Below are 57,671 nucleotides of genomic sequence, written 5' to 3' on the forward strand. Positions count from 1 at the left end.
CCCGGCGAAGCGGTATTCGCCCGAAGTCGGGCGGTCGAGGCAGCCGAGGATGTTCATCAGCGTCGACTTGCCGGAGCCGGAGGCGCCGACAATCGCCACGAACTCTCCGGCATGGATCGACAGGTCGATGCCGCGCAACACTTGGACTTCAGGCGCGTCGCCACCGCCGTAGGCTTTGCGGATGTCCGAAAGGTCGATCAGGGGCGTGTGCATTCAGCCGCCACTCCCGTCGGCCGGGCCGATCAACAGATGATCGCCTTCCTGCAGGCCGTCGAGGATCTGTACGCGCAGGCGATCACTGATGCCGGTATGGACGTCGCGTTGCTGGATGTCGCCGTTTTTGGCGACGACTTGGGCCGTTTGGCGATCAGCCTCGGTGCCGCTTTGCAGGGCGGCGATGGGCGCGGTCAGGACGTTCTTCGCCTGATCGGCGACGAAAAACACTTGGGTGGTCATTTCTGCCATCAGCGCGTTATCGGCGTTGTCGACGTCCAGCAACACGGTGTACAGCACCACGCGGGCACTCCCGCTTTTGCTGCTGCTGGCGGGGCTGCCGCCGCCCTGGCTGGTCTGGTCCAGTGGCTTGGGCGGCACGGGGAGAATTTGCCGCACGGTGCTGGTCCAGCGCCGGGTGCCGCCGCTCAAGGTGGTGAACCAGGCGTGCATGCCGGGTTTGACGTGGCCGATGTCGGCCTCCGACACCTCGGCCCACACGGTCATCGGCGACAGCCTGGCGATGCGCAAAATCAGCGGCGTCTGCTGCTGGGCGTTGAGGGTCTGGCCCTCGCGGGCATCCAGCGCCACCACTGTGCCAGCCATTGGTGCATAAATCCGCGTGTAGCCCAACTCGGCCTGGTCGCTACGCAAGCTGGCCCGGGCCTGGCGGATCTGCGCCTGGAACATGTCGACCCGTGCCTGGGTGGCGCGCAGTTCGGCCTGGGCGGTCTGCACGTCTTCTTCACGGGTGGCGCCGCCGGCGGCGAGGTTCTGTTGACGCTGGTATTTCTGCCGGGCCAGCTGGTGTTGCGCCCGTTGCTCCTGCAGCTGCGCCTTGAGGTTTTCGATGGAGAAGCGCCCGGCATCGAGTTTGGCCTGTTGCGTGGACGGGTCGATTTCCACCAGCAACTGGCCTTCCTTGACGGCATCCCCGACTTCCACGTGGATCTTGTGGATCTGCCCGGAGGCCTGGGCACCGACATCGACATAGCGCCGCGGTTGCAGGGTGCCCAATGCGGTGACGCTGCTTTCAATGTCGGCGCGGCTGACCTGGACGGTAGCGAACTGGTCGCGGCCCGGCGGGATGAACTGCCAGGCGGCGACGGCAACCACGGGGATCAGACAAAGTGCAGCAAACAGGGCGCGTCGGGTCTGTCTGGGACGTTTCATGCAGGGTTCCGGCCTGGGGAAATCGGCCCGTCGTTCAGCGGCGAGTCGATGGCTGAACACTGCCGGCAGGGCCGGGCAGGGACGGGGAGATGTCCTGTAAACGATGAACCGGGCGCGGAATTTAGGCGACGACACCATCTAATGTGGGAGCGGGCTTGCTCGCGAAGAGGCCGGCACATTCACCATTTATGTTGCCTGATGCACCGCCTTCGCGAGCAAGCCCGCTCCCACATAGACCAGCACTATTTATCGGGCAAGGCGACGCAGTACTTTAAATCTATATGAGAATTACTATAAATTACGCGACTCGAATTGCCACTATCGTGCCACTGCGTGATTCAGCGGTCGCCGAAACGGCTCAAGGATAGAAACCGCGCCCCTGTGCGGACGGGAGTCATGTTGGAAAACTACTATCGTGAGCTGGTGTGTTTCCTGAACGCCAGGCTGGGCAACCGTCAGGCGGCCGAAGATGTGGTTCATGACGCTTATCTGCGCGTGCTGGAACGCACCAGCGAAGCGCCGATCGAGCAGCCCCGCGCATTCCTGTATCGCACCGCATTGAATCTGGTCATCGATGACCATCGGCGCAACGCCTTGCGTCGCGCCGAGCCACTGGAGGTGCTCGACAGCGAAGAACGCTACTTCACGCCCTCGCCGCACAAGGTCCTCGATCACGGCCAGCGCCTGGACATGCTCCAGCGTGCTTTGTCGGAGCTGCCACGGCTGTGCCGCGAGAGCTTCCTGTTGCGCAAGATCGAGGGCTTGTCCCATCCGCAAATCGCCGAGCAACTGGGCATTTCCCGTGCACTGGTCGAAAAGCACATCGTCAATGCCATGAAGCATTGCCGTGTGCGGATGCGTCAGTGGGATGGCCACTGATCCCCCGGACTCATCAAACCTCGTTAAATTTTGTTTCATTGTCCTCGTTCCTACTCAACAGACGACCTGTTGTGCGGCCCAAGGCCTGTCAGGTTACTTAGGTTCAATGCCCCGTTTTTGAGGGGAACATCCAGAGGACACTGGAAATGACACAGGCAATTGCATCGCCCCTCGTTCACGACCTGATCGGCGTCGGTTTCGGCCCGTCGAACCTGGCACTGGCCATCGCGCTGCAAGAACGCGGGGCGAGCCAGGGCGAACTGGATGTGCTGTTTCTAGACAAACAGGCGGACTACCGCTGGCACGGCAACACCCTGGTGACCCAGAGCGAGTTGCAGATTTCCTTCCTCAAGGACCTGGTGACCCTGCGCAATCCGACCAGCCCTTACTCGTTCGTCAATTACCTCAAAGCCCACGGGCGCTTGGTGGACTTTATCAACCTGGGCACCTTCTATCCGTGTCGCATGGAGTACAACGACTACCTGCGCTGGGTCGCCGGGCAGTTCACCGGGCAAAGCCGCTACGGCGAAGAGGTTCTGACCATCGAGCCGGTGCTGCACAACCATCAGGTCGAGGCATTGCGGGTGATTTCCCGCGATGCGAGCGGGCATCAACAGGTACGCACCACCCGTTCGGTGGTGGTCAGCGCCGGTGGCACGCCGCGCATTCCCGAAGTGTTCAAGGCACTCAAGGATGACGGCCGGGTGTTCCACCATTCCCAATACCTGGCGCAGATGGCCAGGCAGCCATGCGTGGACAATCGGCCGATGCGCATTGCGATCATCGGCGGCGGGCAGAGCGCGGCGGAAGCCTTCATCGATTTGAACGACAGCTTCCCGTCGGTGCAGGTCGACATGATCCTGCGCGGCTCGGCACTCAAGCCAGCCGACGACAGCCCCTTCGTCAATGAAGTGTTCTCGCCGGAGTTCACCGACCTGGTGTTCCAGCAGCCCGACAGCGAGCGTGAGCGACTGGTGAACGAGTACCACAACACCAACTACTCGGTGGTGGACATCGATCTGATCGAGCGCATCTACGGCATCTTCTACCGGCAGAAAGTCTCGGGCATCGCCCGCCATGCGTTCCACACCCTGACCACCATTGAAAACGCCACAGCCAACGAACGCGGCGTCGAACTGGTGTTGCGCAACAACGCCAGCGGTGAAGCCTCGGTTCGTCACTACGACGCCGTGGTCCTGGCCACCGGTTACGAGCGGCAGATGCACCGCAAGCTGCTGGCGCCGCTGGAGGAGTACCTGGGTGACTTCGAGGTCGATCGCCACTACAAACTGATCACCGATGAACGCTGCAAGGCCGGTCTCTACATGCAGGGCTTCTGCCAGGCCAGCCATGGGCTGAGCGACACCTTGCTGTCGATCCTGCCGATTCGTGCCGATGAAATAGCTGGCTCTTTGTATGAGCATGGCAAGCATCGCGGGCATGGCCGGTCGGTGGTGGATCTGTTGTTGGCGACTGCCAGCTGAGATTTGTGGCGTCTGTGAGGCCCTCTTCGCGAGCAAGCCCGCTCCCACAATGGACCTGTGTTCGCCGGACCAATGTGGGAGCGGGCTTGCTCGCGAAGGGGCCATGGAAAACACCACTAATATCGAATCCTGAACCCTTCCTGAAGAACCCCGCGATTCCCCTTCAGCTCGGCAATGCCTGGTTTACTCTGCAAAAACCGGGGCGTAAGCTTCGCGCGTTTTCATCCATTACGGAGACCCACAGTGGGTACTTGTTCGAGTGACAGTTGTCGGCCGGTCTCGGTAACCGGCATTTTCTCGGCAAGATAACGCGCAGTCTCCTGTGCCGTTGTCTCGCCGAAAAGCGAGCAGCGGCATCCCGGTCATGGCCAATCCTGGTCGTGTCCCGACGCCCCTCTCATCGACGCTGAACAGTGCGTGGTTTCGACTTTTTGTCGTGGCCGCCGCTCTATCGACACGCCTGTCATTCGTGACCGGCGCGCCAGGCCTTGCCATGCCGGTTGTTCCGGCGGCAGCGGCGTGGACTTGCCTGCTTGACGGTTTCCCGGCTGACCAAAGGGGCACCAGCCATGAAACTTACCCTCAAGGAATTCTTCGCAGGTTTCCTGCGCAACCGCCACATCGCCCGACACTTTCGTCGCCTGGCGTTGCTGGAATCCTTCACCGACACCACGGTCAGCCGTGAAGTCCCGCCGACCCTGGCACAAACCCTGGTGGCCGCTGCCGGCAGTGAAACGGGCCAGTTGCTCAACTCACTCGGCACCCACACCGACGGCTTGAGCGAACTCGAAGCCGCTGCCCTGCGCGAGCAATATGGCCTCAACGAAGTCGAGCACGAGCAGCCGCTACCCTGGTGGACGCACCTGTGGCACTGCTACAAAAATCCGTTCAATCTGCTGCTGACGTTGCTGGCGGTCATTTCCTGGCTGACCGAAGACATGAAAGCCGCCATCGTGATTTTTTCCATGGTGGTGCTTTCGACCTTGCTGCGTTTCTGGCAGGAATCCAAATCCAACCAGGCCGCCGATGCCCTCAAGGCCATGGTCAGTAACACGGCCACAGTGATACGCCGGGACCTTGAAGACCTCAGCGCGCAGCGCATCGAATTGCCGATCAAGCAACTGGTGCCGGGCGACCTGATCGTGCTGTCCGCCGGTGACATGATTCCCGCCGATTGCCGGGTGCTCAGTGCCAAGGACCTGTTCGTCAGCCAGGCGGCGATGACCGGTGAATCGATGCCGGTGGAAAAATTTCCTCGCCAGCAGGACCGCGACACGCGCAATCCGCTGGACCTGGACAACATCCTGTTCATGGGCACCAACGTGGTGTCGGGCACGGCGCTGGCGGTGATCCTCACCACCGGCAACAGCACCTATTTCGGCGCCCTGGCCCAGCGCGTGGGCGCAACCGACCGGGCGCCGACTTCGTTCCAGACCGGGGTCAACAAAGTCAGCTGGCTGCTGATCCGCTTCATGTTCGTCATGGCGCCGCTGGTGTTGTTCATCAACGGTTTCACCAAGGGCGACTGGACCGAAGCGCTGCTGTTCGCACTGTCGATTGCCGTGGGCCTGACCCCGGAAATGCTGCCGATGATCGTGACATCGACCCTGGCCAAAGGCGCGGTGTTCCTGTCGCGCAAAAAAGTCATCGTCAAACGCCTCGACGCCATTCAGAACTTCGGCGCGATGGACGTGTTGTGCACCGACAAGACCGGCACCCTGACCCAGGACAAGATCTTCCTGGCGCGCAATGTCGATGTCTGGGGCTGCGACTCCGATGACGTGCTGGAAATGGCCTACCTCAACAGCTACTACCAGACCGGCTTGAAGAACCTGCTGGATGTGGCGGTGCTCGAACACGTCGAGGTCCATCGTGAGCTAAAAGTCGGCACGGCGTTTCGCAAGGTCGACGAGATTCCGTTCGACTTCACTCGCCGGCGCATGTCGGTGGTGGTCGCCGAGCACGAGCAACCGCACCTGCTGATCTGCAAGGGCGCGGTGGAAGAAGTGCTGGCGGTCTGCTCGCGGGTTCGTCACGGCGAAGTCGATGAAGTATTGACCGAAGAACTGCTGGCGCGCATTCGTCAAGTCACGGCCACCCTCAACGCCGAGGGCTTGCGGGTGGTTGCCGTAGCAGCCCGGTCAATGATTGAAGGACGCGACACGTACAGCCTGGCCGACGAACAGGCACTGACACTGATCGGTTACGTAGCGTTTCTCGACCCACCGAAAGAAAGCACCGCCCCGGCCCTCAAGGCCCTGGCGGCGCACGGCGTGGCGGTGAAAGTGCTGACCGGCGACAACGAACTGGTGACGGCGAAAATCTGCCGCGAAGTCGGCCTGGAGCAGCAAGGCCTGCTGCTGGGCAACGACATAGAGCGCATGACGGATGCCGAGCTGGCGAAGGCGGTGGAGACCACCAACGTCTTCGCCAGACTGACGCCGTCGCACAAGGAGCGCATCGTCCGTCTGCTCAAGGGCAATGGCCATGTGGTCGGTTTCATGGGGGACGGCATCAACGATGCCCCGGCGCTGCGCACCGCCGACATCGGTATTTCGGTGGACAGCGCCGTGGACATCGCCAAGGAGGCGGCCGACATCATCCTTCTGGAAAAGAGCCTGATGGTGCTGGAGGAGGGCGTGCTGGAAGGGCGCCGGACCTTCGCCAACATGCTCAAGTACATCAAGATGACCGCCAGTTCGAACTTCGGCAACGTGTTCTCGGTGCTGGTGGCCAGTGCGTTTATCCCGTTCCTGCCAATGCTGCCGATGCATCTGCTGGTGCAGAACCTGCTCTACGACATTTCGCAGATCGCCATTCCGTTCGATAACGTCGATGACGAAATGCTCAAGCAACCGCAACGCTGGCAGCCGGCGGATGTCGGGCGCTTCATGCTGTTTTTCGGGCCGATCAGTTCGATCTTCGACATCACCACGTTCGCCTTGATGTGGTACGTGTTCGATGCCAACACCCCGGATCACCAGACCCTGTTCCAGTCCGGCTGGTTCGTGGTCGGGCTGCTGACCCAGACGCTGATCGTGCACATGATCCGCACGCCGAAGATCCCGTTCCTGCAAAGCCGCGCGGCCATGCCGTTGCTGGTGATGACCGCACTGATCATGGCTGTGGGGATTTTCCTGCCGATGGGGCCGCTGGCGCATTACTTCAAACTGCAGGCGCTGCCGTCGCTGTACTTCGTGTTCCTGCCGGTGATCCTGCTGGCATACATGGCGCTGACCCAGGCGGTAAAAGGGTTCTACATCCGCCGGTTCGGCTGGCAATAAAGCCGCAAAACCTGTGGGAGCGGGCTTGCTCGCGAATGCGATGTATCAGTCACCATCATCATCGACTGACCCACCGCTTTCGCGAGCAAGCCCGCTCCCACAGGGGATCGTGTGTTTTTCAAGGGATTCATCATGCAAGCACTTAACAACCTCAACCTGGCCTCCCTGCTCGACACCCTGGTCAGCCTCAGCGCGGCCTTTATCCTCGGCGGCCTGATCGGTTTCGAGCGTCAGTACCGGCAACGCACCGCCGGCCTGCGCACCAACGTGCTGGTGGCGGTGGGCGCGGCGATTTTCGTCGACATGGCCAACCGGCTGGCCGGTGCCGAGGGCGCGGTGCGGGTCGTGGCGTACGTAGTCTCCGGCATCGGTTTTCTCGGTGCCGGGGTGATCATGCGTGAAGAAGGCAACGTGCGCGGCCTCAATACCGCCGCGACCCTCTGGACCTCGGCGGCCGTGGGCGCCTGCGCCGGCGCCGACCTGCTGGCCGAAGCGTTGCTCGGCACGCTGTTCGTGCTCGCGGCCAACACCTTGCTACGGCCGATCGTCAACAACATCAACCGTCAGCCGCTGGATGTGATTTCGGCAGAAGTCACCAACATCGTCTATGTCATTGCCCGGCGTACGCAGCAAAAAACCGTGCTGGCCTTGCTCGAGGCCGAGCTGGAACGCAGCAACTATCCGGCCAGCGATGTCGATGTGCATGCCTTCGGCACGGATGAAATAGAAATCGAAGCCACCCTGGCGACCACCTCGGTCGATGGTGATGAACTGGATGCGCTGGTGGCGCGGATTTCGACGTCGACCCTGGTGGTGCAGGCGTTCTGGAGTCCGAGTACTACGGAGTGAAGGCCAAGGTTTCCCTGGCAAACGTCAGACTAACCGGCATTTATTTAGGAATATTCCTACATAAACCTAGGAGGGTCTTCCGTAGGCTTTGCGGCCTCTTGAAACCGACATCCTTTTGGAGGTCACCTTGCCGGATAAATCCTTGCGCATCCTGATCGCCGATGCGCAGCACTTCAACCGCCTGCGGATCGAGCGGCTGTTCAACCAGCTCGGCTACTTCCGGGTGGCACCGGTGCAGAGCCTCGACGAGCTCCTTCCTCTGGTGGAGTACGCTGGCGAGCCTCTGGATCTGGTGCTCGTCAATGGGGCGATGGCCAGCGAAGGGCTGGACCTGTTCAGTTTCCTGGCCGACAACCCGCATGTTCATCACGGGTTTATCTTCAATGACCAGCAGGTGCCGGTGCCGCCCGTCGCAGCCAAAGTGCAGGTCAGCCAGGCCGTGCTGCCTGACCTGGCGGCGATTACGCAGTTGATGAGCGCCATTGATTGTGGATTACCGTTCGTCGGAACTGTCATTTCTGTCAGGTAGTTCTTTTCAGCCTTCCATGCAAAAGTCTATGCGCAGCGTTGTGCCCAACCGCTGCGGTGCCTGGAGGGCATTTTTTTGCCCGATCGTGTTGTTTTGCACGGGAGTTGTCATGAAGTCAGCACTGATTGTGGAAGATCATCCGGTGGTTCGCTCCATGATCAAACTCGTACTCAAGGGCGAAGGGTTCAAGCGGATCTACGAGGCCTCCCGTGGCGATCAGGTCTTGTCGTTGATTCGCGAGCATCAACCGGATGTCGTGCTGCTTGATCTGGGCCTTCCCGGTGTGGCGGGGCTTGAGGTGATGGATCGCATCAAGGCCGAAGACACGCGATGCCGCGTGGTGGTGTTCACCTCGCTGGAGGCCCAGTTTTATCAGGACCGGTGCATGCGTGCCGGGGCTGTGGCCTATGTTTCCAAGAGCAAGGACCTGGATGACTTGAAGGCGGCGGTGAATTGCGTGATGGCCGGCTACACCTATTTCGCTCAGATCTCCTCGAGCTCCGTGTCGATGGGGGAGTTGCAACGCAGTGAAAAGCAGTTGATCGACAAGCTCTCCAATCGTGAGTTGACCATTTTGCAGTACCTGGCCCGGGGTTCGAAAAACCTGGAAATCGCCGAGATCATGCACCTGAGCTACAAGACCGTCAGTACCTACAAGACCCGGCTCACCCTCAAGCTCAACATGAGCTCGTCGGTGCATTTGAGGGATTTCGCCCTGCGCAATCATTTGATCTGAATGAACGCTTTCCGACGACTGGCAGGTTGGGTGCTGACTGGCCTTCTTCTATGGGCATCGACGGTCTGTGCACAACAGTCGTTGAGCTTGTTGGGACGCTCGAGTGCCGAAGGCCTGAGCGCCGGGTTGTCGGACACCGAGTTGCGCTGGCTGCAGCAAAAGGGCCGATTGGTGCTGGCCGTCTCGGCTCCGGATTATCCCCCCTTCGAGTTCAACACGGCGGGCAAGGTGTTCGAGGGCGTCACAGCCGATTACGCCGGATTGCTCGAACAATTGTTGAATGTGGTCATAGAGGTTCGACGTTATCCGTCGCGGGCCGACGCGGTACAGGCCATCAAGGAGGGGCAGGCAGACCTGCTGGGAACGGCCAATCGATTTGAAGCCGAAGATCCACAGTTACAGATGTCCAGTGCCTATGCGGTCGATCAACCGGTGCTGGTCACGCGCACCGATTTCCCTCCGGTGCTCGACCCGACACTGGCCGGCAAGCGCCTGGTGATGCTGTATCACTACTTGCCCGAATACAGCGTGCAACAGTTCTATTCCAAAGCGCAGGTCCAGCTGTTTCCCTCGACACTGGCGGCGATGGGCGCGGTGGCGTTCGGTCAGGCCGATGTCTACCTCGGCGATGCGATCAACGCTCATTATCTGATCAGCAAGAATTACCTGAACAACGTGCAGTTGACGGATTTTTCGCCCATGGAGTCCGGGCGTTTTGCCTTTGCGATGGCCCGTGACAACGTGCCGCTGTTACGCATCGTCAACAAGGCGCTGGCGGCCATCACCACCAATGAACAAATGAACATCCTGCGCCGTTGGGGGGCCAACGGGGTGTCTATCCCGGGCACCCAGTCCTTGCAATTGAGCGTGGCCGAACAGCACTGGCTCCAGCGCCACCCGCGCGTGCGAGTTGCGATCAACGAAAATATCCCGCCGATTACATTTGTCGACAGTGAAGGCAAGTTTCGCGGTATCGGTGTCGATGTGCTGGCGAAAATCACTTTGCGCACCGGGTTGCAATTTGACATCCAGGGCATGAAGTCGGTGGCCGAGATGATGACCGGCATCACGAGCGGCCAGATCGATGTGCTGGCCGGTATCGGCCTCAGTTCCCAGCGTGAAGATGAATTGCGGTTCACCCGTTCGTTTCTGAGCAGCCCGTCGGTGCTGGTGACCCGCGTGGCCGTGGACAGCCCCAGGACGCTGGATGACATGGCGGGGAAATCCCTGGCGCTGACCCGGGGCAACATTGCCAGCGAGTACATTAGCCAGCATTACCCGCTGATCCAGCAGGTGGATGCGCCACTGTCGACGGACGCCATGGAAATGGTCGCACAGGGCAAGGCCCAAGGTGGCATCAACTCCTTGATCAGCGCCCGTTACCTGATTTCCCGGCAGTATCGCGATCGCTTGCAAGTGACCAGCACCGTGGGCACCGACCCCGCTCGAAGCACCCTGGCAACCAGTCGTGAGGCCACCGAGCTGCATTCGATTCTGGACAAGGCGCTACTGAGTATCCCACCCGAAGAAATTGACGAGCTGACTCAACCCTGGCGCTATGACTCGATGGTCGAGCAGAGTTACTGGCTGCGACACCGGCAGGCGATCGTGCAGGCGTTTGCGGTGGCAGGTGTCTTGCTATCGCTGGCGTTGGCCGGGATCGTCTGGCAGCGGCGCCAGATTCGTCAGCGTCAGCAATTGCTCGGACAACTGCAGGAAGCCAAGGACGCGGCCGACGACGCCAATCGGGCCAAGACCACGTTCCTGGCCACCATGAGCCATGAAATCCGCACGCCGATGAACGCATTGATCGGCATGCTCGAGCTGGCGCTGAAACGAGCTGATGAAGGCGTGACCGACCGCGCCGCCATCGAGGTGGCGTCCAACGCCGGGCAGCAGTTGCTGGATTTGATCGGCGACATTCTGGATGTCGCCCGGATCGAATCCGGGCATTTGTCGTTGGCGCCGGAGCGGGTCAATCTGCATGCGCTGGTGACGTCGGTCTGCCGGGTATTCGAAGGGCTGGCGGTGCAGAAGAATCTGCAGTGGCAGGTCGAGCTCGATGCACACAGTGACTGCGACGTGATGCTCGATCCCACGCGCTTCAAACAGGTGCTGTCCAATCTGCTGAGCAATGCGATCAAGTTCACCCGTGAAGGCCAGGTGAACCTGACGCTGCGGGTGCTGCCGCAAGCACCGGCGCATCTCGCGGTCAGCGTACACATCGAGGACAGTGGCATCGGTATCAGCGCTTTCGACCAGCAACGCCTGTTCAGTCCGTTCGTGCAGGCGGGCAACAGCCAGCAGACGGCCCGGCAGGGTTCCGGCCTGGGCCTGGTAATCAGTCGCACCCTGTGCGAAATGATGGGCGGCCGGTTGCAACTCGACAGTGAACCTGGGCGCGGCACGCGGGTGCACATCAGCCTGGTGCTGCCCATCCTGCAAGCGTTGCCGGTCGAAGTGGTGTCCCTAGGGCCGGAGCCGCTCGCGACCCGGGCGTTGACGATTCTGGTGGTCGATGATTATCCGGCCAATCGCCTGTCGCTCTCGCGGCAACTGAGCTATCTGGGCCACCGTGTGGTGCTCGCGGAGGACGGGGTGCAGGGGCTTGAACAATGGCGCGGGCAGGGGGTCGATCTGATCATCACCGACTGCAACATGCCGGTGCTCAGCGGTTACGAGTTGGCGGGTGCGATACGTGAGCAAGAGCAGCTGCAAGGTCTGTCGCCGACGCTGATTCTGGGCTTTACCGCTAATGCGCAGACCGAAGAGAAAGCCCGGTGTCGGGCGGCGGGCATGGATGATTGCCTGTTCAAACCCATTCGCCTGGTGGATTTGCAGGCGTGGCTCGCCCAGCGGTTTCCCAGTGCACCTCCAGCGGCAATCGAGACTCCTGGCTTCGCCGAGTTCGATTTGAGCGGGCTGGAGCGCTATGCGGATTCGGACCGTGAGCTGATCGATCAACTACTGCGCGATCTGGCGCTGACCAACCGCGAGGATCGCGTGCATTTGCTGGCCTTGCACACCAGCGACAATCACCCTGGTTTGCAGGCACTGGTACACCGGATCAAGGGTGGGGCGTTGATGGTGCGAGCGTTTGGCCTGGTGGAGTGTTGCGAACAACTGGAGCGGGCGTGCCATGACGGCCGCAGGGCACTGATCGACGACGCCGTCGACCAGTTGCAGCAAGCCATGGCCCGCCTGGATCAAAGTCTCGAGCAGGATTGAGGCTCAATCCCAGTTCGGCGCGATACCTTTTGGGCTGGTTAGCCGCTGGCCGCGATCCAGCGTTGCGATCAAGTCCATGTCGGCCTCGCTCAAGGTTAGCTCGCGAGCCTTCAAATTGCTTTCAAGGTTGGTCCGGCGAGTGGACGACGGGATCACTGCGTAGCCCGATTGCAGGGCCCAGGCCAGGGTGACCTGAGCCGGTGTCGCTTGCAGGCGTTCGGCGATCTGCTGGACGAGTGGGTCCTTGAGGATTTCACCGTACGCCAGGGTCATGTACGACGTGATGCCGATGCCCTGGCTCTGCGCGAACGCGACGACCTTGCGGTTTTGCAGGTACGGATGCAGTTCGATCTGGTTGGTTGCGATGTGCTCGGCACCGATGGCCGCAATCGCCTGTTTCATCAGGTCTACGGTGAAGTTGGACACGCCGATCTGCCGGGTCAGGCCCAGGCGCTTGGCTTCGAGCAGGGCGCCCATGAATTCTGCGACAGGCACTTGATCGTCCGGCGACGGCCAGTGAATCAGGGTCAGGTCCAGGTAGTCGGTCTGCAATTTGCGCAGGCTTTCTTCAAGGCTGTCGATCAGACGATCCCCGGAGAAGTTGGCAACCCAGATCTTGCTGGTGATGAACAGTTCTTCCCGGGCGATGCCGCTGGCGGCGATTGCCTCGCCGACTTCGGCTTCGTTTTCGTAAATTTGCGCGGTATCGATCGCCCGGTAACCGAGCGCAAGGCCGGTGCTCACCGAATCGATGACCACCTGGCCTTGCAAGCGAAACGTACCCAGACCGAAGGCGGGAATGGACATTGATGACTCCAGAGGTTGCAGTGGGAATGGGCGCGAGTATCCGCGCCTGCATCCGTGAGAAAAACCGCTGGAGCGGCAAAGCAATGTTTACCGCAAGTCAAGAATCACCGGCAGTCTGGTTGGGTGATGGTGTCTGATCCGCCGCCTTCGCGAGCAAGCCCGCTCCCACATTTGGAATGCTTTCCCCTGTGGGAGCGGGCTTGCTCGCGAAGGCCGCGACTCGGTCCAAAGCCTTACCCCCCATCAGCTTGCCGCTTGCCGCTAAAAGCTTGTAGCTGCCATCAGGCAATATCACTGCGGCTGAATTCTTCCCCGAGAAAGTCGATCAACGTGCGCACCGATGGCAACAAGCCGCGACGCGACGGGAAGATCGCATGGATGACACCGCTTTTCGGTGCCCATCCCGGCACCAACTCGACCAATTGTCCGGTGGCAATTTCGTCGCGCACCACCACGCTGGGCAGATGCACGATGCCGATTCCGGCAACTGCCGCATGGCGCAAGGCCAACAGGTCATCGGTGACCATCCTCGGCGCGTGACGAATCATCGCGGTGCTGCCATCTGCACCGAACAGTTCCCACTGATACTCGCGTTGCGCCGCGCCCCAGTGCAGGCTCGGCAAGCCGCTGAGGTCGGCCGGGGAGGCCGGTGTCGACAGGCGCGAGACAAAGGCCGGGCTGCCGACCACGCTCTGGGTGCTGTTGCCCAGCACCTTCATCACCATGTCGGTGTTCTCCAGCGGGGGGAAGCGCACCCGCAGGGCAATGTCGAAGCCCTCATGGATCAGGTCGACCCGGCGGTTGGTGCTCTCGATGAACAACTCCACCAATGGGTACTTGAGCATGTAGCGGGTCAGCATCGGTCCGACCCAGGAGTTGAGCAGCGCCGTCGGACAACTGACACGCACCAGGCCCTGGGGCTCGGAGCGGTTGCGCTCGATCAGTTCGGCGGCGCTTTCCGCTTCCACGCGCATGGCCAGGCAGCGCTGGTAATAGGCCTGGCCGATTTCCGTCAATGAGCAATGCCGGCTGGTGCGGTGCAGCAGGCGTACACCAAGGCGTTCTTCGAGTTCGGCGATGCGTCGGCTGAGCTTGGACTTGGGCATGTCCAGTGCGCGCCCGGCCGCCGCGAAACCGTGGTGCTCCACCACTTGGGTGAAGTAGTAGAGGGTGTTGAGGTCTTCCACCATCGTTCTCCAAATAGAACGCTAAAGCTGATTTTTGCAGTCTAGCGCAGCAAAGGTCACGGTTTTAAGCTTTGTCCATGGCTTCACTCACCTCATCAGGAGACACCATGAAAAACATCATCGGTATCTACACCAGTCCACGGACCCATTGGGTTGGCGACGGTTTTCCGGTTCGCACGCTGTTTTCCTACGACAACCTGGGCAAACACATCAGCCCGTTCCTGTTGCTGGATCACGCCGGCCCCGCTGAATTCACCCCGACCACCGAACGACGTGGCGTTGGTCAGCATCCCCATCGTGGCTTCGAAACGGTGACTATCGTTTACAAGGGCGAACTGGAGCATCAGGACTCCACCGGCAGTGGCGGCAAGATCGGCCCCGGCGATGTGCAATGGATGACCGCTGCCTCGGGGATCCTGCATGAAGAGTTTCACTCCGAAAGCTTCGCCAAAAGCGGTGGCACCCTGGAGATGGTGCAACTGTGGGTCAACCTGCCGGCCAGGGACAAAATGGCCGACCCCGGCTACCAGACGATTCTCGATCGCGACATCCCGGGCATCGCCTTGAAGGACAACGCCGGCAACCTGCGCCTGATCGCCGGTGAGTTCGACGGTCACAAGGGCCCGGCGCGCACTTTCACCCCGGTCGACGTATGGGACATTCGTTTGAATGCCGGCAAGTTGCTCACCCTTGATCTGCATGAAGGGCGTAACACCGCACTGGTGGTCTTGCGCGGCACCGTTCAGGTCAACGGCCTGGAATCGGTGCGTCAGGGGCAACTGGCCCTGTTCGAGCGCAAGGGCGATCAATTGACCCTTGAAGCCGGCGAAGACGCGGTGGTGCTGTTGCTCAGCGGCGAGCCGATCGACGAGCCGATCGTCGGCCACGGACCGTTCGTGATGAACACCGAGCAAGAAATCCACCAGGCCTTCGCCGACTTCCAGTCCGGTCGCTTCGGCCGGATGCACGCTTAACCCGTTCCGTTTCAACAACCCGTTCTACACAGGATGCGTAGGCCGGTCCGAGGCCAGGGATGGCTGTTGCCTGTAATAAAGAGGAAACACACATGAGTACTGTCAACGCGGCCAATTTCAACGGCCAGAAACCGACCATCGACCCCAACGATGCCGCCATGTTGTTGATCGACCATCAGAGCGGACTGTTCCAGATCGTCAAGGACATGGACGTGCCACAACTGCGCGCCAACGCCATTGCCCTGGCCAAGGCCGCGACCCTGCTGAAAATGCCGGTGATCACCACCGCTTCCGTTCCCCAGGGGCCGAACGGGCCGCTGATTCCGGAGATTCACGAAGCTGCGCCCCATGCGCAATACGTGGCGCGCAAAGGTGAAATCAACGCCTGGGACAACCCGCAGTTTCACGCGGCGGTCAAAGCCACCGGCAAGAAAACCCTGGTGATCGCCGGCACCTTGACCAGTGTGTGCCTGGCGTTCCCGTCCATCGCCGCGGTGCATGAAGGCTACAAGGTGTTTGCGGTGGTCGATGCCTCCGGCAACCACTCGAAACTGGCCACTGATCTGACCGTTGCCCGCTTGGCCCAGGCCGGGGTGGTGCCGATCGACATCATGGCTACGCTCTCTGAGCTGCAAGGCTCGTGGAACCGTCCGGATGCCGAGCAGTGGGCCGCTGTCTACGCCCAGGCCATGCCGCATTATCAATTGCTGATCGAGAGCTACCTCAAGGCTCAGCAAGTGGTGAACGAACACGAGGTGCTGGACTCCCAGCGCTAACCGGTTACCCCACGCCGATTTCACTCGGCATCGATAACATGCGAGGACTACTGCAATGAATACTTCCTACAAGCGTCTCGACAAGGATAACGCCGCGGTTTTGATGGTTGATCATCAGGCGGGCCTGTTGTCTCTGGTGCGCGACATCGATCCGGATCGTTTCAAGAACAATGTGCTGGCCCTGGCCGACCTGGCCAAGTACTTCAAGCTGCCGACCATCCTCACCACCAGTTTCGAAACCGGCCCCAACGGCCCGCTGGTGCCGGAGCTCAAGGCACTCTTTCCGCAAGCGCCGTACATCGCTCGCCCGGGCCAGATCAACGCCTGGGACAATGAAGATTTCGTCAAGGCGATCAAGGCCACCGGCAAGAAACAACTGATCATCGCCGGCGTAGTGACCGAAGTCTGCGTGGCATTCCCGGCCCTCTCGGCCCTGGCCGAAGGTTTTGATGTGTTCGTGGTCACTGACGCATCCGGCACCTTCAACGAACTGACCCGCGAATCGGCCTGGAACCGTATGTCTACCGCCGGCGCGCAATTGATGACCTGGTTCGGCCTGGCCTGTGAACTGCACCGTGACTGGCGCAACGATGTCGAAGGGTTGGCCACACTGTTCTCCAACCACATTCCGGATTACCGCAACCTGATGACCAGCTACAGCACGCTGGCCAACAGCAAGTAACTTCGGCATCACTCATCCCCCCTGTGGGAGCGGGCTTGCTCGCGAAAGCGGTGTGTCAAACAACATAAACGTTGCCTGACACACTGAGTTCGCGAGCAAGCCCGCTCCCACATTTGTTTTTGTGGCGATTGCAGAATCCAGCGAAATCAATTGCTCCTACACTAAGGCCAATCCATGCGATCTTCGCGTTATTGACCCTGGCTGGAGTTGCTTGATGCTGTCATTGCTCACCGAACACCCGCTGATCTGCGCGATGGCGCTGATCCTGATCGATCTTGGTTTGTGGTACTTGCTCAGTGCCCTTGGCAGTGCCTGGCGGCTGCTGGTGCGGGTGGTGATTTTTTCGTTGTTCAGCCTGCTGCTGTTCAATGAAGGCCTGAACCCGATGGAGCCGCCGCCCTGGGCCGACAACGTAGCGTTGCACCTGGCGGCCACCGGATTGCAGATCGGCTGGTGGTTGTTCGGCGCGCGGACCCTGACCGTACTGATCGGCGCGGTGATGATGCAACGGGTCGGGCATACCGGGCGATTGCTTCAGGATTTGCTCGGTGCGGTGATTTTCCTGATCGCTATCATTGCCGCCCTGGCCTACGTACTCGATCTACCGGTCAAGGGTGTGCTGGCGACGTCCGGTGCGTTGGCGATCATTGTCGGCCTGGCCTTGCAAAGTACCCTCAGCGATGTGTTTTCCGGGATAGTCCTGAACACCACCAAACCCTATCAACTGGATGACTACATCTCCATCGATGGCATGGAAGGCCGGGTCACCGACATCGACTGGCGTGCCACGCGCCTGCAAACCTCCCAGGGTTGCATGGCGGTCATACCCAACTCCCTGGCAGCCAAGGCCAAGATCATCAATTTCAGTCGGCCGAACGATATGTTCGGAATCTCCGTCTCCCTGGAAGTGAGCCCGCATGCGCGGCCGAACACGGTGATCGAGGCCTTGGAGCGGGCCATGCAAGGGTGCCGTGCGCTGCTGGAGACACCGTCGCCCAGCGTCGGCCTGAAAAATGCCAGCAACACCGGCGCGGTCTACGAAATCAGCGGGTTTGTCGCGTCGATGGACGAGAAACGCTCAGTGCGCAATCAGCTATACGACCTGGCCTACCGGCACTTGCAGGCATCCGGAGTCAATTTGTTGTCGAGCGTGGAGCCCAGCCCGCCGATCAACTCGACACGCAAACGGGCGTTGCTGGACAGCTCGCCAATTTTCTCCACCCTGCGTCAGGAAGAGAAAGACACGTTCAGCCAGAACATGACCCTGCAAACCTTTCGCGCCGGGGAGGTGATCCTGGAAGCGGGGGAGATCAGCGATCACTTGTTCATTATCGAGTCCGGCGTGATCTCGGTGACCTTGATGCGCCACGGAACGCCATACGAATCCGGACGCATGGGGCCGGGGGAGGTGATCGGCGAGGCGGGTATCCTCACCGACAGCGCGTTGCCTGCGCAGTTTACCGCCAAGACATTCTGTGGCCTGTACCGTATCGAAAAGTCATACCTCAAGCCGTGCCTGGATGCCCGTCACGACATCAACGACGCAATGAAGGCGTTGCTCGATTACCGGCTGCAAAAAGCGAAAAGCCTGACTCAGGAGCTGCCGGTGACGGTGGCGAAAAAGGGCTTTCTGCAGTGGTTGCGCAATCGGGTGTGAAGGGTGGTTTCCAGGTAGGCGCGCTCAAGGTCCAGACGGCACCAGTGGCCTCCTCGACTTCTGAAAAATTGGCTATTTGTGTATGCCGACCGAGGGACTAACGTAGCGACACACCCACTTGCCCTGGAGCACGCAATGCAATCGCGTACCGATTTCTACACCGCCAGCCCCGACGCCCTCAAAGCCATGATTGCCCTGGAAACGGCTGTTTCCAAACTGCCGCTGGAAAAAAACCTGGTCGAGCTGGTCAAGCTGCGTGCCTCACAGATCAACGGCTGTGCCTTCTGCATCGACATGCACACCGCCGATGCGATCAAGGGTGGCGAAACCCCGCGTCGTCTGTTCGCCGTGACGGCCTGGCGCGAGGCGCCGTTTTTCACCGAGCGTGAACGCGCTGCGCTGCTGTGGACCGAATCCCTGACCCAGCTCAGCCTGACCCACGCCCCGGACGAGGACTACGAAGTGGTCAGTGCGCAGTTCACACCCAAGGAAATGGTTGACCTGACCGTCGCCATCAGCACCATCAACAGCTGGAACCGCCTGGCGGTCGGCTTCCGTAAAATGCCTCAGGCCTGATTCTCAACAATCCGCCGATGCCTCAATGGGCATCGGCACTCGGCGCGGCCGGTGGTTGCACCTTGCGCATCAGGGGCACCATCGCCGTGGCAATAATGAAGCAGACCATGATCATCAAAAACGCGTCGCCATAGGTTTGTGTCTGGGCTTCGCGGTAGGTCAGCAACCAGAGTTGATGCAGGCTGGCGGTGACCCCGGCGTCACCGCTCTGGCCGAGGGCGGCGAAGTTGTTGCCGACCTGGGACAGCCATTGGTTGAGCGCCTCGTTGGTGCTATTGAGGTTCTCCGCCAACCGGGTGAAATGCAGGTTGGTGCGGTCGTTGAGGATGGTCGCACACGCGGCGATACCGATAGCCCCACCGAGGTTACGCATCAGATTGAACAGCCCCGACGCATGTTTGAGCCGGGCCGGTGCCAGGCCGCCGAGGGTCAGCGTCACCGCGGGCGGCACCGCCAGTTGCTGGGCAATCCCGCGAAAAGCTTGCGGCAGCATCAATTCCCTGGCCCCCCAGTCATGGGTGATCGGGCTGAAATCCCACATCGATAACGCGAACAGCCCAAGGCCGGTCATCATGATCCAGCGCAGGTCGACGCGGTTGGCCAGAAAGGCGTACAGCGGAATCGCCATGATCTGGAACACTCCGGTGGAGAAAACCGCCAGACCAATGTCCAGCGCTCCATAGCCACGCACCCGACCGAGGAACAGCGGCGTCAGATAAATGGTGGCGAACAGGCCGATGCCGGTGACGAACGAGAAGAAACAGCCGAGGGCGAAATTGCGATCCTTCAAGGCGCGCAAATCGACAATCGGGTTGGCCACGTGCAGGGTCCGGCCGATGAACGCCAGGCCGGCCAGGCCGCTGATCCACGCGGTGGTCAGAATCGTGCGGTCGCTGAACCAGTTCCAGCGCGGGCCTTCTTCGAGGGTGTATTCCAGGCAGCCGAGGAACAGCGCCAGAAACACCATGCTCAAGTAATCCGCGCCTTTGAGCAGCGACAGTTCCGGTTGGTCGATCTTGACCAGCATCGGCACGGCGACCGCGACGAAAATCCCCGGCACCAGGTTGATGTAGAACAGCCAATGCCAGGACGATATGTCGGTGATCCAGCCACCGATCACCGGTCCCAGGGTTGGTGCCAGGGACGCCACCGCGCCGATGGTGGCGGCAGCGATGACCCGTTGCTTGCCAGTGAAGAACACGAAGGCCGTGGTGAACACCAGCGGAATCATCGAGCCGCCAAGAAACCCTTGCAGGGCGCGGAAGGCGATCATGCTCTGGATGTTCCAGGCCACGCCGCACAGCAGGCTGGTCAGGGTGAAACCCACCGCCGATGCGCAAAACAGCCAGCGCGTCGAAAATACCCGCGACAGCCAGCCCGACAGCGGGATCACGATGATCTCGGCGATCAGGTAACTGGTTTGCACCCACGCGGTTTCGTCGGTGCCGGCGGAGAGTCCGCCGCCGATGTCACGCAACGAAGCTGAGACAATCTGGATATCCAGCAGCGCAATGAACATGCCGATGCACATGCTGGCAAAGGCGAAGACCTTGGTCGCCGTCGCCATGTTCGCGGCATTGAACGGTTGCGCCGGGGCGGCGAGGGCGCGGCTCATGGCGTGCTGGCCACGGCTGGCGCTTGAGGCGCCTTGCGCGTGTCCACTTCAGCGGTCACCGACAGCCCCGGACGCAGGTGGCCGAGTACGCTGTCGGCCGGGTCGAGGTGAATCCGCACCGGCACCCGCTGCACGATCTTGGTGAAGTTGCCGGTGGCATTTTCCGGTGGCAATACGCTGAATTGCGAACCGCTGGCCGGGGCGAGGCTGTCGAGGTGACCGTGGAATTCCTGACCCGACAGCACGTCGGCACGGATCACTACCCGTTGCCCCGGCACCATGTGCGCCAGTTGGTCTTCCTTGAAGTTGGCATCAACCCACAGACCGCTGGTCGGTACCACCGAGAGCAATTGTGAACCGGCCTGGGCATAGGCGCCGACCCGAGCCCGGCGATTGCCGATCACACCATCAACCGGTGCCTTCAGTTCGGTGTAGCCGACATTCAATTGCGCCAGATCGCGTTCAGCCTTGGCCTGGATCAATGCAGCCCGGGCTTGTTGTTTCTGGGTATCGATCACATTCAACTGGCGTTGCGCGGCCAGCAGCTCAGCCTGGGCGCGGTTACTTTGGGCCTGGGCCGTCTTGAATGTGGTATTGGCCCGCTGGGCGCTTTCCACCGAGACGGCGTTGGTGATCACCAGTTTTTTGTAGCGGGCATCGTCATCCCGCGAACGGGCGGCTTCGGCACCGGCAGCGTCGATGCCGGCGCGGGCCTGGCCGATGACGGCCTGTTGCAGTTGTTCGGTGGCGTCGAGGTTGGCCAGCAAGGCTTCCTGGGCGGCCACAGCGCCTTCGGCCTTGGCCAGGTTGGCACGGTAGTCGCGCGAATCGAGACGGATCAGCACATCGCCGGCCTTGACCTTCTGGTTATCGGTCACCAGCACTTCGTCGATATAGCCCGCCACTTTCGGCCCGATCACCGTCACATCACCACCAATGTAGGCGTCGTCGGTTTCTTCGATGAAACGTCCGGCGCTCCACCAATGCGCGCCATATACACCGGCCAGTACCAACGCTGCGATGCCCACTGTTGGCAACAGCAGACGTTTGAGCAGGGGAGGTTTGGCGGCAGTCACCGGGGCAGCCAGGTCGGGTTCAACGGTGGGCATGCTGGTCATGGAGGGTTACCTGTTGGAGCGGCGGTCAATTATGATGGTTGTAATATGACGCGTGTAATATTTTGTGGCAAGTGGTTTTTGCTGCCGGTCGTCAGGTGGGTTGTTCCGAGAAAATGAAATTCTGCGTGCGCTAGAGAACCACTGTGGGAGCGAGCTTGCTCGCGATAGCGGCCGTCCAGTCAACAATGATGGTGCCTGACACGCCGCCATCGCGAGCAAGCTCGCTCCCACAGGGAATCGCTACTGGTTTACTGGAAGCAAAAAGGCCGGTGATCTGCGCGATCACCGGCCTTTTTGCGGCTATTGCTTAGACGCGTTCGAAAATCGCCGCAATCCCCTGACCACCACCGATGCACATGGTCACCAGTGCATAACGGCCACCGGTGCGATGCAGTTCGTGGATGGCCTTGGTGGCGATGATGGCGCCGGTTGCGCCCACCGGGTGGCCCAGGGCGATGCCCGAACCGTTAGGGTTGACCTTGGCCGGGTCGAGGTCGAGTTCCTGGCTGACGGCGCAGGCCTGGGCGGCGAAGGCGATGTTGGCTTCGATCACGTCCAGGTCGGCGACGGTCAGGCCGGCGCGCTTGAGTGCCAGGCGGGTGGCCGGGATCGGGCCCAGGCCCATGAATTCCGGTTCGACGCCGGCGTGGGCGTAGCTGACCAGGCGGGCGAGTGGTTTCAGGTTATTGGCCTGGACCGCGTTACCGGTGGCCATGACCAGTGCGGCAGCGCCGTCGTTCAGGCCCGAGGCGTTGCCGGCGGTGACCGATCCGTCCTTCTTGAACGCGGGCTTCATTGCAGCCAGTTGTTCCAGGGAGGTGGCGCGCGGGTGCTCGTCGACGCTGAACAGTTTGACGCCTTTGCGATCCTGGATTTCCACGGTTGCGATCTGCTCGCTGAAGTAGCCGTTGGCAATCGCATGGGCGGCGCGATTCTGGTCTTCCAGTGCCAGGGCGTCCTGCATTTCACGGGTGATGCCGTTGCGTGCCGCGACGTTCTCGGCAGTGATGCCCATGTGGATGCCATGGAACGGGTCATGCAGGATGCCCAACATGTAGTCGATGACCTGGGCGTTGCCCATGCGCGAACCCCAACGGGCGGCTGGCATCAGGTACGGGCCACGGCTCATGGATTCGGCACCGGCGCCGACGACGATTTCCGCATCGCCGAGCATCAGCGTCTGCGCGGCGTTGATGATCGCTTGCAGGCCCGAACCGCAGAGGCGGTTGACGTTGTAGGCCGGGGTTTCCTTCGGAATGCCGGCGTTCATCGCCGCGACGCGGGAGATGTAGGCATCGCGGGTTTCGGTCGGGATCACGTTGCCCATCACCAGATGGCCAACGAGTGCCGGGTCCACGGCGGCCCGTTGCAGGGCGGCTTTCACGGCCGTGGTCGCGAGGTCGGCCAGTGGCACGTCCTTGAGCGAACCGCCGAACGTACCGATGGCGGTACGGGCGGCACTGACGACGTAGATTTCCGGAGTGTTCATGGCTGGTTTCCTTTCGGTGGATTCTTATCTGTACTGCGATTGAGCAGGGCGTTCAAGGCGGATTTCGCCTCGTCGGTATTCAGGCGCTGGATGAACAGCGTGTTCTCTTCGCGCAGGGTGGCTTCCAGTTCCGGCAACGTCGCCTGTTTCATCAATTGCCGGGATTGGCGCAAGGCCTCCTGGGGCATCGCCAAAAAGCGCTGGGCGATTTTTGTCGCCGCCGCCAGGCATTGCTCGCCGTCATCGAAGGCTTCGTTGGCCAGGCCCCAGGCCAGCGCTTCGTTGCCGTCCAGGCCATTGCCCAACAGCAGCAGGCTCGCGGCACGGGCATGGCCGAGCCGGCGTGGCAGCAACAGGCTGGCGCCGAATTCGGGGCACAGGCCGATGTTGACGAACGGCATGCGCAGCTTGGCGTTGCGGGTGACCAGCACCTGATCGCAATGCAATAGCAACGTGGTGCCAATGCCGATGGCCGCCCCGCAGACTGCCGCGATCAGCGGTTTTTGCAGGTGCGTGACGACTTTCATCAGGCGAAACGCCGGGGCGTCCAGGTGCGTCGGCGGATTCTGGAGAAAGTCCACCAGGTCATTGCCGCTGGTAAAACAGGCCGGGCCGCCAGTGAGGATGATCACGCCGGTTTGCGCGTCTTCGTCGGCGGCCAGCAGCAGGTCGGCCAGTTGCGTGTACATGACATTGTTCAGTGCGTTGAGCTTGTCCGGACGGTCGATGGTCAGCGTCAACACTCCGTCGCGTCGCTCGTGTTTGATCAGGTCGGTCATCGCAGGCTCCGCAAGGTCGGTTCAGGCTGCCACTTTAAGCGCCGGACAAACCCCGGATCTATGGCAAAACGGGTCAACTGCACTGCCGCTTTTTGCCATGCCGGTGCGCCAAAAGCGACACACACCCATTCGGGGTATGGCTGCGCCCGGCCAATCCGCCAATAGTGGGGGCATCCGCTCATCCAGAGCCGAACTCGCTATAAGGTGCATTTGCTATGGGCAAGACGCTGCTTAAGGTGATTTCCAGTCTGTTTGTTGTACCGCTGACTTTGAATGCCTACGCCGCTCAAGGGGACGACAGCAATACGCTGCGGCTGTACAACTGGGCGGATTACATCGGTGAAAAAACCGTGGCCGACTTCGAAAAGGCCACCGGCATCAAAGTCATCTACGACACCTTCGATGCCTACGAAACGGTGCAGGCCAAATTGCTCACCGGCCACTCCGGTTATGACTTGATCGTGTTGAACGCGTCCCTCGCGCCGCCGTTGATCAAGGCCAAGGTATTCCAGCCGCTGGATAAAAAGTTGCTGCCGGGCTGGAGCAACCTGGACTCGAAGGTCTTGCAGGACCTGCAGGGGTTTGATCCGGGCACCACGTACTCTGCGCCCTACACCTGGGGCAGCAATGGCGTCACGTACAACGTCGACAAGATCAAGGAACGCATGCCGGACGCGCCGATCGGTTCGCTGGCGATGATCTTCGATCCGAAGATCGTCTCGCGCTTCGCCGACTGCGGCGTGACCCTGCTCGATGCCCCGACCGAAGTCATCCCCTTGGCCTTGAAGTACCTGGGACGTGACCCGAACAGTGCCACCCCGGCAGATCTGAAAGCCGCCCAGGACTTGCTGTTGTCTGTGCGGCCGTACATCCGCAAATTCGACTCGGTCAATTACCTGACCAGCCTGCCCAACGGCGACGTGTGCATGGCCATGACCTGGTCCGGCGATTACGCCACGGCCATGGCCCGCGCCGCAGAAGCCAAGAAAAAGATCGATCTGGCCTACTTCATCCCCAAGGAAGGCTCGCTGATCTGGTTCGACAACATGTACATCCCGGCCGACGCGCCCCATGTCGCCAATGCCCACAAGTTTCTTGAGTACTTGATGCAGCCGCAGGTGATGGCGGATGTGAGCGATTTCATCAATTACGCCAACAGCAACGCGGCGGCCACCCCGTTGTTGAGCGCCGATGTGCGCAACAACCCGGCGATCTACCCGGACGCGCAAACCCGCGAGCGCCTGTTCCCGCAGAAGACCCAGGATGCCAAGGACATGCGGGCGATCACCCGGGTCTGGAGCACCGTGAAAAGCGGCATCTGATTTGTTCGATCGTTAGTCAATTCGGTTAGAGGTTTATTTATGGCGACGCCAACACGCAGCGTTTTTTCCCCAGCGGACGAGTCCCGGCTGGTCAAGGCCGACAAGGCTCACCATATGCACGGTTATCACGTGTTCGACGAACACGCCGAACACGGCTCGTTGAACATCGTCGCAGGCGATGGCGCCTACATCTACGACACCCAGGGCAACCGCTTTCTCGATGCCGTGGGCGGCATGTGGTGCACCAATATCGGTTTGGGCCGTGAGGAAATGGCCGAGGCCATCGCCGATCAGGTGCGGCAACTGGCCTATTCGAATCCGTTTTCCGACATGTCGAACAACGTGGCGATTCAGCTGTGCGAAAAGCTCGCCAGCCTGGCCCCCGGCGACCTCGACCATGTGTTCCTGACCACCGGCGGCTCCACCGCCGTGGACACCGCTTACCGGCTGATCCAGTACTACCAGAACTGCCGTGGCAAACCCGAGAAGAAGCACGTCATTGCCCGGTTCAACGCCTATCACGGCTCCACCACCCTGACCATGTCGATTGGCAACAAGGCCGCCGACCGGGTGCCGGAGTTCGATTACGCCAACCCGCTGATCCACCACGTCTCCAACCCGAATCCGTACCGCGCACCCGATGGCATGGACGAGGCGCAGTTTCTCGAGTTTTTGGTCAAGGAATTCGAAGACAAGATCCTGGCCATCGGCGCGGACAAGGTCGCCGGGTTTTTCGCCGAACCGATCATGGGCTCGGGCGGGGTGATCATTCCGCCACAGGGTTACCTCAAGCGCATGTGGGAGGTCTGCCAGCGCTACGACATCCTGTTCGTCGCCGACGAAGTGGTGACCTCGTTCGGGCGCCTGGGCAAGTTCTTTGCCTCCCGGGATGTGTTCGATGTGCAGCCCGACATCATTACCACCGCCAAAGGCCTGACTTCGGCTTACCTGCCGCTGGGCGCGTGTATTTTTTCCGACCGCATCTGGAAAGTCATCGCCGAGCCGGGCAAGGGCCGCTGTTTCACCCACGGCTTCACCTACAGCGGCCATCCGGTGTGCTGCACGGCGGCGCTGAAGAACATCGAAATCATCGAGCGGGAAAACCTGCTGGCCCACGTCGATACGGTAGGCGCTTATCTGGAAGAACGCCTGGCCACCCTGCGGGACTTGCCGCTGGTGGGGGATGTGCGCTGCCAGAAACTCATGGCCTGCGTGGAGTTCGTCGCGGACAAGCGCACCAAGGAATTGTTTGCCGACGAAATCAACATTGGCGAGATGATTCACTCCCGAGCGCAAACCCGGGGCTTGCTGGTGCGGCCGATCATGCACCTCAACGTGATGTCGCCACCGCTGATCCTGACGGTTGTCCAGGTCGACGAAATCGTCGAGACCCTGCGCGCGTGCATCCTGGAAGTGGCGGCGGAGCTTCAGGCCAGCGGCCAATATGGCGGCCAATGAATTCGCCCTACAGGCTGTTATCAAGGGCCTGCGCACCCGCTAGACTGCGGGGCATGAGCAAACCAGACGACGATACGCTGATCGCAATGCCCTTCGGGGCCTTGCACAAATGGCATGGGGGAATGCGCGAGGCATTCGCCCATATCGATGAGCCTGACGCCTTGCAATACCTGGCGTCAGCGTTGGCGCAACTGGTGTCGGTCGAGTCGATGATGATCAGCCTGGAGCGCAAGGACCGCGCCCCACAGTTGCTGCATCAGCGCGGGATTGCCCAGGAGTACCAGGTCTCGATTCTGGAGCGCTATTTTGCCGGGGGCTATTTGCTCGACCCGTTCTGCCTGGCAGTGGAGCAAGGGTTGGCACAAGGGTTCTATCACCTGGAAGAGATCGCGCCGGACAACTTTTTCGACAGTGACTATTACAAGACCTACTACCTCAAGGCAGGTTGTTCGGAAGACAGCTACTACATCGTCGATACCGGCAACGACACGAAGATCTCCGTCAGCCTGTTTCAAGGTTTCGGCGGTGAATGCCTGGGCGTCGAACAGCTGAATCTGCTGCGCGCCGTCGAACCGTTGGTGCGCGAATTCATCAGCGAGTTCAGTCAGCGTGGCATGCAGCGCAGTAGCGGGCTCGGGAGCGATAACGAGCAAGGCCTGCGCGATGATCTCAAGCATCGCGTACAGGCGGCTTTCGAGAACTTCGGGTGTGAGTTGTTGACCGAACGCGAGCGGCAAGTGGCGCACATGGTGTTGCGCGGGCATTCGGTGAAGTCCACGGCCAGCCAGATGAGCATCTCGCCGGAAACCGTGCGCATGCACCGCAAAAATCTGTACCTGAAACTGGAGGTGGGTTCGCAGTCGGAACTGTTTGCGCTATTTATCGAGTGGTTGCGCAAGCACTGAGCAAAGTGGAGATCAAATGTGGGAGCGGGCTTGCTCGCGAAGAGGCCGTGCCAGTCGCTATCAATGTCGACTGTCAGACCGCTTTCGCGAGCAAGCCCGCTCCCACAATGACTGCATCGTTTACAAATCATGTGTACGACGCCAAACCCTGTGGGAGCGGGCTTGCTCGCGAAGAGGCCGTGCCAGTCGCTATCAATGTTGACTGTCAGACCGCTTTCGCGAACAAGCCCACTCCCACATTCGCTTCGCAGGCATTGCGGTGGAATTCTTTCAGACCCTCAACACCTTCCCGCCAATCGCCACCGCCACCAGCAACAGCGCCATCAAGGCAAAGGCAAAACTCAAGCTGCTGCCATGGGCGATGAAGCCGATGACGGCGGGGCCTGCCAGGATGCCCGCATAACCCAGGGTGGTAATGGCCGGCACGGCGATGCTTTCGGGCATGACGGTCTGTTTGCCCACAGCGGTGTACAACACCGGCACAATGTTCGAGCAACCGGCACCCAGCAGCGCATACCCCAATAGCGCGGCCTCCCAGCCCGGCGCGAACGTTGCCAGAAACAATCCTGAAGCGGCCGTCAGCCCACCGAACACAATCACCCGTGTCGCGCCCAGCCGTCCTACGATTTTGTCGCCGGTCAAACGCCCGGCCGTCATGGTCAAGGCAAACGCCGCATAACCGAGCCCCGCATACGCCGTGTCGATGCCACGTTCCTGCGCCAGGAACACCGCGCTCCAGTCCAGTGCCGCGCCCTCGGCGAGAAACACGATGAAGCACATCCCGCCAATGAACAGGACAATGCCATGGGGCACCGCGAACGCCGGCCCCGAACGCTCACTGCCGTAGGGCAACAGATGCGGCACGGCCCGGGCCAGCGCGATCAGCAGCATCACGATCACCACCAGTGTGGCCCCCAGTGGAGAAATACCCAGGCCAAGCAACCCGCTGACGCCCGCCGCCCCGACAATCCCGCCCAGGCTGAACAGGCCATGGAAACCCGACATCATGTTTTTGCCGCTGGCGCGCTCGACGATCACCGCTTGCAGGTTGACCGTCGAATCCACCGTGCCGAGACCCGCGCCGAACATAAACAGCGCCGCGATCAAGGCCGGAATCGACGACACCGTCGCCAGCAGCGGCAGGGCGGCACAGATCAGCAACGTTCCGCCAGTCGTCACCCGCCGACAGCCGAAGCGCGTGGCCAGGATCCCGGCCAACGGCATCGCCAGGATCGAGCCTGTCCCCAGACACAACAGCAACAGGCCCAGGGTGCCTTCACTCAGTCCGGCCCGGGCCTTGGCATAAGGCACCAGCGGTGCCCAAGCGGCGATACCGAACCCGGCGATGAAAAAGGCGATGCGCGTGGACATTTGCTCCAGGCGGCCGGGAACGAAGGTGGTTTGGTTGTTGAGGCTAGTCATATCAATCCCTGGCAAAAAACGTCACGTCCTCAACGGACAGTGATCGACCGGCGAGGGTTCGATCAGTGCCCGGAAAGCTTGCGGAGCAATCAGCGCGACATCGTTACACAGCGCCGGTGTTTTTCGCGATATGTTGAGCCATTCCAATGACACGCGGAGGGCGCCATGGCGCAGAGGTACGATGCACGGGGCAATATTTATATCGTGGTGGCCCCCGAAGAACTGCGCAGCCAGGGCATTGACCTGCCCAAACAGGCCAGCCAGGCAGCGCAAACACTTGAAGCCTGGGCGCTGGCCGCTATCGAGGCTTGCTGTAGCTGGGCTCCCGGCACGCAACCGTCCGGCAGCAAGGAGCATCGCAGCGACGGTTTGCTGGTCGGCCCCTTTCAATCGTCGCCCCCCTTTGATCTATTGATCGTCAACACCGACGGCACCCTGGCCGAGCGCAGCGGCAACGGTCTGACGATTTTTTCCCAGGCGTTGAGCGACCAAGGGCTTTTACCCCGCGACGAAGCCTGTCTGCTCAGGGTTCACCACGACAAATCCGACACGCCCTCACCGGGACAGACTTCAGTGAGAACCGCACAAGTCGAGGGCGCAAAGGGCTTCTGGCTTGATCTGGGCCAGCCTGGGTTCGGGCCTTCGGCGGTCAGTGCCGTGGGGGTTGAAACAGCGCTGTTGAATGGCCGCGAACTCAGCCACGTTGAGCAATTGTCGGCACTCAATGGCGCATGGTCGCGCAGCCAGTTCGCGCGGGTCGGTAATCCGCATTGCGTGACGTTTGTCGAAAACGCCGACGACTTGCCGAGCAATGAGCAGATGCGAGAAGCGCAATTGGGTGAGGGGCTGATGCGCATCGCCTACGCGATGCCAACCGGGGCAGGCAAGCCCTGCGCGGCGGGGGTCAATCTGCAATGGGCAATGCGCTTGTCTGACGGGCATATCGCTGCGCGGGTGTTCGAGCGGGGCGAGGGACCGACGGCGTCGTCGGGGACCAGTGCCAGTGCGGTGGCCTGTGCGGCGTGGCGGGTGGGCTGGGTCAGTGCCGGTGAAGTGAAGGTGACGATGCCGGGTGGCACGGCGCCGATCTTGCTGGAAGAGGAGCGGGGGGAATTGAGTCGGGTCAGCCTGTTTGGTACGGCTCGGTTGATCGATTGACTTCAAAATAGCCTTCGCGAGCAAGCCCGCTCCCACAGGGTTTTGTGAACGACACAAATCTACTGTGGGAGCGGGCTTGCTCGCGAAGAGGCCAGATCAGTCAACACCAAACTCAGCTCAGCTCACTGAACTCCACCACCGGCATCGTGCGCTTCATCAACACCTTGCCATTGCGCACCGAGTACAGCGGCAATCCCTGGCTGCGGATCACCTCGTAATCACTCTCCGCCGACAGAATCAGCAGATTCGCCGGCCGCCCGCGCTCCAAGCCGTAGCGATCGCCGAGGTTCATGGCTCTGGCGCTATTGTCCGTCACCAGATCCAGCGCACTTTGCAGGTTGCGATAGCCGAGCATGTGGCAGATATGCAGCCCGGCTTCGAGCACCCGCAAAATATTGCCATTGCCCAGCGGATACCATGGGTCGACGATCGAGTCCTGGCCGAAGCACACGTTCATACCTGCTTCCAGCAACTCGTTGACCCGGGTTACGCCCCGGCGTTTCGGGAAATTATCGAAGCGACCCTGCAGGTGGATGCTTTCAGTGGGGCAGGAGACAAAGCTGATCCCCGAATGCCCGAGCAAGCGAAACAGTTTGGCGCAGTAGGCGTTGTCGTAGGAGCCCATGGCCGTGGTGTGGCTGGCCGTCACCCGCGAACCCATGTCGCGGCTGCGAGCCTCTTCGGCCAGTACTTCGAGAAAGCGTGAATGCGGGTCGTCGGTTTCGTCGCAATGCACGTCCACCAGGCAACCGCTGCGTTCAGCCAGGTCCATCAGGAACTTCACCGAACTGACGCCCTGATCGCGGGTGTATTCGAAATGCGGAATGCCACCCACCACGTCCGCGCCCATGCGGATGGCTTCCTCCATCAATTGGCGACCATTGCGGTAGGACTCGATGCCTTCCTGGGGGAACGCGACGATTTGCAGGTCGACCAGGTGTCGGCTTTCCTCGCGCACTTCGAGCATGGCCTTGAGCGCGGTCAGATGCGGGTCGGTGACATCGACGTGGGTGCGCACATGCTGGATGCCGTGGGCGGCGAGGGTCTGAATGGTTTTTTTCGCCCGGTTCTTGGTGTCTTCCAGGGTGATGGTCGCCTTGCGCTCGCCCCAGCACTCGATGCCTTCGAACAGCGTGCCGCTCATGTTCCAGCGCGGCTCACCGGCGGTCAGGGTCGCATCGAGGTGGATGTGCGGCTCGACAAAGGGCGGCACCACCAGATTGCCGTCGGCATCCAGATCGTCAGGGCCCAGGGTCGGGGCTTCGATCTGGCGGGTGACGCTGCTGATCAGGCCGTTTTCCAGGTACAACTCATGCAGGCCTTCCTGGTTGCGCAGACGGGCATTGATGATATGCATCAGGCAGATCCTTTTAGCGAATCGAGTAGTCAATACCTTTACGTTAGCTCGGGGGTGGCAACCCCTGCCAGTGACATTGATCAGCACAATCCAAATGTGGGGGCGGGTTTGCCTGCGAAGAGGTTGGTTCAGGCGCCGCCAATCTCAGCGTTTTTCGAGGTTTTCCGGCAGTGGCGCAAACAACGCCTCGATATCATCGCTTTGCAGTTTCCAGTCCCCGGCCTTGCGTCCATCCAGCACGCCGGCCGCGAGGTCGGACTTTTCCCTTTGCAGGTGCTGAATCTTTTCTTCCACCGTGCCGCGCGCAATCAATTTGTAAACGAACACCGGCTTCTCTTGGCCGATGCGATACGCCCGGTCAGTCGCCTGGTTTTCTGTCGCCGGGTTCCACCAGGGGTCGTAATGAATCACGGTGTCCGCTTCGGTCAGGTTCAGGCCAACGCCACCGGCTTTCAGGCTGATCAGAAAAATCTGACGTTTGCCGCTCTGGAATTCCTTCACGGGTGTGCGGCGGTCACGGGTCTGGCCCGTCAGCAGGGCGTAGGCCACGCCGCGTTTGTTCAGCTCGTCTTCGATCAGCGACAGCATTGAAGTGAACTGCGAGAACAGCAGGATCCGTCGACCCTCCTCGAACAGTTCTTCGAGCATTTCCATCAGGCTGTCGAGCTTGCCTGACGTGCTGCCACGGCTTGGCAGGGTCGCCTCATTGACCAGGCGCAAATCGCAGCACACCTGACGCAGCTTGAGCAGTGCTTCCAGAATGATGATCTGGCTGCGGGCTACGCCTTTACGGGTGATCTCGTCGCGGACTTTCTTGTCCATGGCCAGGCGCATGGTTTCGTACACATCGCGTTGGGCCTCGTTGAGTTCGACCCAGTGGATAATCTCGGTTTTCGGCGGCAACTCGGTGGCCACCTGTTCCTTGGTGCGGCGCAGCAGGAAAGGTTTGATCCGGCCATTGAGGTGCTGAAGCCTGACCTCGCTGGTGCGCTTTTCAATCGGCACGCGGTAATCGCGGTTGAAGCTTTTGACGTCGCCAAGCCAGCCGGGCAAGAGGAAGTGAAACAGCGACCACAGTTCACCGAGATGGTTTTCCAGCGGTGTCCCGCTCAGGCACAGGCGCTGCCGGGCATTCAGCTCGCGGGCAGCCTGGGCGGCCTTGCTGCCGGGGTTCTTGATGTATTGCGCTTCATCCAGCACCAGGACGTGCAATGGCTGCGCCGCCAGGCGTTCGACATCCTTGGGCAGCAGCGCATAGGTGGTCAGGATCAGATCGTAATCAGCCAGCTTGTCGAAGTGTTTTTTGCGGCTGGCACCGCAGAGCGCCAGTACGTTGAGCTGCGGCGTAAAGTGTGCCGCTTCGTCGAGCCAATTGGGGATCAGGCTGGTCGGCATCACGACCATGCACGGCCGATCGAGGCGGCCGGCGTTTTTCTCGCTCAGAACGTGCGCCAGTGTCTGTAGGGTTTTGCCCAGGCCCATGTCGTCCGCGAGAATTCCGCCCACGTCCAGTTGCCGCAGCGATTGCATCCAGCTCAAGCCCTCAAGCTGATACGGGCGCAGCGTCGCGTTCAAACCTTCCGGGGCGGTGGCCGTATGGTCCTTGATGTCGCGCAAGCGCTGGGCAAAGGTGCGGATCTGTTCTCCACCCTCCCAGAGCAGTGGCATGTCTTCCAGCGGGTTCAGGCGCGTGGCATCGGCCTTGCTCAGGCGAAGCGTGGTTTCGCCGGGCTCCTGCAGGTAGAACTCGCCGAGGGTTGCCAGTACTGGCTTCAAGCGGCCAAAGGGCAGGGCGACTTGCAGTGGACCGTGCTCGGAGTTCGGACGATTGGGGATGTTTACCAGGATCAACTCGTCGTCGCGTCGTCGGGCCAGGCGTTCCGGGTTGAGGATTTCGGTGTGGGAGCGCATCAGGTTGAGCAGGATCGGCAACAGGCTCAGGCGTTCGCCGTTGACGATGATCCCCAGTTCCAGATCGAACCAGTCGCGCTCCGGTGCCTGATCGACAGTGGCGTACCAGTCGTCTACCGCGGTCAGGTCGAAACCGAAGTCCTCGTCGATCTGCAATTCCCAGCCGTGGGTGCGCAACTTCGGTAGTTCATTGAGGGTAAAGGTCAGCCAGGCGCTGTCATTGACCATCTCGAACAGCTCGCCGGCACTTTCCGGCAACGCCTTGCTTTGCCGGGTGGCGACTTTGAAGCCGAGGATTCGCAACTGTTCCCGGTAGGACTGTTCCACTTCCGGGTGGCGTTTTATCCGCAGCGTCCGGGTTTCCTGGCGAATCAGGATGTCGGCGTTTTTCTGTCCTGAAACGTACTCGTCCAGGTAACTGAAAGACAGCGCCGCACGATGCTGAATGTAACGCTGCATTCGGCCGTTGCGCGGTTCGAAGGCGCTGAACTCGATGCTGGCCAGCCACAGGCGCGGTACCGGTTGCACATTGTCCACCAGCACTTGTGGCGGTGCTTTCGGGCTGCGGTTTTCCAGGACTGCCTGGAGTTTTTCCAGGAGTTCGGCGTCTTTGGCGGCAGCGGGGTAGTCGAGGGTTTCCTGCACTTGCAGGAGCACCGCTGCGCAATGTTTGCAGTTGTTGTGGACCGGGCAGGAGCATGTGGCGTCGACCATCAGCAGGGTGCCCTTGGCTGACTCGCGCAGGCGAATGGTCTGGCGGTAAACGTTACCGCCAGAGCCTTCGCAAACGGCGATGATCGTGGCGTCGCCGGCCTCGACGATGCGGACACGATTCTCCAGCGCGTAGCGGCGGCCACGTTCCAGGCTCTGTTCCTTGAATCGGCTGACCCAGGACGGCGCCAGGGGTTTGCTCAGGGTCGCAGACATAAGGAGGTCAATCAGTCCGGAATTTCTTCGGGGACTGGCCGAGGTGCAGGGGCGGTCAGCGAAGTGATCTTGATCAACAGGCCGAGGTGGCCGTTGTCGAGGAAGTTCAACTGGCCGTTCTTGGTGTGGCTTTCCTGTTTCAGGCGCTCGCTGGCTGTCACCATGCCATTGGCGTCGATCTGGTTGACCCAGAAATCGGCGTCGACGTCGGTGAATCGTCCGAGTTTCATGCTCAGCGTGCCCTCGATCGGGAACTGACCATATTGTTCCTTGCCGTCGCTGATCGCGACTTTGCTGGCGTTTTCGCCGAGAGTCTGTTGCCAGGCCTTGTGCAGCAATACCGTGTAGTCGGCGCTGCTGGTGAGTTTTTCCACCTCGCCATTCAGGCTTGGCGTGCGCAGGCTGTCGGGGCTGACGGGTTGAGCGCCAGCGGCCCAGTCTTCCGGTGCAGCGCGGCTGACAATCGCCGGTACGGCGTTTTGCCGGACCAGAATCATTTCGACCTGATACAGGTCATCGGCAAATGCCGTGGGTGCGACCAGCGCTGGCATCAACAGGGTCAGCAAGGTCAGTGAGCGAAACAGGCGCATGCGGCGTCCTTCAAGCAGTTTTCGGAACGAGGCGCTCGAACAGCGCCTCTACAGTATTAAAGCGCTCTTCCGGGCGCTCCATCGGAACCATGAACTTGAACATCGTGGCGCCTTCGAATTTGTAGCGTTTTGGCTGGCCTCTGGATCAGCTTGATCAGGGTCAACGGGTCGACCGGCGTTTGTGCGGCGAACTCGACGCGGCCGCCTTGCGGGCCGCCATCGACTTTCTTGATGCCCAGTTGCTCGGCCTGCAATTTCAGCGCAGTGATGCGGATCAGGTTCTTGGTCGGTTCCGGCAACAGGCCGAATCGATCGATCATCTCCACCTGCAAATCCTTGAGGCCGTCCTCATCGGTGGCCGAGGCAATGCGCTTGTAGAGAATCAGGCGGGCGTGGACATCCGGCAGATAGTCCTCGGGAATCAGCGCCGGTACGCGCAAGTTGACTTCCGGACCGCCGCCGAGCGGTTGGTCGAGGTTCGGCTGCTCGCCCTTGCGGATCGACTTCACTGCGCGCTCGAGCATTTCCATGTACAGCGTGAAGCCGACAGCCTGGATCTGCCCGCTCTGGCCGTCACCGAGCAGTTCGCCGGCACCACGGATTTCCAGGTCGTTGGTCGCAAGCACGAAGCCCGCGCCGAGGTCCTGAGTGTTGGCAATCGCTTCCAGGCGCTTTTCCGCGTCCGGGGTGATTTGCTGGCGCGGTGGCGTCAGCAGATAGGCGTAGGCCTGGTGGTGGCTGCGTCCGACCCGGCCGCGCAACTGGTGCAACTGTGCCAGGCCGAACTTGTCGGCACGCTCGATGATGATGGTGTTGGCGCTCGGCACGTCGATGCCGGTCTCGATGATGGTCGAGGCGATCAGCACGTTGAAGCGCTTGTGGTAGAAGTCGCTCATCACCTGTTCGAGTTCGCGTTCGCGCATCTGCCCGTGACCGATGCCGATCCGTGCTTCCGGTACCAGCTCGGCGAGGTCGGCGGCGCATTTCTCGATGGTTTTCACGTCGTTGTGCAGGTAATAGACCTGGCCGCCACGCAGCAACTCACGCAGCAAGGCCTCTTTGACCGTGCTCTTGTTCTGCTCCATGACAAAGGTGCGTACCGACAGGCGACGGGCCGGCGGGGTGGCGATGATCGACAGGTCGCGCATGCCCGACACCGCCATGTTCAGCGTGCGCGGAATCGGTGTGGCGGTCAGGGTGAGGATGTCGACTTCGCTGCGCAGGGCCTTGAGCTGTTCTTTCTGACGGACACCGAAGCGGTGTTCTTCGTCGATGATGACCAGTCCGAGGTTTTTGATCTTCACGTCGTCCTGCAGCAACTTGTGAGTGCCGATGACGATGTCGATCTTGCCTTCGGCCAGATCGGCGACCGCCGCATTCACTTCCTTGGCCGACTTGAAGCGGCTCATCACTTCCACGGTCACCGGCCAGTCGGCGAAGCGGTCGCGGAAGCTGTTGTAATGCTGCTGGGCGAGCAGGGTGGTCGGCACCAGAATCGCCACCTGGCGACCGCCGTGGACTGCAATGAACGCGGCGCGCATCGCCACTTCGGTCTTGCCGAAGCCGACGTCGCCGCACACCAGACGGTCCATTGGCTTGGGCGCGAGCATGTCTTCGCGCACCGCTTCGATGGTGGTTTGGCTGGTCGGGGGTTTCTTCGAACGGGAAACCGGCGCTGAAGGTGGCGTAGTCGGCTTTCGGATCGGCGAAAGCGTAGCCTTCCCGGGCGGCGCGGCGTGCATAGATGTCGAGCAGCTCGGCGGCCACGTCGCGTACCTGTTCGGCGGCTTTGCGCTTGGCCTTTTGCCAGGTCTCGGAGCCGAGGCGGTGCAGCGGGGCCAGGGCATCGTCGCTGCCGGTGTAGCGGGCGATCAGGTGCAGGTTGGCCACCGGCACATAAAGCTTGGCGCCTTCGGCGTATTCCAGGGCGAGGAATTCAGCGGTCTGGTTGTCGATTTCCAGGGTTGCCAGGCCCAGATAGCGCCCGACGCCGTGGTCGATGTGCACCACGGGCGCGCCTTCACGCAGTTCGGTGAGGTTCTTGATGACGGCATCGTTGTTGGCATCGGCGCGCTTTTCGCGGCGACGACGCTGCATCACGCGCTGGCCGAACAACGGACTTTCTGCGACGAGGGCAAGAGCTGGATCGTCGAGCAGCAGGCCTTCGTCGAGGGGGGCGATGGTGATTGCCAGGCGCTCCTTGCCGGCGACAAAGTCCGGCCAGCTGTCGACGGTTTTCGGTCGCAGCTTCAGGCGTTCCAGCAATTCCAGCAACACTTCGCGCCGGCCCGCGGATTCGGCGGTGAACAGCACGCGACCGGGAAATTCGTCGAGGAAGCTCGACAGCGCCGCCAACGGCTGGGTGGCCTTGGCTTCGATGGCAAGGTTCGGCAGTTCCCGGGAAGGGAAGCGCTCGCGACCGGCACCGGTTTCCACGTCCTGTTGACTGGCAACCACCCGCGGCCAGTTCTTCAGGCGGGCGAAGCAGTCCTCCACCGGCAAGAACAATTCGGCCGGTGGCAATAAAGGACGGGATGGATCGACGCGGCGTTCTTCATAACGATTGCGCACGTCGTTCCAGAAGTTTTCCGCCGCTTGCTCGATGCCCGGCAGGGAAAACACTTGCGTGTCCTGGGGCAAATAATCGAACAGCGTCGATGTTTCTTCGAAGAACAGCGGCAGGTAGTACTCGATGCCGGCCGGAGTAATCCCGCTGCTCAAGTCCTGGAAGATCGGGCAACGGCGGAAGTCGACGTCAAAACGCTCACGGAAGCGTGCCTTGAAACGGGTGACCGCTTCTTTCTGTAGCGGAAATTCCCTGGCTGGCAACAGCTTGACCGAGTCGACCTTGTCGATGGAGCGCTGGTTCTCGGGGTCGAAGGTGCGCAGGGTTTCGATTTCGTCATCGAACAGGTCGATGCGATACGGCAACTTGCTGCCCATCGGGAACAGATCGATCAGCGAACCGCGAACGGTGAATTCGCCGTGCTCATACACCGTATCGACATAACGATAGCCCGTGGCTTCGAGCCGGGTACGCATTTGCTCGACGTCGAGCTTCTGGCCGATATCCAGCACCAGGCTGCTGCCGAGCAGGAATTTGGTCGGTGCGAGGCGATGCAGGGCGGTCGTGATCGGCACACCACCAGCACGCCATGGCTCAGTTCCGGCAACCGATACAGGCTGGCGATGCGCTGGGAAATAATGTCCTGGTGCGGCGAGAACAGGTCGTAGGGCAGGGTTTCCCAGTCGGGAAAGTGCAATACGGGCAAATCCGGGGCGAAGAAACCCAGCTCCTGTTCCAGCCGTTCGGCACTTTGGCTGTCGGCGGTCAGTAGCAGGGTAAAGCGCTTGGCAGCGCTGGCGGCCTCGGCGATGGCCAGGCTCAGGGCGGCACCGGGCAGGTTGCCCCAGTGCTGTTTACCTGCCGCGGCAGGGAGAAGCGGTAGACGCAGAACGGGCACGGAAGGTTGAGCTCCAAGCGTTGCGACAAAGTCGGTAATTGTAGCGGTCTACGATGCCGCCTGTCAGTTGCTGACTGCGCCTAATGCGCGGGTGTGGCGAAATGTAGTGGTAAAGACAAAATTCGGCGGTTTTTTACCTGGAATCGCTGAATATGTAGTGGAAAATACAACGAGTGTTACGGAGGGTTACGGACAAGGAGGCATGACCTCCAAAAAATTGACTTCGCTGAAAGCCCCGGTTTTACTGGGCTGGCGCGAGGCGTAATTTTTTTGAACGACGATTTGTTACGTAATGCACGACGGGCGCGCATTGCTACGGCTGTCACTCGGCGGCATAATGTAGCCCCTTTTTTCTGCCCCTACATGTGGAAGGTTCCCGTGACTCAGAAGCCCGACCAGTGTCTTGGTGAATGGATCGACCGTGAAGCACTCGCAGAAGCGATGATTCCGCTTATCGGTCAGCTCTACCGCAATAACAACGTGGTGAGCTCGATCTATGGCCGCAGCCTGATCAATCGTTCAGTCATTGCGATTCTCAAAGCTCACCGCTTTGCTCGTCACCGTCAGTCCGACGAAAGCGAGCTGTCCGTCCACGAAACATTCCCGCTGATCAAAGCGATGAGCGAACTCAAGCTCGGCGCCGCTTCGGTGGACCTGGGCAAGCTGGCGGCCAAATTCAAGGCCGAAGGCAATGGCCGTACTGCCGAGCAGTTCGTCCGTGATGAACTGGCTGACGTGGTTGGCCAGCAAAATGCTTCCGCCCGCAAAGGCACTGATGTTGTCCTCTACGGCTTCGGTCGTATCGGCCGTCTGCTGGCGCGCATCCTGATCGAGAAAACCGGTGGTGGCGACGGCCTGCGTCTGCGCGCCATCGTTGTCCGCAAGGGCGCCGAGAACGATCTGGTCAAGCGTGCCAGCCTGCTGCGCCGCGACTCGGTCCATGGTCCGTTCGATGGCACCATCACCATTGATGAAGCCAACAACACCATCACCGCCAACGGCAACCTGATCCAGGTTATCTACGCCAAGAGCCCGGCCGAAGTCGACTACACCCAGTACGGCATCGAAAACGCTCTGATCGTCGACAACACCGGTGTATGGCGTGACGCAGACGGTCTGGGCCAGCACCTGGCCTGCCCGGGCGCTGCCCGCGTGATCCTCACCGCACCTGGCAAGGGCGCGCTGAAGAACATCGTGCACGGCATCAACCATGGCGACATCAGCCCTGACGACAAGATCATCTCGGCGGCTTCCTGCACCACCAACGCCATCGTTCCGGTGCTCAAGGCAGTCAACGACAAGTACGGCATCGTCAACGGCCACGTCGAAACCGTTCACTCGTTCACCAACGACCAGAACCTGATCGACAACTTCCACAAGGGCAGCCGTCGTGGCCGCGCCGCGCCGCTGAACATGGTGATCACCGAGACCGGTGCTGCCACCGCAGCCGCCAAGGCGCTGCCAGTGCTCAAGGGCAAGCTGACCGGTAACGCGATTCGTGTTCCGACGCCGAACGTGTCGATGGCTATCCTGAACCTGAACCTGGAAAAAGCCACCACTCGCGAAGAGATCAACGAGTACCTGCGCCAGATGGCCATGCACTCGGATCTGCACAAGCAGATCGACTACGTGAGCTCCCAGGAAGTGGTTTCCACCGACTTCGTTGGCTCGCGCCACGCAGGCGTAGTGGACGCAGAAGCGACCATCACCCAGGATAACCGCGTTGTGCTGTACGTTTGGTACGACAACGAGTTTGGTTACAGCTGCCAGGTGGTTCGCGTGATGGAAGACATGGCCGGTGTAAACCCGCCAGCATTCCCGCGCTAAGCCTTAGCTGCACATGAAAACGCCCCGACTTTGGTCGGGGCGTTTTTGTTTGTGGGTTTGTCAGTAGGGAAATGTTGCCTGAGCTGGCCTCATCGCGGGCAAGCCCGCTCCCACAGGGATTGTGGCCGGCCGTGGGATTGGCGGTCACTGAAGATCAAAATTGTGGGAGCGGGCTTGCTCGCGAAAGCGGTGGATCAGTCGACATCTCTGTTGAATGTGCCGGCCTCTTCGCGAGCAAGCCCGCTCCCACATTTCTGTCGCATAATGGCTGGCCTTGGCGGCGTGTCAGGGGGTGTTTTTGGGGGAGCTCGGGAATTGTTGATCAGGTGGCAGGGGGCGGTGTTTTTGCTGCTCGGCGCACTATCAGGTTGCGGCAACAGCGACGCCCTCGAAAGCTTTGGCGGCCCGACCATGGGCAGCACTTATTCGATCAAGTATGTGCGCCATGCCGGCCTTCCGGCGCCGGACGAAGTTCGTGTCCAGGTCGAGCAAATCCTCGCTGACGTCGATCGGCAAATGTCGACTTACCGCAGCGACTCGGACATCGAGCGCTTCAACGCGTTGCCGGCCAACCGCTGTCAGGCAATGCCGGCGTCGATCCTCGAGCTGGTCCGCGTAGGCGAGCAACTGTCAGTGCAAAGTGAAGGCTCCTATGATTTGACGGTGGAGCCGTTGTTGAACCTCTGGGGATTTGGTCCGCAGGCCCGTGAGGAAAAAGTCCCGACCACCGAAGCGCTCGCCGAAGCCCGCAAGCGCGTCGGCCACCAGCACTTGCGCATCGATGGCGACCGGTTGTGCAAGGATGCCGCCGTTGAGATCGACTTCAACAGCATCGCTGCCGGCTATGCCGTGGACACGATTGCTGCAAGACTCCAGGCGATGGGTATTCGCGACTTTCTTGCCGAAGCCACGGGCGAGCTCAAGGCGTCCGGCAAGAAGGCCGACGGTTCGCCATGGCGCATCGCGCTGGAAGAGCCGCGGGATGATCGACAGGTGGCCGAGCGCGTCATTGTTGTTGACGGCTATGGCCTGTCCACCTCCGGCGACTACCGGAATTACTTCGAGCAGGGCGGGCGACGTTTTTCCCACACCTTCGATGCGCGCACGGGGGCGCCGGTTTCACATGCCTTGGCGTCCGTCACGGTGATTCATCCTTCAGCGTTGATGGCCGATGGCTTATCGACGCTGTTGCTGATTCTCGGGCCGGAACGCGGTTGGGACTACGCAGAAAAACACGATATCGGTGCATTTTTTGTGATTCGCGCCGATACAGGTTTCGTCACACGCAGCAGTCACGCTTTTGAGCGCCTCAGTGGCCAAAAAGCCGAGTGATTGCGGCAATTTGAGCATTGAAAACTGGCGTTCTAGTGCAGGCAAAAGTAGCCTACGACGCGACCAAGGGTTAATGTGCGCGGCGTTGACGCTTCTATAGACTGTGTCCGGGTTCTGCACTGGCCCCAAATTGTTCCTTCACGCCACACTTGGGCGTGATTTAGCCGCAGGTGCCGAGGGTGCCGCGGCCTGTTCTGAGGAGTACGCATGGCTGTCTACAACTACGACGTGGTGGTGTTGGGTTCCGGCCCGGCGGGGGAAGGCGCGGCAATGAACGCCGCCAAGGCAGGCCGCAAGGTGGCGATGGTCGATAGCCGTCGCCAGGTCGGCGGCAACTGCACTCACTTGGGCACCATCCCGTCCAAGGCACTGCGTCACTCGGTGCGGCAGATCATGCAGTTCAACACCAACCCGATGTTCCGGGCCATTGGCGAACCGCGCTGGTTCTCGTTCCCGGACGTGTTGAAAAGCGCCGAAAAAGTCATCTCCAAACAAGTTGCTTCGCGTACCGGCTACTACGCCCGTAACCGCGTCGACGTGTTCTTCGGCACCGGCAGCTTCGCCGACGAGCAAACCATCGAAGTAGTCTGCGCCAACGGCGTGGTCGAAAAACTGGTAGCCAAGCACATCATCATTGCCACCGGATCGCGTCCTTATCGCCCGGCGGACATCGATTTCCACCACCCGCGTATCTACGATAGCGACACCATCCTCAGCCTCGGCCACACCCCGCGCAAACTCATCGTTTATGGCGCCGGCGTGATCGGTTGCGAATACGCCTCGATCTTCAGTGGTCTGGGTGTATTGGTTGAACTGGTGGACAACCGTGGCCAGTTGCTGAGCTTCCTCGACTCGGAAATTTCCCAGGCGTTGAGCTATCACTTCAGCAACAACAACATCACGGTTCGCCACAACGAAGACTACGACCGCGTCGAAGGCGTGGACAACGGCGTGATCCTGCACCTCAAGTCCGGCAAGAAGATCAAGGCCGACGCCTTGCTCTGGTGCAACGGCCGTACCGGCAACACTGATCAGTTGGGCCTGGAAAACATCGGCGTGAAGGTCAACAGCCGTGGCCAGATCGAAGTCGACGAGGCGTACCGCACTTGCGTGCCGAACATCTATGGCGCCGGTGACGTGATTGGCTGGCCGAGCCTGGCCAGTGCCGCCCACGACCAGGGCCGTTCGGCCGCTGGCAGTATCGTGGATAACGGTAGCTGGCGTTTCGTGAATGACGTGCCGACCGGCATCTACACCATTCCGGAGATCAGCTCGATCGGCAAGAACGAGCAGGAGCTGACCCAGGCCAAGGTGCCGTACGAGGTGGGCAAGGCGTTCTTCAAGAGCATGGCGCGGGCGCAGATCGCCGGTGAGCCGCAAGGCATGCTGAAGATCCTGTTCCACCGTGAAACCCTGGAAGTGCTGGGCGTTCACTGCTTCGGCTATCAGGCGTCGGAGATCGTGCACATCGGTCAGGCGATCATGAACCAGCCGGGTGAACTGAACACGCTGAAGTACTTCGTCAACACGACGTTCAACTACCCGACCATGGCCGAAGCCTATCGGGTAGCGGCGTACGACGGCCTCAACCGGCTTTTTTGAGCGGCTCCGGCCGGTGGCCTGAGCCGGCCGGGGAGACCGATTTCAGCAATTCTCGAGCGTGGCGATGGCCAAACCGGGAAAGTCTGTAATCAGGCTGTCAACGCCGAAGTCGGCGAGCCTGCGCATCAGCGCAGGCTCGTTGACAGTCCACACCGACACATGCAGCCCCTGACGCTGTGCCCTTTGCAGGCGTTCCGGCGTGCACAGGGTCCAGTTCAACGCCAGAATCTCACAGCCATAGCTGGCCGCGACCTTTAACGGGTCGAGCCAGGCATACTCGGCCACCAGTCCACGGGACACATCCGGCACCAGTTCCAGCGCAGCCTTGAGCACTTCACGCGAGCTCGAGGTGATCGTTACCCTGTCCATCAGCCCATGACGCTGGACCATTTCGCGAATCGCCAGCACGGTGGTCGCGGCACGCATCCGTGATGCGCTTTTGACTTCCAGTTGCCAGTGATCGAAGTCGCACTTTTCGAACAGTTCTTCCAGCGTCGGAATCGGGCAGGGCTTGATCCAGCCCGGGCCACCCTTGCGCGCGTCGTAAGTCACAAGCTCGGCCGCCGTGTGTTCGACGACTTTGCCGCGACGGTCGGTGGTGCGCTTGAGGGTCGGGTCGTGGATGACCATCAACTCGCCGTCCATGGACAGGTGCAGGTCCAGTTCGCAGCGACGCACGCCGTGCTTGAGACATTCCTGGAAGCTGGTCAGGGTGTTTTCCGGTGCTTCGCCCTTGGCGCCGCGATGGCCGTAGATGAGGGTCACGGTTCTTCCTTAAATTAATTGCCTGATTCGAGTTGTTCGCGGGCCAGGCGTCGTTCCTGGGCCTGCTTTTGCAAGATGTGGCGGGCCAACAGTTGGCGCTGGGCGTCGGTCAGGTGTTCGAACTCGGTGCCGACGTCATAACCATCGCCCTTGCGGTCGCAATGGGTGACACGAGCGCGCAACAGCAGGCCCAGGGCTTGCGGCATCAACACCAGCTTGACCGACAGGCGTGTGCCGGCGGTAATGGGCGATGGGTGCTGAAAGTCGATACCACCTTCGGAGATGATCACCGGCTGCGGTGCGCCGATCTGCCCGAGCACTGTCAGGGCGACGACCTGACTCAGCAAATCGATGCGTTTGTTCTGGGATTTGAGAAATGCGGCGGTCGTGCGGTCGCGTTCGCTGATCTGGCGCAACAGATGTTGCGACTCGAATTCGCTCAGGTGCAGTTCGCTGAGCAGGTTGAAGAGTGGGGACGCATCCTGCAACACTTCCTGGCCTGCGGCTTCGGGAGCGGACAGGGGCCGAATTTCCAGTGCGATCGTGTCCTCGATACGGTAGTATTCGCGGCGATCTTCTTCATCTAATGTCGACATGGCGAACCCATGGTAGCGGCGGTGGTCTGAGTGTAAAGCTGGTTATCGACCCCCGCCACAAGGACGTTCCTTTTCCCTCCGAACAAGCCCCGACATGTTCAGACCTCTCTTCGTATTTATCGGCACGCGTTACACCCGTGCAAAGCGTCGCAATCATTTTGTGTCATTCATTTCCCTGACTTCGATGATCGGGCTCGCCCTTGGCGTGGTCGTGATGATCGTGGTGCTGTCGGTGATGAACGGCTTCGATCATGAGATGCGCACCCGCGTGCTGGGTATGGTGCCCCACGCGACTATCGAGTCCGGCGAGCCGATCAGCGATTGGCAAAGCCTGGCCACCAAGGTCAAGCAGAACCCGCAGGTGACGGCTGTTGCGCCGTTTACGCAAATGCAGGGTCTGCTGACCAACAACGGCAAGGTCTCGAAAGTCCTGCTCAATGCCATCGACCCGGAGCAAGAGCGCCAGGTGTCGATCATCGATCACTTCATGACTCAGGGCAAACTCGACGACCTGGTCCCGGGTGAGTTCGGCATCGTCATCGGCGACAAGGCGGCAGCCAAACTCGGCGCGGCGGTTGGCGACAAGCTTACTTTCGTCGCACCTGAAGTCACCGTGACCCCGGCCGGGATGTTCCCGCGCATGAAGCGTTTTACCGTGGTCGGCATCTTCCACGTCGGTGCCGGTGAGCTTGATGGCTACCTCGGCGTCACCAACCTTCAGGATCTGGCCCGGCTGCATCGCTGGAAACCGGATCAGGTCCAGGGTCTGCGCCTCAAATTCGACGACCTGTTCCAGGCACCACGCACCGCGTGGAGCATTGCCCGCGATCTGGGCGAAGACCGCTTCTACGCCCGCGACTGGACCCGCACCCACGGCAACCTGTACCAGGCGATCCGCATGGAAAAAGCCATGATCGGCCTGTTGCTGCTGCTGATCGTTGCCGTCGCGGCATTCAACATCATTTCAACGCTGGTGATGGTGGTGAACGACAAGAAGGGCGACATTGCGATCCTGCGCACACTGGGCGCCACGCCGGGCACGATCATGCGCACGTTCATGGTGCAGGGCACGGTGATTGGCGTGGTCGGCACGGTAATCGGTGCCGTGGTCGGCATCTTCGCCGCGTTGAACGTCAGCGCCGCGATTTCGGCCCTCGAAGGCCTGATCGGGCACAAATTCCTCAACGCCGACGTGTATTTCATCGATTACCTGCCGTCGCAAGTGCAGAGCCAGGACGTCGTCATGGTCTGCGCCGCCGCGTTGGTCCTGAGTTTCCTCGCCACCCTGTATCCAGCCTGGCGTGCCGCGCGCACCCAGCCGGCGGAGGCGCTACGTTATGAGTGAGTCGGGCATGAGTGATAAAGCAATCTTGAGCTGCCGCAGCCTGGGCAAGTCCTACGAGGAAGGCCCGGAATCGGTGGAAGTGTTGGCCGGCCTGCAACTGGAGTTGCACCCGGGAGAGCGTGTGGCGATTGTCGGCAAGTCCGGCTCGGGCAAAAGTACCTTGCTCAATCTGCTGGGCGGCCTCGATACACCGACCAACGGCAGTGTCTGGCTCGACGGTGAAGAGCTGTCGGCGCTGAGCGAGAAGAAACGCGGCCTGCTGCGTAATCGTGCCCTCGGCTTCGTGTATCAGTTCCACCACTTGCTGCCGGAATTCACCGCCCTGGAAAACGTCTGCATGCCGCTGCTGATCGGCAAGACGGCGATCCCCGAGGCGCGCCAGCGTGCCACGGCGTTGCTGGAGCGGGTAGGGTTGGGCCATCGCCTGGAACACAAGCCGGCCGAATTATCCGGCGGTGAGCGTCAGCGCGTGGCCATTGCCCGCGCCCTGGTGAACAAGCCGGGCCTGGTGATGCTCGATGAGCCGACCGGCAACCTCGACTCTCACACTGCCCAGGGCATCCAGGACTTGATGCTGGAGCTCAGCACCTCGATGCGCACGGCGTTCCTGGTGGTGACCCACGACATGAACCTGGCCCGCCAGATGGATCGCGTCCTGCACCTGCAGGAAGGTTGCCTGACTCCCATCTAACGGATTGAAACCCGATGCCTGAAAAGGCGTCGGGTCTTTTATTTTTATACGGTGCCCCAGCGAATGTTCAGACCGTTATCGATCTTTATCGGCACGCGCTATACCCGCGCCAAGCGCCGCAATCGCTTTGTTTCCTTCATCTCGATGACGTCGATGATCGGCCTCGCCCTCGGCGTACTGGCGATGATCGTGGTGTTGTCGGTAATGAACGGCTTTCAGCGCGAAATGAGCTCGCGCATCCTCGGCATGGTGCCGCATGCCACCATCGTCGGCGTCAACCCGATTGATGACTGGAAGCCCGTGGCAGCGGCCGCGATGAAAAACCCGGAAGTGACGGCGGCGGTGCCGTTCACCGAGATGGAAGGCATGCTCTCCTACAAGGGCACGATGCAGCCCATCCAGGTCAGCGGTGTCGACCCGGCGCTGGAAGGCCAGGTGTCGATCGTTGCCAAACACATCGTTCAGGGCAGTCTCGAAGCCCTGAAGCCGGGGGAATTCGGCGTGGTGATCGGCGAGATCACGGCACGCCGTTTCCGCTTGAACGTTGGCGACAAGATCACCCTGATCGTGCCGGAAGTCAGCAATGCGCCGGGCGGCATTACCCCGCGCATGCAACGGCTGAATGTGGTCGGCGTGTTCAAGGTCGGTGCGGAGCTGGACGGCACCATGGCGTTGATCCACATGGCCGATGCCGCGCAAATGCAGCACTGGGAACCGAACCAGGTGCAGAGCGTGCGCCTGGCGGTGAAGGATCTGTATGCCGCGCCGCAAGTGTCGAGCGACATCGCCACGGGGCTGGGCGCCGCCTACAAGGCTGACGACTGGACCCACACCCAGGGCAGCCTGTTCAGTGCGATGAAGATGGAAAAAACCATGATCGGCCTGCTGTTGCTGATGATCGTCGCGGTGGCGGCGTTCAACATCATCGCGACCCTGATCATGGTGGTGAACGACAAGGGCGCGGACATCGCCATCCTGCGCACCATCGGTGCCACGCCGCGGCAGATCATGGCGATCTTCATGGTGCAGGGCACGGTGATCGGGATTGTCGGCACCTTGATTGGCGGTGTGTTGGGTGTGATTGCCGCACTGAACGTCAGCGAGATGGTCGGCTGGATCGAGCGGGTCAGCGGGCAGCACATCTTCAGTTCCGACGTGTATTTCGTCAGCAACCTGCCGTCGGAGCTGCAAGGCGGCGATGTGGCGTTGATCTGCACGGCGGGCTTTGTCCTGAGCTTCCTGGCCACGGTTTACCCGGCATGGCGGGCGGCGAAGATCGAGCCGGCTCACGCGTTGCGCTATTCGTAAGCCGTTACACCGCTTTCGCGAGCAAGCCCGCTCCCACAGGGGAATGCATTCCAAATGTGGGAGCGGGCTTGCTCGCGAAGGGGCCGGAACTACTGGCCTCAGTCTCCTTTTGGTAACTCAATCACAAACCTGGTCCACCCATTCTCCCACAGGGGAATGCATTCCAAATGTGGGAGCGAGCTTGCTCGCGATGAGGCCGGAACTGCCGGCCTCAGTCTCCTTTTGGTAACTCAATCACAAACCTGGTCCACCCATTCTCCCACAGGGGAATGCATTCCAAATGTGGGAGCGGGCTTGCTCGCGAAGGGGCCGGTACTGCCGGCCTCAGTCTCCTTTTGGCAACTCAATCACAAACCTGGTCCACCCATTCTCCCACAGGGGAATGCATTCCAAATGTGGGAGCGGGCTTGCTCGCGAAGGGGCCGGTACTGCCGGCCTCAATCCCCCCTTGGCAACTCAATCACAAACCGCGTCCACCCATTCTCCGATTCGCAACGAATCTGCCCGCCATGGGCGCGGATGATCGACCGGGTGATCGCCAATCCCAATCCTGCATGTTCACTGCTGCCTTCGCGGCGCGCTGGATCTGCACGGTAGAAGCGGTCAAATAGCCGCGGCAGTAGCTGTGCGTCTATTGCGCTCCCTGTGTTTTCGACGCTCAATCTCAGGTCATTCGCTTGCTCGACAATGTTTACCCGAACCTCGCCATCGACCGGGGGTAAAACGTAGCGCGTTATCCAGTAAGTTGGACAATGCTCGCCTCAACATACTGCGGTCGCCTTCCAGGCACCCATGGCCTTCCCGTGCGAGCGTCACCTGCGCGTCTTCCGCCAGCGGCGCAAAAAACTCCAGTAACAGATCCGCTTCCCGTCCCAGTTCCAATGGTTCGCGCTTGGGGATCAACAATCCATGATCAGCCTTGGCCAGATAGAGCATGTCGTTGACCAGTTGCGCCATCCATTGCAGTTCTTCAAGGTTGCTGTGCAGGGCTTCACGGTAGTCCTCGATGGGGCGAGGGCGGGTGAGGGTGACCTGGGTGTGGGTCAGCAGGTTCGACAATGGCGTGCGCAGCTCATGGGCAATGTCGGCGGAGAACGCGGACAAACGCTGAAACGAGTCGTCGAGGCGTCCGAGCATGGCGTTGAAGTTGTGGGCCATTTCCGCCAGTTCCGGCGGCATGTTTTCTTCCGGCAGCCGCGAGTTCAGCGATTGCGCGGAAACACCGCTGGCCACCGCACTGATCCGCCGCAACGGGCGCAAGCCGCTGCGTGCCGCCCAGGCGCCAAGCAGCGCGGTGGCCAGGGCTGACAGGCCGACGGTCAACCAGATCAAATGCTGCATGCGTTGCAGAAAGTGCTGGTGGTGGGTGATGTCCAGCAGCAAGGTCAGTTGCGGTGAGTCGGGTTTGTCCGCGAAAAGCGGTGCATTCAGCACGCGGTAATCCGTGCCTGCATGGCTCACCGTCGACAATCCCGGCTGGCGCGGCAATGCCTGTGGAATGGTTGTCGAGCTGTCATACCAGCGCCGGCCGTCGCTGCCAGTGATGCGCAGGGACAAATCAGCCTGTCGGCTCAATTCTTCTGCCAGCTTCACTTCGCTATCACTGGACTGAAAGTCGTGCAGGTCCCGGCGCAAGCCCATCAGCTTGCCGTGCAGCAGTTGCTGGTCGAGTTCAATGAAGTGCGCTTCGCTGGCGCGGCTGAACAGCACGCCGGCGAACAACGACACCACGGCGGTGCAGGCGGCAAACAGCAGCGCCAGGCGGCTGCTCAAGGACAGCTGGCGCATCAGGCGGGGCGCTCTTCAAGGACGTAGCCCATGCCGCGCACGGTGTGGATCAGTTTGTTGGGGAATTCATCGTCGATCTTCAGGCGCAGACGACGGATCGCCACCTCGATGACATTGGTGTCGCTGTCGAAATTCATGTCCCAGACCTGGGACGCAATCAGCGACTTGGGCAGGACTTCGCCCTGACGGCGCAGGAGCATTTCCAGCAGGGCGAACTCCTTGGCGGTCAGGTCGATACGCTGCCCGCCGCGTTCGACCCGGCGACGGATCAGGTCCAGGCGCAAATCGGCCAGTTGCAAGCTGGTTTCCTGAGGCGTGGCACTGCCGCGGCGCAACAGGCTGCGGACCCGGGCCAGCAGTTCGGAGAAAGCAAACGGTTTGACCAGATAGTCGTCGGCGCCCAGTTCGAGGCCATGAACCCTGTCCTCCACGGCGTCACGCGCGGTCAGAAAAAGTACCGGGGTGTCCAGGCCAGCGCTGCGCACCGCTTGAAGAATTTGCCAGCCATCTCGACCGGGCAGCATCACATCGAGAATCAGCAGGGCATATTCGCCGCTGAGGGCCAGTTGCTGGCCGGTGCTACCGTCAGCTACCAGCTCCGTGTTGAACCCGGCCTCGGCCAGGCCCTGGCGCAGGTAATGTCCGGTTTTCGGTTGGTCTTCGACAATCAGCAGTTTCATGGGCGACTCATGCAAATGGAACGAACGCTTTATACCGTGGGAAGCATTCGCACAGGGCAACCTGACAAAGTTGTAATCTGGCTGTCAGGTTACGGGCAGTGGCAGCAGTTTAGAGTTTTGCGCACGCTGAGCCTTATCTTGTTGGAGTATGACGATGTTTTTACGCAAATTCGTGGCGCCAATCGTTTGTTTGCTGGCGCTGAGTTCACCGGTGTGGGCGGACGCCGGGCATACCTACGATTTCGGTCAACCGGCCCCGGCGGCCAAGGCGACCCGCAGCGTCGAGGTGGTCATGGGTGACATGTCCTTCACGCCGAAGGCCATCGACGTCAAGGCCGGGGAAACCGTGCGCTTCGTGCTGGTCAATAAGGGCCAGTTGTTGCATGAATTCAATCTGGGTGATGCGGCGATGCACGCCAGACACCAGCAGGAAATGTTGCAAATGCAACAGAGCGGGATGCTGACGCCAACCGGCATGAAGGCAATGGATCACGGCAACATGGCTGGCATGGATCACAGCAAAATGGACCACGGCATGAAACATGACGACCCGAACAGCGTACTGGTGGAGCCGGGCAAGACCGCCGAGCTGACCTGGACCTTCAGCAAGGCCACCAATCTGGAATTTGCCTGCAATATCTCCGGCCATTACCAGGCTGGCATGGTTGGCAAACTGACTGTCAGTCAGTAAGCACTCAAAGGCTGGAGCAAAGGCTGATAGAATCTGCTGATTCTTCAGTCAGGTTTCCGCCATGCATCCCGCAGCCGAACACTCGCCGCTGGGCAAATCCAGCGAATACATCGCCACGTATACACCTTCCTTGCTGTTCCCGATCCCGCGCACCGCGAAGTGGGCGGAGCTGGGCCTGACGGCCGAAACCCTGCCGTATAAAGGCGTGGACTTCTGGAACTGCTTCGAACTGTCGTGGCTGTTGCCTTCGGGCAAGCCTGTGGTCGCGATCGGCGAATTCAGCATTCCGGCGGATTCACCGAACATCATCGAGTCGAAGTCGTTCAAGCTGTACCTCAACTCCCTGAACCAGACGCCGTTTGCCGATACCGCGAGCCTTGAGGCGACGCTGGTCAAGGATTTGTCGGCTGCCGCCGGCAAGCCGGTGGGTGTGCGCATTCGCAGTCTCAAGGATGTCGAGCGCGAAGGCGTCGTGGCCTTGCCGGGCGTGTGCATCGATGAACTGGATATTCGCGTCAGCAACTACGAGCAGCCACGGCCGGAACTGCTGCGTTGCGATGATTCGCGTATTGTCGAGGAAAGCGTGCACAGCCATTTGCTCAAGTCCAACTGCCCGGTCACCAGCCAGCCGGACTGGGGCAGCGTGGCGGTGGAGTACCGCGGTGCGGCGCTGGATCACGCGAGCCTGCTCGAGTACATCGTCAGCTTCCGTCAGCATTCGGATTTCCATGAGCAGTGTGTAGAGCGGATCTTTCTCGACCTGCAGCGGTTGCTGAAGCCGGAAAAACTGACGGTGTATGCGCGTTATGTGCGTCGTGGCGGGCTGGATATCAACCCGTATCGCAGCACTGAAGACGTACAACTGCCGAACCATCGCCTGGTCCGCCAGTAAAGCTTTAATGTGGGAGCGGGCTTGCTCGCGAAGGCTGCTTCACATTCAACGATGATGTTGAGTGACCCACCGCTTTCGCGGGCAAGCCCGCTCCCACAGGGGATTTGCATTGTCAGTCGTAGAAGTGAAAAAGCCCTGCTATTGCTAGCAGGGCTTTTTTGCATCTGGCGGGGTTCAGATCCCCATGTTGGCCAAGGCCAGCCCGATGTTGCGCAGGGTGCCGGCAAGTGTCGGATGTTCGAGTTCGAAGCGCTCAACGGCCAGGTTCACACCGTCGGCGAGGCTGGAATCCTGGGTTTTGGTTTCAAGCTCAAGCTTCAACTCGATCTGTTGCATCAGTTCGTGTAACTCGGCGCGTTCGGCTTCGGACAGTGGAGGATTCTGTTCCAATTGCTCGCGCAGGGCATTGAGCTGTTCTTGCAGTTCGCGGGCAGGCATGGCGTTCTTCCTTCTCTCGATTGGCACTGGCATAGACCACGGCAGCACGCCAAAGGTCTATGGCTGACCTTTAGATTAATCCACTCGTGCATAACGTGCATGATCTCTGTCAGGGCTTTTCGCCCTTGAGTCGACGCAGGCAGATATCGGCCAGGCAGGTGTCGAGTTCACCGAGGTGATCGATCACCGAATGCACGCCCAGACCGAACAGTTGCATCGTGGCCTTGGCGCGTTTGATGTCGCGTTCTTGCGGGGGCAATGCTTGCCATTCCTGAGGCGTCAACCCGCACAGCGAACCGCAGGACGCCAGGCCGATGGTCCACAACCCGGCGTTGAGTCCCGATTGCAGCAAGCGGGGCTCGCCGCTCACCAGTACACAGCCGTCGAGTCGCTCGACGTTCAGGGCCATCAAGGCTTGCCAGCAGGCATTCGGGGCGGGCCATGGATTATTTGTTGCTGGATGTTGCGTGGGTTTGATCCATTTCGGCAGCGCAGCGGCCAGGGATTGGCTGAGGGCCGGAGGAAGTTCATCGAGCCAGGCGCAAGGGATGTGCTGGCGCTGCAAACTGCGCAGGCTATCCAGTGCGCCGGGTGTGGCCTCGGCGTGTTCGCTCGAGTGACTGCCGTGCCGGTGCGTGTGCGCGCCGAAATCCACCAGGCAGCCACTGAGCCCGAACAGTACGGCGGTCAGGCTGGGTGCGGTTTGGGGCAAGGCTTCGGCGAGTGGCATGTGGACGTCCCTGAAATAGCCTGAAGGCTAGCGGGCGACGGTGACAGTTGAGTGACATGGATGTGAATCGCTCACATTTGGCACGATTGCTTCGGTCTGGATTCCGTGCAAAGTGCCTTAAACGGCGTTTACGTCTTATACTTGCCAACTTATTGCCTGGGCCAAGTGCCCGAGCCAGTACAAACCAAGGAGTTTTTTTCTATGCGCTGGAGCAATTATCTAGCCAGGATTTGTGTGTGCGCCAGTGCGATGGTGGTTCCGTTCGTTGCCCAGGCAGCGACGGAAGAGGATCCTTGGGAGAGCGTCAACCGCCCGATCTACAAGTTCAACGACGTGATCGACACCTATGCCCTGAAGCCTCTGGCCCAGGGCTACCAGTACGTGACGCCGCAGTTTGTCGAAGACGGCGTTCACAATTTCTTCCGGAACATCGGTGATGTGCGCAACCTGGCCAACGATATCCTGCAGGCCAAACCTCACGCTGCAGGCGTGGATACCGCGCGAATCATTTTCAACACCACCTTCGGCTTGCTCGGCGTGATCGATGTCGGCACCAAAATGGGCCTGCAACGCAATGACGAAGACTTCGGTCAGACACTGGGTTACTGGGGTGTCAGCAGCGGCCCTTACGTGATGCTGCCACTCCTGGGGCCAAGCACCTTGCGTGATGCGCCGTCGAAGTACGTCGACAGCTATACCGGCGCTTATCGTTACGTAAACGACATTCCGGTGCGTAACTCGTTCTACGCCCTGGACATCATCGATACCCGGGCCAACCTGCTGTCGAGCGAGAAGCTGATCACCGGTGACAAATACACCTTCATTCGTAATGCGTATTTGCAGAACCGTGAATTCAAGGTGAAAGACGGTCAGGTCGAAGACGATTTTTAACGTCGACCGGTAAATTGAGAAGGCGGCCATCAAGGCCGCCTTTTTTTGTCTGCGAAGTCCCGCATGCGCATGAAATCGCGCTTTTCGCTGTAGTCCCGACCGGTTTGACTCATGGAATCAATCCTTCCATTGGGTTACGGATTTGCCTGTTCTTATAACTCTCTGTGATTTGACAAATAAAGACGTCAAGCGACCATCGGCGTGAGCTTGAAACGCCCCGCGGATGGGAGTACCGTCTGCGCCTTAGAAGGGCACCTCTGGTGCACATGTGTGTAGGGCGAATGCCCGAAAGCGGTGCGACAGAGAGGCTAGAAAGCGAATCCAGTAGTCAGCGCCGGGCCAAACCCCCGCCTGCTACGCCAACCTAATTCTGGCGCCGTTTGCCCACATGCCAAAAACCAGTGCCACGCTGCTGATAATCGATGATGACGAGGTAGTGCGCGCGAGCCTCGCCGCCTATTTGGAAGACAGTGGTTTCAGCGTCTTGCAGGCCAGCAATGGTCAGCAAGGTCTTCAGGTATTCGAGCAAGACAAGCCCGACTTGGTTATCTGCGATCTGCGCATGCCGCAGATGGGCGGACTCGAACTCATCCGTCAGGTGACCGGGCTATCGCCGCAAACGCCGGTGATTGTGGTTTCGGGCGCGGGCGTGATGAACGACGCGGTCGAAGCCCTGCGCCTGGGCGCCGCGGACTACCTGATCAAGCCTCTCGAAGATCTGGCTGTGCTCGAGCACTCTGTGCGCCGGGCCCTGGATCGCGCGCGCCTGCTGCTGGAGAACCAGCGCTACCGCGAGAAGCTGGAAAAGGCCAACCGCGAGCTCGCTGCCAGCCTGAACCTGCTCCAGGAGGACCAGAACGCCGGTCGCCAGGTGCAGATGAACATGCTGCCGGTCAGCCCCTGGGCCATCGACGAGTTCAAATTTGCTCACCAGATCATCCCGTCGCTGTACCTGTCGGGTGATTTCGTCGACTACTTCCGGGTCGACGAGCGCCGGGTAGCTTTCTATCTGGCGGACGTTTCCGGTCATGGCGCCTCTTCAGCCTTCGTCACCGTGCTGTTGAAGTTCATGACCACGCGCTTGCTGTTCGAGTCCAAGCGCAGCGGCACCTTGCCGGAATTCAAGCCTTCAGAGGTCCTTGGTCATATCAACCGGGGCCTGATCAGTTGTAAGCTGGGTAAACACGTCACAATGGTCGGTGGAGTCATCGACGAGGAGACCGGTTTGTTGACCTATAGCATCGGCGGTCATTTGCCGTTGCCTGTGTTGTACACGCCAGACAGTGTTCGTTATCTGGACGGGCGTGGTCTGCCGGTGGGCCTCTTCAACGAAGCCACCTATGAAGATCACGTGCTGGAACTGCCGCCGACGTTCAGCCTGACGCTGATGTCTGATGGCATTCTGGATCTTTTGCCAGAACCCACACTCAAAGAAAAAGAAGCAGCGTTGCCTCAACGGGTCAAGGCTGCGGGCGGCACCCTGGATGGGTTGCGGCAGGTTTTTGGATTGGCCACGCTAGGGGAGATGCCGGATGATATCGCCCTGTTGGTGTTGAGCAGGAATCTTTAATGAGTACCGGTAGAATCCAGTTCGCCGAGCAGGACGGCACCTTCGTCCTGAAGTTCGTCGGTGAAGTTCGCCTGACCCTGTGTTCGGCGTTGGATGCGACTATTGAGCGGATCTTCAGCGCGTTGAATTTCAACACGATCGTGATCGATCTGACCGAAACCCGCAGCATCGACAGCACCACACTTGGCCTGCTGGCCAAGCTATCGATCCTGTCGCGGCAGAAAGTCGGCCTGCTGCCGACCGTCGTCACCACCCACGACGACATCACGCGCCTGCTGCAGTCCATGGGCTTCGAACAGGTGTTCAACATCGTTGACCAGCCAGTGCCGTGCCCGGAATGCCTGGACGACCTGCCAGACCAGGATCAGTCCGAAGAAGTGGTGCGGATCAAAGTGCTCGAAGCGCACAAAATCCTCATGGGCCTGAACGACACCAATCGCGAAGCCTTTCATGACCTGGTGAATGCGCTGGAGCGGCACTGATCCACTGAATTGATGTGGGCCGGACAGGCCCCATCGCGAGCAAGCTCGCTCCCACAAGGTTCTGGTCAAACACAGAATTGCAATTCACCACAATCCACTGTGGGAGCGGGCTTGCCCGCGAAGGCGTCAGTCCGTTCACTGCAATGTTGAATGCGAGGCCGCCTTCGCGAGCAAGCCCGCTCCCACATTGGTTTTGCACTTGGCGCACGATTCGATTTCAACCCACAATACCTGTGAGTGCGAGATGGCTGACAAAAAAGGGCGAACCCACCAAGGTTCGCCCTTTTTGCATTACATCAATTCAGATCACAGCTTGGCCTGCAACAACGCCTCAAGCTTCTCCTGATCCCGGGCGAACTGACGAATACCTTCAGCCAGTTTTTCGGTCGCCATCGCATCTTCGTTGGACAACCAGCGGAACTGCGATTCGTTGAGGCTCAAGCGCGCTTCACCGGCATGGCCCGGCACCAGTTTGCGCTCCAGCTTGCCGGTATCCGCAGCCAGCTTGTCGATCAGGTCCGGGCTGATGGTCAGGCGGTCGCAGCCGGCCAGTTGCTCGATCTGCCCCAGATTGCGGAAGCTCGCCCCCATGACCACAGTCTTGTAGTCATTGGCTTTGTAGTAGTTGTAGATGCGCGTCACCGACTGCACACCCGGATCGTCTGCACCGAGGTAGTCGTTGCCGGTGGCTTTCTTGTACCAGTCGTAGATACGGCCCACGAACGGCGAAATCAGGAACACCCCGGCGTCGGCACAGGCGGCCGCCTGAGCGAAGGAAAACAGCAGGGTCAGGTTGGTCTGGATGCCTTCCTTTTCCAGGATTTCGGCAGCGCGGATGCCTTCCCAGGTGGACGCGATCTTGATCAGCACGCGGTCGCGGCCAATTCCGGCCTTGTCGTACAGTTCGATCAAACGATGCGCACGCTTCAACATGGCGTCGGTGTCGAACGACAGGCGCGCATCCACTTCGGTGGAAATACGGCCCGGAATCACTTTCAGGATTTCTTGTCCCACGGCCACGCCAAAACGGTCGCTGGCCAGGCCCACATCGCCCTTGCAGTCATTGACGCTGGCGTTCAGCAGTTCGGCATAAGCCGGAATGGCCGCAGCCTTGAGCAGCAGGGAAGGGTTGGTGGTGGCGTCCACGGGTTTAACGCGAGCGATAGCTTCGAAGTCGCCGGTGTCGGCAACTACGGTCGTCATTTGTTTGAGTTGTTCCAGCTTGGAAGTCATGGGCGTGCTCTGTCCTATGGATCTGTTGACATTACCCGAGCGCTGACAGCCACTCAAGGGTGCGTGCGTGTATCAATGCCCCCTGTGGCAACAACCTGAAAACGGGTGTTTGAAAGGTGGGGCGCGGTATCGATAAATAGGATGCCAATCGGGCTGACAGGTTCAACTCATCTGACGGTTAGCGCCTTGTAATCAGATCATTCGACGCCTGAATCCTCTGTTAACTCTCGCGGCACCTTACGTGTAATTAACGATATCGTT

The 57,671-nt window shown here is 60.5% G+C and carries 45 protein-coding genes and 2 pseudogenes (1 of these 47 only partly in view); 27 read left to right on the forward strand and 20 right to left on the reverse strand.

The genetic code is table 11. The annotated features are described in order from the left end of the window. Together ABIA48_RS23795 and ABIA48_RS23800 are read right to left on the reverse strand one after the other, a co-directional pair. Positions 1-213, reverse strand: partial view of a MacB family efflux pump subunit gene (locus ABIA48_RS23795; RefSeq protein ID WP_429491775.1) — the 5' portion only. Its footprint begins 1,761 nt before the window's first position; only the first 213 of its 1,974 coding nucleotides appear in the window; its start codon is at positions 211-213; the stop codon falls past the left edge of the window. Beyond that, a complete protein-coding gene (locus tag ABIA48_RS23800; protein WP_429491778.1) occupies positions 214-1,386 on the reverse strand; it encodes an efflux RND transporter periplasmic adaptor subunit in 1,173 nt (390 codons plus the stop codon). A 396-nt stretch (positions 1,387-1,782) separates the two neighbouring features. On the opposite strand from ABIA48_RS23800, the gene ABIA48_RS23805 reads away from it, so the two are divergent. The 7 genes from ABIA48_RS23805 to ABIA48_RS23835 all read left to right on the forward strand — a co-directional run bounded on the left by ABIA48_RS23805 (position 1,783) and on the right by ABIA48_RS23835 (position 12,375). Continuing rightward, complete coding sequence (locus ABIA48_RS23805; RefSeq protein WP_007982273.1) at positions 1,783-2,265, forward strand: sigma-70 family RNA polymerase sigma factor; 483 nt, start codon at positions 1,783-1,785, stop codon at positions 2,263-2,265. Between the two features lie 146 nt (positions 2,266-2,411). Continuing rightward, positions 2,412-3,749: a lysine N(6)-hydroxylase/L-ornithine N(5)-oxygenase family protein gene (locus ABIA48_RS23810; protein WP_429491780.1), complete on the forward strand. Its 1,338-nt coding sequence runs from the start codon at positions 2,412-2,414 to the stop codon at positions 3,747-3,749. Between the two features lie 569 nt (positions 3,750-4,318). Beyond that, positions 4,319-7,033 carry a magnesium-translocating P-type ATPase gene (gene mgtA / locus ABIA48_RS23815; protein WP_429491782.1) on the forward strand — a complete coding sequence of 905 codons (2,715 nt, stop codon included), beginning with the start codon at positions 4,319-4,321 and terminating at the stop codon, positions 7,031-7,033. A gap of 132 nt (positions 7,034-7,165) precedes the next feature. Beyond that, positions 7,166-7,882, forward strand: a complete 717-nt coding sequence (locus ABIA48_RS23820) for an MgtC/SapB family protein (protein WP_310062028.1) — start codon at positions 7,166-7,168, stop codon at positions 7,880-7,882. A gap of 127 nt (positions 7,883-8,009) precedes the next feature. Next, positions 8,010-8,411, forward strand: coding sequence for a chemotaxis protein CheY (locus tag ABIA48_RS23825; RefSeq protein ID WP_429491785.1), 402 nt, complete (start codon positions 8,010-8,012; stop codon positions 8,409-8,411). A gap of 109 nt (positions 8,412-8,520) precedes the next feature. Beyond that, a complete protein-coding gene (locus tag ABIA48_RS23830; protein WP_429491787.1) occupies positions 8,521-9,147 on the forward strand; it encodes a response regulator in 627 nt (208 codons plus the stop codon). After that, positions 9,148-12,375 (forward strand): transporter substrate-binding domain-containing protein, encoded by a 3,228-nt coding sequence (locus tag ABIA48_RS23835; RefSeq protein ID WP_429491789.1) that lies wholly within the window; start codon positions 9,148-9,150, stop codon positions 12,373-12,375. A gap of 3 nt (positions 12,376-12,378) precedes the next feature. On the opposite strand, the gene dkgB is transcribed toward ABIA48_RS23835, so the two are convergent. Together dkgB and ABIA48_RS23845 are read right to left on the reverse strand one after the other, a co-directional pair. After that, positions 12,379-13,182, reverse strand: coding sequence for a 2,5-didehydrogluconate reductase DkgB (gene dkgB, locus ABIA48_RS23840; RefSeq protein WP_429491791.1), 804 nt, complete (start codon positions 13,180-13,182; stop codon positions 12,379-12,381). A 281-nt stretch (positions 13,183-13,463) separates the two neighbouring features. Next, positions 13,464-14,372, reverse strand: coding sequence for a LysR family transcriptional regulator (locus tag ABIA48_RS23845; RefSeq protein ID WP_310062042.1), 909 nt, complete (start codon positions 14,370-14,372; stop codon positions 13,464-13,466). Between the two features lie 104 nt (positions 14,373-14,476). On the opposite strand from ABIA48_RS23845, the gene ABIA48_RS23850 reads away from it, so the two are divergent. The 5 genes from ABIA48_RS23850 (at position 14,477) to ABIA48_RS23870 (ending at position 19,034) form a co-directional block, all read left to right on the forward strand. Beyond that, the gene (locus ABIA48_RS23850) at positions 14,477-15,343 is read left to right on the forward strand and encodes a pirin family protein (RefSeq protein WP_429491794.1); all 867 of its coding nucleotides are present in this window, start codon (positions 14,477-14,479) and stop codon (positions 15,341-15,343) included. Between the two features lie 92 nt (positions 15,344-15,435). Continuing rightward, positions 15,436-16,119 (forward strand): isochorismatase family protein, encoded by a 684-nt coding sequence (locus ABIA48_RS23855; protein ID WP_429491796.1) that lies wholly within the window; start codon positions 15,436-15,438, stop codon positions 16,117-16,119. A 55-nt stretch (positions 16,120-16,174) separates the two neighbouring features. Then, a complete protein-coding gene (ycaC, locus tag ABIA48_RS23860; protein ID WP_429491798.1) occupies positions 16,175-16,801 on the forward strand; it encodes an isochorismate family cysteine hydrolase YcaC in 627 nt (208 codons plus the stop codon). Between the two features lie 214 nt (positions 16,802-17,015). Continuing rightward, the gene (locus ABIA48_RS23865) at positions 17,016-18,458 is read left to right on the forward strand and encodes a mechanosensitive ion channel domain-containing protein (RefSeq protein WP_429491800.1); all 1,443 of its coding nucleotides are present in this window, start codon (positions 17,016-17,018) and stop codon (positions 18,456-18,458) included. A 135-nt stretch (positions 18,459-18,593) separates the two neighbouring features. Next, the gene (locus ABIA48_RS23870; RefSeq protein WP_007984219.1) at positions 18,594-19,034 is read left to right on the forward strand and encodes a carboxymuconolactone decarboxylase family protein; all 441 of its coding nucleotides are present in this window, start codon (positions 18,594-18,596) and stop codon (positions 19,032-19,034) included. Between the two features lie 22 nt (positions 19,035-19,056). On the opposite strand, the gene ABIA48_RS23875 is transcribed toward ABIA48_RS23870, so the two are convergent. The 4 genes from ABIA48_RS23875 to ABIA48_RS23890 all read right to left on the reverse strand — a co-directional run bounded on the left by ABIA48_RS23875 (position 19,057) and on the right by ABIA48_RS23890 (position 24,035). Continuing rightward, on the reverse strand, positions 19,057-20,649 hold the full coding sequence (locus tag ABIA48_RS23875; protein WP_007984221.1) for a DHA2 family efflux MFS transporter permease subunit: 1,593 nt from the start codon (positions 20,647-20,649) through the stop codon (positions 19,057-19,059). Next, on the reverse strand, positions 20,646-21,767 hold the full coding sequence (locus tag ABIA48_RS23880; RefSeq protein ID WP_429491803.1) for an HlyD family secretion protein: 1,122 nt from the start codon (positions 21,765-21,767) through the stop codon (positions 20,646-20,648). The genes ABIA48_RS23875 and ABIA48_RS23880 overlap by 4 nt, the downstream gene beginning before the upstream one ends. Before the next feature lie 307 nt (positions 21,768-22,074). After that, positions 22,075-23,256: an acetyl-CoA C-acyltransferase family protein gene (locus ABIA48_RS23885; protein ID WP_429491805.1), complete on the reverse strand. Its 1,182-nt coding sequence runs from the start codon at positions 23,254-23,256 to the stop codon at positions 22,075-22,077. Continuing rightward, a complete protein-coding gene (locus ABIA48_RS23890; protein WP_429491807.1) occupies positions 23,253-24,035 on the reverse strand; it encodes an enoyl-CoA hydratase-related protein in 783 nt (260 codons plus the stop codon). The genes ABIA48_RS23885 and ABIA48_RS23890 overlap by 4 nt, the downstream gene beginning before the upstream one ends. A gap of 215 nt (positions 24,036-24,250) precedes the next feature. Between ABIA48_RS23890 and ABIA48_RS23895 the strand changes: the two genes are divergently transcribed. Genes ABIA48_RS23895 through ABIA48_RS23905 form a run of 3 tightly spaced genes read left to right on the forward strand, consistent with a single transcriptional unit; the run spans position 24,251 to position 27,720 of the window. After that, on the forward strand, positions 24,251-25,357 hold the full coding sequence (locus ABIA48_RS23895) for a polyamine ABC transporter substrate-binding protein (protein ID WP_429491809.1): 1,107 nt from the start codon (positions 24,251-24,253) through the stop codon (positions 25,355-25,357). A gap of 39 nt (positions 25,358-25,396) precedes the next feature. Beyond that, positions 25,397-26,815, forward strand: coding sequence for an aminotransferase (locus ABIA48_RS23900; protein ID WP_429491810.1), 1,419 nt, complete (start codon positions 25,397-25,399; stop codon positions 26,813-26,815). Next, positions 26,812-27,720 carry a helix-turn-helix domain-containing protein gene (locus ABIA48_RS23905; protein ID WP_429491812.1) on the forward strand — a complete coding sequence of 303 codons (909 nt, stop codon included), beginning with the start codon at positions 26,812-26,814 and terminating at the stop codon, positions 27,718-27,720. Before ABIA48_RS23900 ends, ABIA48_RS23905 begins: the two co-directional genes overlap by 4 nt. Positions 27,721-27,990: 270 nt before the next feature. On the opposite strand, the gene ABIA48_RS23910 is transcribed toward ABIA48_RS23905, so the two are convergent. Then, positions 27,991-29,142 carry an MFS transporter gene (locus tag ABIA48_RS23910; protein ID WP_429491814.1) on the reverse strand — a complete coding sequence of 384 codons (1,152 nt, stop codon included), beginning with the start codon at positions 29,140-29,142 and terminating at the stop codon, positions 27,991-27,993. Positions 29,143-29,307: 165 nt separating this feature from the next. Between ABIA48_RS23910 and ABIA48_RS23915 the strand changes: the two genes are divergently transcribed. Then, positions 29,308-30,300 carry a diaminopimelate epimerase gene (locus tag ABIA48_RS23915; RefSeq protein WP_429491816.1) on the forward strand — a complete coding sequence of 331 codons (993 nt, stop codon included), beginning with the start codon at positions 29,308-29,310 and terminating at the stop codon, positions 30,298-30,300. 112 nt (positions 30,301-30,412) lie between these two features. Here the strand turns inward: ABIA48_RS23915 and codA are convergent, their stop codons facing one another. The 4 genes and pseudogenes from codA to mfd all read right to left on the reverse strand — a co-directional run bounded on the left by codA (position 30,413) and on the right by mfd (position 38,549). Then, entirely contained in the window at positions 30,413-31,657 is a 1,245-nt protein-coding gene (gene codA, locus ABIA48_RS23920) for a cytosine deaminase (RefSeq protein WP_429491818.1), read from the reverse strand. A 144-nt stretch (positions 31,658-31,801) separates the two neighbouring features. Further along, positions 31,802-34,495, reverse strand: coding sequence for an SNF2-related protein (locus ABIA48_RS23925; RefSeq protein ID WP_429491820.1), 2,694 nt, complete (start codon positions 34,493-34,495; stop codon positions 31,802-31,804). 11 nt (positions 34,496-34,506) lie between these two features. Beyond that, on the reverse strand, positions 34,507-35,085 hold the full coding sequence (locus ABIA48_RS23930) for a CsiV family protein (protein ID WP_204933661.1): 579 nt from the start codon (positions 35,083-35,085) through the stop codon (positions 34,507-34,509). A gap of 10 nt (positions 35,086-35,095) precedes the next feature. Next, positions 35,096-38,549, reverse strand: a pseudogene (mfd, locus tag ABIA48_RS23935) (transcription-repair coupling factor). 363 nt (positions 38,550-38,912) lie between these two features. On the opposite strand from mfd, the gene ABIA48_RS23940 reads away from it, so the two are divergent. The 3 genes from ABIA48_RS23940 (at position 38,913) to sthA (ending at position 43,310) form a co-directional block, all read left to right on the forward strand. Continuing rightward, positions 38,913-40,376, forward strand: coding sequence for a glyceraldehyde-3-phosphate dehydrogenase (locus ABIA48_RS23940; RefSeq protein WP_429491822.1), 1,464 nt, complete (start codon positions 38,913-38,915; stop codon positions 40,374-40,376). Between the two features lie 315 nt (positions 40,377-40,691). Beyond that, positions 40,692-41,708, forward strand: a complete 1,017-nt coding sequence (locus ABIA48_RS23945; protein WP_429491824.1) for an FAD:protein FMN transferase — start codon at positions 40,692-40,694, stop codon at positions 41,706-41,708. A 207-nt stretch (positions 41,709-41,915) separates the two neighbouring features. Beyond that, positions 41,916-43,310, forward strand: a complete 1,395-nt coding sequence (gene sthA / locus ABIA48_RS23950) for a Si-specific NAD(P)(+) transhydrogenase (protein ID WP_007984277.1) — start codon at positions 41,916-41,918, stop codon at positions 43,308-43,310. Between the two features lie 42 nt (positions 43,311-43,352). Here sthA and ABIA48_RS23955 read toward each other — a convergent pair whose 3' ends face one another. After that, positions 43,353-44,075: a glycerophosphodiester phosphodiesterase gene (locus tag ABIA48_RS23955; RefSeq protein ID WP_429491826.1), complete on the reverse strand. Its 723-nt coding sequence runs from the start codon at positions 44,073-44,075 to the stop codon at positions 43,353-43,355. Positions 44,076-44,089: 14 nt separating this feature from the next. Further along, entirely contained in the window at positions 44,090-44,671 is a 582-nt protein-coding gene (locus tag ABIA48_RS23960; protein ID WP_429491828.1) for a PilZ domain-containing protein, read from the reverse strand. Positions 44,672-44,765: 94 nt separating this feature from the next. Between ABIA48_RS23960 and ABIA48_RS23965 the strand changes: the two genes are divergently transcribed. The 3 genes from ABIA48_RS23965 (at position 44,766) to ABIA48_RS23975 (ending at position 48,015) form a co-directional block, all read left to right on the forward strand. Further along, a complete protein-coding gene (locus ABIA48_RS23965) occupies positions 44,766-46,016 on the forward strand; it encodes a lipoprotein-releasing ABC transporter permease subunit (RefSeq protein ID WP_429491830.1) in 1,251 nt (416 codons plus the stop codon). A gap of 7 nt (positions 46,017-46,023) precedes the next feature. Then, positions 46,024-46,707 (forward strand): lipoprotein-releasing ABC transporter ATP-binding protein LolD, encoded by a 684-nt coding sequence (gene lolD, locus ABIA48_RS23970; RefSeq protein WP_177318956.1) that lies wholly within the window; start codon positions 46,024-46,026, stop codon positions 46,705-46,707. A 63-nt stretch (positions 46,708-46,770) separates the two neighbouring features. Next, positions 46,771-48,015: a lipoprotein-releasing ABC transporter permease subunit gene (locus tag ABIA48_RS23975; RefSeq protein WP_310062118.1), complete on the forward strand. Its 1,245-nt coding sequence runs from the start codon at positions 46,771-46,773 to the stop codon at positions 48,013-48,015. A 437-nt stretch (positions 48,016-48,452) separates the two neighbouring features. Here the strand turns inward: ABIA48_RS23975 and ABIA48_RS23980 are convergent. Together ABIA48_RS23980 and ABIA48_RS23985 are read right to left on the reverse strand one after the other, a co-directional pair. Beyond that, positions 48,453-49,803, reverse strand: a pseudogene (locus tag ABIA48_RS23980) (heavy metal sensor histidine kinase). Beyond that, on the reverse strand, positions 49,803-50,483 hold the full coding sequence (locus ABIA48_RS23985; protein WP_007984290.1) for a heavy metal response regulator transcription factor: 681 nt from the start codon (positions 50,481-50,483) through the stop codon (positions 49,803-49,805). The pseudogene ABIA48_RS23980 and the gene ABIA48_RS23985 overlap by 1 nt, the downstream one beginning before the upstream one ends. Before the next feature lie 154 nt (positions 50,484-50,637). Here ABIA48_RS23985 and ABIA48_RS23990 point away from each other — a divergent pair, with 154 nt between their 5' ends. Both ABIA48_RS23990 and queF read left to right on the forward strand, forming a co-directional pair. Beyond that, the gene (locus tag ABIA48_RS23990) at positions 50,638-51,174 is read left to right on the forward strand and encodes a cupredoxin domain-containing protein (protein ID WP_429491833.1); all 537 of its coding nucleotides are present in this window, start codon (positions 50,638-50,640) and stop codon (positions 51,172-51,174) included. A gap of 61 nt (positions 51,175-51,235) precedes the next feature. Next, the gene (gene queF / locus ABIA48_RS23995) at positions 51,236-52,066 is read left to right on the forward strand and encodes an NADPH-dependent 7-cyano-7-deazaguanine reductase QueF (protein WP_429491835.1); all 831 of its coding nucleotides are present in this window, start codon (positions 51,236-51,238) and stop codon (positions 52,064-52,066) included. A gap of 174 nt (positions 52,067-52,240) precedes the next feature. Here queF and ABIA48_RS24000 read toward each other — a convergent pair whose 3' ends face one another. Both ABIA48_RS24000 and ABIA48_RS24005 read right to left on the reverse strand, forming a co-directional pair. Further along, positions 52,241-52,504 (reverse strand): DUF4404 family protein, encoded by a 264-nt coding sequence (locus tag ABIA48_RS24000; protein ID WP_095151804.1) that lies wholly within the window; start codon positions 52,502-52,504, stop codon positions 52,241-52,243. Between the two features lie 109 nt (positions 52,505-52,613). After that, a complete protein-coding gene (locus ABIA48_RS24005) occupies positions 52,614-53,234 on the reverse strand; it encodes an HAD family phosphatase (protein WP_429491837.1) in 621 nt (206 codons plus the stop codon). 201 nt (positions 53,235-53,435) lie between these two features. Between ABIA48_RS24005 and ABIA48_RS24010 the strand changes: the two genes are divergently transcribed. From ABIA48_RS24010 to rssC, 3 genes are all read left to right on the forward strand, one after another. Next, positions 53,436-54,125 carry an MlaA family lipoprotein gene (locus ABIA48_RS24010; RefSeq protein WP_429491839.1) on the forward strand — a complete coding sequence of 230 codons (690 nt, stop codon included), beginning with the start codon at positions 53,436-53,438 and terminating at the stop codon, positions 54,123-54,125. A 388-nt stretch (positions 54,126-54,513) separates the two neighbouring features. Beyond that, complete coding sequence (rssB, locus tag ABIA48_RS24015; protein WP_007984301.1) at positions 54,514-55,695, forward strand: two-component system response regulator RssB; 1,182 nt, start codon at positions 54,514-54,516, stop codon at positions 55,693-55,695. Further along, entirely contained in the window at positions 55,695-56,177 is a 483-nt protein-coding gene (gene rssC / locus ABIA48_RS24020) for an anti-sigma factor antagonist RssC (protein WP_429491841.1), read from the forward strand. Before rssB ends, rssC begins: the two co-directional genes overlap by 1 nt. 306 nt (positions 56,178-56,483) lie before the next feature. On the opposite strand, the gene tal is transcribed toward rssC, so the two are convergent. Then, positions 56,484-57,410 (reverse strand): transaldolase, encoded by a 927-nt coding sequence (tal, locus tag ABIA48_RS24025; protein WP_429491843.1) that lies wholly within the window; start codon positions 57,408-57,410, stop codon positions 56,484-56,486. Between the last annotated feature and the right edge of the window lie 261 nt (positions 57,411-57,671).

The sequence above is a fragment of the Pseudomonas sp. S30_BP2TU TE3576 genome (assembly GCF_050436025.1).
Taxonomy (GTDB): Bacteria; Pseudomonadota; Gammaproteobacteria; order Pseudomonadales; family Pseudomonadaceae; genus Aquipseudomonas.

Coding starts and splice junctions, on each gene's coding strand:
- ABIA48_RS23800 (WP_429491778.1), bottom strand. CDS start 1,386: ATGAAACGTCCCAGACAGACCCGACGCGCCCTGTTTGCTGCACTTTGT.
- ABIA48_RS23805 (WP_007982273.1), top strand. CDS start 1,783: ATGTTGGAAAACTACTATCGTGAGCTGGTGTGTTTCCTGAACGCCAGG.
- ABIA48_RS23810 (WP_429491780.1), top strand. CDS start 2,412: ATGACACAGGCAATTGCATCGCCCCTCGTTCACGACCTGATCGGCGTC.
- mgtA (WP_429491782.1), top strand. CDS start 4,319: ATGAAACTTACCCTCAAGGAATTCTTCGCAGGTTTCCTGCGCAACCGC.
- ABIA48_RS23820 (WP_310062028.1), top strand. CDS start 7,166: ATGCAAGCACTTAACAACCTCAACCTGGCCTCCCTGCTCGACACCCTG.
- ABIA48_RS23830 (WP_429491787.1), top strand. CDS start 8,521: ATGAAGTCAGCACTGATTGTGGAAGATCATCCGGTGGTTCGCTCCATG.
- ABIA48_RS23835 (WP_429491789.1), top strand. CDS start 9,148: ATGAACGCTTTCCGACGACTGGCAGGTTGGGTGCTGACTGGCCTTCTT.
- dkgB (WP_429491791.1), bottom strand. CDS start 13,182: ATGTCCATTCCCGCCTTCGGTCTGGGTACGTTTCGCTTGCAAGGCCAG.
- ABIA48_RS23845 (WP_310062042.1), bottom strand. CDS start 14,372: ATGGTGGAAGACCTCAACACCCTCTACTACTTCACCCAAGTGGTGGAG.
- ABIA48_RS23850 (WP_429491794.1), top strand. CDS start 14,477: ATGAAAAACATCATCGGTATCTACACCAGTCCACGGACCCATTGGGTT.
- ABIA48_RS23855 (WP_429491796.1), top strand. CDS start 15,436: ATGAGTACTGTCAACGCGGCCAATTTCAACGGCCAGAAACCGACCATC.
- ycaC (WP_429491798.1), top strand. CDS start 16,175: ATGAATACTTCCTACAAGCGTCTCGACAAGGATAACGCCGCGGTTTTG.
- ABIA48_RS23865 (WP_429491800.1), top strand. CDS start 17,016: ATGCTGTCATTGCTCACCGAACACCCGCTGATCTGCGCGATGGCGCTG.
- ABIA48_RS23870 (WP_007984219.1), top strand. CDS start 18,594: ATGCAATCGCGTACCGATTTCTACACCGCCAGCCCCGACGCCCTCAAA.
- ABIA48_RS23875 (WP_007984221.1), bottom strand. CDS start 20,649: ATGAGCCGCGCCCTCGCCGCCCCGGCGCAACCGTTCAATGCCGCGAAC.
- ABIA48_RS23880 (WP_429491803.1), bottom strand. CDS start 21,767: ATGACCAGCATGCCCACCGTTGAACCCGACCTGGCTGCCCCGGTGACT.
- ABIA48_RS23885 (WP_429491805.1), bottom strand. CDS start 23,256: ATGAACACTCCGGAAATCTACGTCGTCAGTGCCGCCCGTACCGCCATC.
- ABIA48_RS23890 (WP_429491807.1), bottom strand. CDS start 24,035: ATGACCGACCTGATCAAACACGAGCGACGCGACGGAGTGTTGACGCTG.
- ABIA48_RS23895 (WP_429491809.1), top strand. CDS start 24,251: ATGGGCAAGACGCTGCTTAAGGTGATTTCCAGTCTGTTTGTTGTACCG.
- ABIA48_RS23900 (WP_429491810.1), top strand. CDS start 25,397: ATGGCGACGCCAACACGCAGCGTTTTTTCCCCAGCGGACGAGTCCCGG.
- ABIA48_RS23905 (WP_429491812.1), top strand. CDS start 26,812: ATGAATTCGCCCTACAGGCTGTTATCAAGGGCCTGCGCACCCGCTAGA.
- ABIA48_RS23910 (WP_429491814.1), bottom strand. CDS start 29,142: ATGACTAGCCTCAACAACCAAACCACCTTCGTTCCCGGCCGCCTGGAG.
- ABIA48_RS23915 (WP_429491816.1), top strand. CDS start 29,308: ATGGCGCAGAGGTACGATGCACGGGGCAATATTTATATCGTGGTGGCC.
- codA (WP_429491818.1), bottom strand. CDS start 31,657: ATGCATATCATCAATGCCCGTCTGCGCAACCAGGAAGGCCTGCATGAG.
- ABIA48_RS23925 (WP_429491820.1), bottom strand. CDS start 34,495: ATGTCTGCGACCCTGAGCAAACCCCTGGCGCCGTCCTGGGTCAGCCGA.
- ABIA48_RS23930 (WP_204933661.1), bottom strand. CDS start 35,085: ATGCGCCTGTTTCGCTCACTGACCTTGCTGACCCTGTTGATGCCAGCG.
- ABIA48_RS23940 (WP_429491822.1), top strand. CDS start 38,913: ATGTGGAAGGTTCCCGTGACTCAGAAGCCCGACCAGTGTCTTGGTGAA.
- sthA (WP_007984277.1), top strand. CDS start 41,916: ATGGCTGTCTACAACTACGACGTGGTGGTGTTGGGTTCCGGCCCGGCG.
- ABIA48_RS23960 (WP_429491828.1), bottom strand. CDS start 44,671: ATGTCGACATTAGATGAAGAAGATCGCCGCGAATACTACCGTATCGAG.
- ABIA48_RS23965 (WP_429491830.1), top strand. CDS start 44,766: ATGTTCAGACCTCTCTTCGTATTTATCGGCACGCGTTACACCCGTGCA.
- lolD (WP_177318956.1), top strand. CDS start 46,024: ATGAGTGATAAAGCAATCTTGAGCTGCCGCAGCCTGGGCAAGTCCTAC.
- ABIA48_RS23975 (WP_310062118.1), top strand. CDS start 46,771: ATGTTCAGACCGTTATCGATCTTTATCGGCACGCGCTATACCCGCGCC.
- ABIA48_RS23985 (WP_007984290.1), bottom strand. CDS start 50,483: ATGAAACTGCTGATTGTCGAAGACCAACCGAAAACCGGACATTACCTG.
- ABIA48_RS23990 (WP_429491833.1), top strand. CDS start 50,638: ATGTTTTTACGCAAATTCGTGGCGCCAATCGTTTGTTTGCTGGCGCTG.
- queF (WP_429491835.1), top strand. CDS start 51,236: ATGCATCCCGCAGCCGAACACTCGCCGCTGGGCAAATCCAGCGAATAC.
- ABIA48_RS24000 (WP_095151804.1), bottom strand. CDS start 52,504: ATGCCTGCCCGCGAACTGCAAGAACAGCTCAATGCCCTGCGCGAGCAA.
- ABIA48_RS24005 (WP_429491837.1), bottom strand. CDS start 53,234: ATGCCACTCGCCGAAGCCTTGCCCCAAACCGCACCCAGCCTGACCGCC.
- ABIA48_RS24010 (WP_429491839.1), top strand. CDS start 53,436: ATGCGCTGGAGCAATTATCTAGCCAGGATTTGTGTGTGCGCCAGTGCG.
- rssB (WP_007984301.1), top strand. CDS start 54,514: ATGCCAAAAACCAGTGCCACGCTGCTGATAATCGATGATGACGAGGTA.
- rssC (WP_429491841.1), top strand. CDS start 55,695: ATGAGTACCGGTAGAATCCAGTTCGCCGAGCAGGACGGCACCTTCGTC.
- tal (WP_429491843.1), bottom strand. CDS start 57,410: ATGACTTCCAAGCTGGAACAACTCAAACAAATGACGACCGTAGTTGCC.